The sequence below is a fragment of the Streptomyces sp. 2A115 genome (genome assembly GCF_052245575.1).
In the GTDB taxonomy this organism is placed as follows: domain Bacteria; phylum Actinomycetota; class Actinomycetes; order Streptomycetales; family Streptomycetaceae; genus Streptomyces.
Genome location: NZ_JBQQCG010000015.1, coordinates 57,086 through 113,178 on the forward strand (window position 1 = coordinate 57,086; position 56,093 = coordinate 113,178).

At 70.5% G+C, this 56,093-nt stretch carries 52 protein-coding genes (2 of these 52 running past the window's edge); 27 read left to right on the top strand and 25 right to left on the bottom strand.

The genetic code is table 11. From position 1 onward, the window contains the following. Positions 1-131 carry the beginning of a penicillin acylase family protein gene (locus tag ACTWQR_RS15650; protein WP_443227654.1) on the bottom strand. Its footprint begins 2,686 nt before the window's first position, so 131 of the gene's 2,817 nt are visible here — the first part of the coding sequence; the start codon lies at positions 129-131; its stop codon lies beyond the left edge, outside the window. 173 nt (positions 132-304) lie between these two features. Between ACTWQR_RS15650 and ACTWQR_RS15655 the strand changes: the two genes are divergently transcribed. Further along, entirely contained in the window at positions 305-442 is a 138-nt protein-coding gene (locus tag ACTWQR_RS15655; protein WP_443227655.1) for a hypothetical protein, read from the top strand. Positions 443-457: 15 nt separating this feature from the next. Further along, a complete protein-coding gene (locus tag ACTWQR_RS15660) occupies positions 458-1,066 on the top strand; it encodes a hypothetical protein (RefSeq protein WP_443227656.1) in 609 nt (202 codons plus the stop codon). Between the two features lie 56 nt (positions 1,067-1,122). Here the strand turns inward: ACTWQR_RS15660 and ACTWQR_RS15665 are convergent, their stop codons facing one another. After that, entirely contained in the window at positions 1,123-1,638 is a 516-nt protein-coding gene (locus ACTWQR_RS15665; RefSeq protein ID WP_443227657.1) for a hypothetical protein, read from the bottom strand. A 72-nt stretch (positions 1,639-1,710) separates the two neighbouring features. Between ACTWQR_RS15665 and ACTWQR_RS15670 the strand changes: the two genes are divergently transcribed. After that, entirely contained in the window at positions 1,711-2,436 is a 726-nt protein-coding gene (locus tag ACTWQR_RS15670) for a 3-keto-5-aminohexanoate cleavage protein (protein ID WP_443227658.1), read from the top strand. Between the two features lie 103 nt (positions 2,437-2,539). Here ACTWQR_RS15670 and soxR read toward each other — a convergent pair whose 3' ends face one another. After that, complete coding sequence (gene soxR / locus ACTWQR_RS15675; RefSeq protein WP_443227659.1) at positions 2,540-3,058, bottom strand: redox-sensitive transcriptional activator SoxR; 519 nt, start codon at positions 3,056-3,058, stop codon at positions 2,540-2,542. Positions 3,059-3,180: 122 nt separating this feature from the next. On the opposite strand from soxR, the gene ACTWQR_RS15680 reads away from it, so the two are divergent. Then, entirely contained in the window at positions 3,181-3,642 is a 462-nt protein-coding gene (locus ACTWQR_RS15680) for a MaoC family dehydratase (protein ID WP_443227660.1), read from the top strand. Between the two features lie 148 nt (positions 3,643-3,790). Here ACTWQR_RS15680 and ACTWQR_RS15685 read toward each other — a convergent pair whose 3' ends face one another. From ACTWQR_RS15685 to ACTWQR_RS15695, 3 genes are all read right to left on the bottom strand, one after another. Continuing rightward, a complete protein-coding gene (locus tag ACTWQR_RS15685; RefSeq protein ID WP_443227661.1) occupies positions 3,791-4,417 on the bottom strand; it encodes a TetR/AcrR family transcriptional regulator in 627 nt (208 codons plus the stop codon). A gap of 95 nt (positions 4,418-4,512) precedes the next feature. Continuing rightward, positions 4,513-4,800 carry a YiaA/YiaB family inner membrane protein gene (locus ACTWQR_RS15690; protein WP_443227662.1) on the bottom strand — a complete coding sequence of 96 codons (288 nt, stop codon included), beginning with the start codon at positions 4,798-4,800 and terminating at the stop codon, positions 4,513-4,515. Between the two features lie 85 nt (positions 4,801-4,885). After that, entirely contained in the window at positions 4,886-6,043 is a 1,158-nt protein-coding gene (locus ACTWQR_RS15695; RefSeq protein WP_443227663.1) for an acyl-CoA dehydrogenase family protein, read from the bottom strand. A gap of 114 nt (positions 6,044-6,157) precedes the next feature. Here ACTWQR_RS15695 and ACTWQR_RS15700 point away from each other — a divergent pair, with 114 nt between their 5' ends. Together ACTWQR_RS15700 and ACTWQR_RS15705 are read left to right on the top strand one after the other, a co-directional pair. After that, complete coding sequence (locus tag ACTWQR_RS15700) at positions 6,158-6,796, top strand: TetR/AcrR family transcriptional regulator (RefSeq protein WP_443227664.1); 639 nt, start codon at positions 6,158-6,160, stop codon at positions 6,794-6,796. A 90-nt stretch (positions 6,797-6,886) separates the two neighbouring features. Then, complete coding sequence (locus tag ACTWQR_RS15705; protein ID WP_443227665.1) at positions 6,887-7,624, top strand: ArsR/SmtB family transcription factor; 738 nt, start codon at positions 6,887-6,889, stop codon at positions 7,622-7,624. A gap of 305 nt (positions 7,625-7,929) precedes the next feature. Here ACTWQR_RS15705 and ACTWQR_RS15710 read toward each other — a convergent pair whose 3' ends face one another. The 9 genes from ACTWQR_RS15710 to ACTWQR_RS15750 form a co-directional block, all read right to left on the bottom strand. Then, positions 7,930-9,018 (bottom strand): Zn-dependent alcohol dehydrogenase, encoded by a 1,089-nt coding sequence (locus ACTWQR_RS15710; protein ID WP_443227666.1) that lies wholly within the window; start codon positions 9,016-9,018, stop codon positions 7,930-7,932. A 30-nt stretch (positions 9,019-9,048) separates the two neighbouring features. After that, positions 9,049-10,437: an aldehyde dehydrogenase family protein gene (locus tag ACTWQR_RS15715; protein ID WP_443227667.1), complete on the bottom strand. Its 1,389-nt coding sequence runs from the start codon at positions 10,435-10,437 to the stop codon at positions 9,049-9,051. 90 nt (positions 10,438-10,527) lie between these two features. After that, the gene (locus ACTWQR_RS15720) at positions 10,528-10,980 is read right to left on the bottom strand and encodes a DUF3574 domain-containing protein (RefSeq protein WP_443227668.1); all 453 of its coding nucleotides are present in this window, start codon (positions 10,978-10,980) and stop codon (positions 10,528-10,530) included. Positions 10,981-11,214: 234 nt separating this feature from the next. After that, positions 11,215-12,561 carry an ABC transporter ATP-binding protein gene (locus ACTWQR_RS15725; RefSeq protein ID WP_443227669.1) on the bottom strand — a complete coding sequence of 449 codons (1,347 nt, stop codon included), beginning with the start codon at positions 12,559-12,561 and terminating at the stop codon, positions 11,215-11,217. Between the two features lie 203 nt (positions 12,562-12,764). Next, positions 12,765-14,000 (bottom strand): MFS transporter, encoded by a 1,236-nt coding sequence (locus ACTWQR_RS15730; RefSeq protein ID WP_443227759.1) that lies wholly within the window; start codon positions 13,998-14,000, stop codon positions 12,765-12,767. Positions 14,001-14,046: 46 nt separating this feature from the next. After that, positions 14,047-15,534 carry a CitMHS family transporter gene (locus ACTWQR_RS15735; RefSeq protein WP_443227670.1) on the bottom strand — a complete coding sequence of 496 codons (1,488 nt, stop codon included), beginning with the start codon at positions 15,532-15,534 and terminating at the stop codon, positions 14,047-14,049. 122 nt (positions 15,535-15,656) lie between these two features. Next, complete coding sequence (locus tag ACTWQR_RS15740) at positions 15,657-17,912, bottom strand: molybdopterin oxidoreductase family protein (RefSeq protein ID WP_443227671.1); 2,256 nt, start codon at positions 17,910-17,912, stop codon at positions 15,657-15,659. A gap of 214 nt (positions 17,913-18,126) precedes the next feature. Next, the gene (locus ACTWQR_RS15745; protein WP_443227672.1) at positions 18,127-18,750 is read right to left on the bottom strand and encodes a TetR family transcriptional regulator; all 624 of its coding nucleotides are present in this window, start codon (positions 18,748-18,750) and stop codon (positions 18,127-18,129) included. An 84-nt stretch (positions 18,751-18,834) separates the two neighbouring features. After that, complete coding sequence (locus ACTWQR_RS15750; RefSeq protein ID WP_443227673.1) at positions 18,835-19,491, bottom strand: nuclear transport factor 2 family protein; 657 nt, start codon at positions 19,489-19,491, stop codon at positions 18,835-18,837. A gap of 193 nt (positions 19,492-19,684) precedes the next feature. On the opposite strand from ACTWQR_RS15750, the gene hmgA reads away from it, so the two are divergent. The 3 genes from hmgA (at position 19,685) to ACTWQR_RS15765 (ending at position 23,320) form a co-directional block, all read left to right on the top strand. Further along, complete coding sequence (gene hmgA, locus ACTWQR_RS15755) at positions 19,685-21,103, top strand: homogentisate 1,2-dioxygenase (protein ID WP_443227674.1); 1,419 nt, start codon at positions 19,685-19,687, stop codon at positions 21,101-21,103. 53 nt (positions 21,104-21,156) lie between these two features. After that, a complete protein-coding gene (locus ACTWQR_RS15760) occupies positions 21,157-21,906 on the top strand; it encodes a GntR family transcriptional regulator (protein ID WP_443227675.1) in 750 nt (249 codons plus the stop codon). Between the two features lie 202 nt (positions 21,907-22,108). After that, the gene (locus ACTWQR_RS15765; protein ID WP_443227676.1) at positions 22,109-23,320 is read left to right on the top strand and encodes a type ISP restriction/modification enzyme; all 1,212 of its coding nucleotides are present in this window, start codon (positions 22,109-22,111) and stop codon (positions 23,318-23,320) included. On the opposite strand, the gene ACTWQR_RS15770 is transcribed toward ACTWQR_RS15765, so the two are convergent. Then, positions 23,317-24,045 carry a TetR/AcrR family transcriptional regulator C-terminal domain-containing protein gene (locus tag ACTWQR_RS15770; protein WP_443227677.1) on the bottom strand — a complete coding sequence of 243 codons (729 nt, stop codon included), beginning with the start codon at positions 24,043-24,045 and terminating at the stop codon, positions 23,317-23,319. The two genes, ACTWQR_RS15765 and ACTWQR_RS15770, sit on opposite strands and share 4 nt — an antisense overlap. Before the next feature lie 83 nt (positions 24,046-24,128). Between ACTWQR_RS15770 and ACTWQR_RS15775 the strand changes: the two genes are divergently transcribed. Both ACTWQR_RS15775 and ACTWQR_RS15780 read left to right on the top strand, forming a co-directional pair. Further along, on the top strand, positions 24,129-25,139 hold the full coding sequence (locus ACTWQR_RS15775; RefSeq protein ID WP_443227678.1) for an ATP-binding cassette domain-containing protein: 1,011 nt from the start codon (positions 24,129-24,131) through the stop codon (positions 25,137-25,139). Further along, positions 25,136-25,918, top strand: coding sequence for an ABC transporter permease (locus ACTWQR_RS15780; protein ID WP_443227679.1), 783 nt, complete (start codon positions 25,136-25,138; stop codon positions 25,916-25,918). Before ACTWQR_RS15775 ends, ACTWQR_RS15780 begins: the two co-directional genes overlap by 4 nt. Before the next feature lie 17 nt (positions 25,919-25,935). Here the strand turns inward: ACTWQR_RS15780 and ACTWQR_RS15785 are convergent, their stop codons facing one another. Next, complete coding sequence (locus ACTWQR_RS15785; protein WP_443227680.1) at positions 25,936-27,663, bottom strand: amidohydrolase; 1,728 nt, start codon at positions 27,661-27,663, stop codon at positions 25,936-25,938. A 124-nt stretch (positions 27,664-27,787) separates the two neighbouring features. Here ACTWQR_RS15785 and ACTWQR_RS15790 point away from each other — a divergent pair, with 124 nt between their 5' ends. Continuing rightward, a complete protein-coding gene (locus ACTWQR_RS15790; protein ID WP_443227681.1) occupies positions 27,788-28,996 on the top strand; it encodes a CaiB/BaiF CoA transferase family protein in 1,209 nt (402 codons plus the stop codon). Positions 28,997-29,052: 56 nt separating this feature from the next. Here ACTWQR_RS15790 and ACTWQR_RS15795 read toward each other — a convergent pair whose 3' ends face one another. From ACTWQR_RS15795 to ACTWQR_RS15805, 3 genes are all read right to left on the bottom strand, one after another. Continuing rightward, positions 29,053-29,322 (bottom strand): hypothetical protein, encoded by a 270-nt coding sequence (locus ACTWQR_RS15795; RefSeq protein ID WP_443227682.1) that lies wholly within the window; start codon positions 29,320-29,322, stop codon positions 29,053-29,055. Positions 29,323-29,437: 115 nt separating this feature from the next. Continuing rightward, positions 29,438-30,217 carry an anti-sigma factor gene (locus ACTWQR_RS15800; RefSeq protein ID WP_443227683.1) on the bottom strand — a complete coding sequence of 260 codons (780 nt, stop codon included), beginning with the start codon at positions 30,215-30,217 and terminating at the stop codon, positions 29,438-29,440. Continuing rightward, entirely contained in the window at positions 30,214-30,759 is a 546-nt protein-coding gene (locus tag ACTWQR_RS15805) for a sigma-70 family RNA polymerase sigma factor (protein ID WP_443227684.1), read from the bottom strand. The genes ACTWQR_RS15800 and ACTWQR_RS15805 overlap by 4 nt, the downstream gene beginning before the upstream one ends. Positions 30,760-31,040: 281 nt before the next feature. On the opposite strand from ACTWQR_RS15805, the gene ACTWQR_RS15810 reads away from it, so the two are divergent. The 4 genes from ACTWQR_RS15810 (at position 31,041) to ACTWQR_RS15825 (ending at position 37,476) form a co-directional block, all read left to right on the top strand. Beyond that, a complete protein-coding gene (locus ACTWQR_RS15810) occupies positions 31,041-32,591 on the top strand; it encodes a DUF4331 domain-containing protein (protein WP_443227685.1) in 1,551 nt (516 codons plus the stop codon). A 107-nt stretch (positions 32,592-32,698) separates the two neighbouring features. After that, complete coding sequence (locus tag ACTWQR_RS15815; protein WP_443227686.1) at positions 32,699-34,132, top strand: tetratricopeptide repeat protein; 1,434 nt, start codon at positions 32,699-32,701, stop codon at positions 34,130-34,132. Beyond that, complete coding sequence (locus ACTWQR_RS15820) at positions 34,129-35,832, top strand: urease accessory protein UreH domain-containing protein (protein ID WP_443227687.1); 1,704 nt, start codon at positions 34,129-34,131, stop codon at positions 35,830-35,832. Before ACTWQR_RS15815 ends, ACTWQR_RS15820 begins: the two co-directional genes overlap by 4 nt. 45 nt (positions 35,833-35,877) lie before the next feature. After that, positions 35,878-37,476, top strand: coding sequence for a serine/threonine-protein kinase (locus ACTWQR_RS15825; protein ID WP_443227688.1), 1,599 nt, complete (start codon positions 35,878-35,880; stop codon positions 37,474-37,476). A gap of 31 nt (positions 37,477-37,507) precedes the next feature. Here ACTWQR_RS15825 and ACTWQR_RS15830 read toward each other — a convergent pair whose 3' ends face one another. Next, complete coding sequence (locus ACTWQR_RS15830; RefSeq protein WP_443227689.1) at positions 37,508-38,317, bottom strand: SGNH/GDSL hydrolase family protein; 810 nt, start codon at positions 38,315-38,317, stop codon at positions 37,508-37,510. 318 nt (positions 38,318-38,635) lie between these two features. On the opposite strand from ACTWQR_RS15830, the gene ACTWQR_RS15835 reads away from it, so the two are divergent. From ACTWQR_RS15835 to ACTWQR_RS15865, 7 genes are all read left to right on the top strand, one after another. Next, positions 38,636-39,844 (top strand): S8 family peptidase, encoded by a 1,209-nt coding sequence (locus ACTWQR_RS15835; RefSeq protein ID WP_443227690.1) that lies wholly within the window; start codon positions 38,636-38,638, stop codon positions 39,842-39,844. A 157-nt stretch (positions 39,845-40,001) separates the two neighbouring features. Continuing rightward, on the top strand, positions 40,002-40,442 hold the full coding sequence (locus tag ACTWQR_RS15840) for a hypothetical protein (protein ID WP_443227691.1): 441 nt from the start codon (positions 40,002-40,004) through the stop codon (positions 40,440-40,442). Position 40,443: 1 nt separating this feature from the next. Next, positions 40,444-41,565, top strand: coding sequence for a GNAT family N-acetyltransferase (locus ACTWQR_RS15845; protein WP_443227692.1), 1,122 nt, complete (start codon positions 40,444-40,446; stop codon positions 41,563-41,565). A gap of 338 nt (positions 41,566-41,903) precedes the next feature. Next, complete coding sequence (locus ACTWQR_RS15850; protein WP_443227693.1) at positions 41,904-42,722, top strand: glycosyltransferase family 2 protein; 819 nt, start codon at positions 41,904-41,906, stop codon at positions 42,720-42,722. Continuing rightward, a complete protein-coding gene (locus tag ACTWQR_RS15855) occupies positions 42,719-43,714 on the top strand; it encodes a glycosyltransferase family 2 protein (RefSeq protein ID WP_443227694.1) in 996 nt (331 codons plus the stop codon). The genes ACTWQR_RS15850 and ACTWQR_RS15855 overlap by 4 nt, the downstream gene beginning before the upstream one ends. Beyond that, on the top strand, positions 43,711-44,511 hold the full coding sequence (locus ACTWQR_RS15860) for a polysaccharide deacetylase family protein (RefSeq protein ID WP_443227695.1): 801 nt from the start codon (positions 43,711-43,713) through the stop codon (positions 44,509-44,511). Before ACTWQR_RS15855 ends, ACTWQR_RS15860 begins: the two co-directional genes overlap by 4 nt. Beyond that, positions 44,504-48,397, top strand: coding sequence for a lipopolysaccharide biosynthesis protein (locus tag ACTWQR_RS15865; protein ID WP_443227696.1), 3,894 nt, complete (start codon positions 44,504-44,506; stop codon positions 48,395-48,397). The genes ACTWQR_RS15860 and ACTWQR_RS15865 overlap by 8 nt, the downstream gene beginning before the upstream one ends. A 30-nt stretch (positions 48,398-48,427) precedes the next feature. Here ACTWQR_RS15865 and ACTWQR_RS15870 read toward each other — a convergent pair whose 3' ends face one another. Then, positions 48,428-49,849, bottom strand: a complete 1,422-nt coding sequence (locus ACTWQR_RS15870) for a GH39 family glycosyl hydrolase (protein WP_443227697.1) — start codon at positions 49,847-49,849, stop codon at positions 48,428-48,430. A 195-nt stretch (positions 49,850-50,044) separates the two neighbouring features. On the opposite strand from ACTWQR_RS15870, the gene ACTWQR_RS15875 reads away from it, so the two are divergent. Together ACTWQR_RS15875 and ACTWQR_RS15880 are read left to right on the top strand one after the other, a co-directional pair. Beyond that, positions 50,045-51,139, top strand: a complete 1,095-nt coding sequence (locus ACTWQR_RS15875; protein ID WP_443227698.1) for a DUF5925 domain-containing protein — start codon at positions 50,045-50,047, stop codon at positions 51,137-51,139. A 194-nt stretch (positions 51,140-51,333) separates the two neighbouring features. Beyond that, on the top strand, positions 51,334-52,131 hold the full coding sequence (locus tag ACTWQR_RS15880) for a DUF72 domain-containing protein (RefSeq protein ID WP_443227699.1): 798 nt from the start codon (positions 51,334-51,336) through the stop codon (positions 52,129-52,131). Between the two features lie 84 nt (positions 52,132-52,215). Here the strand turns inward: ACTWQR_RS15880 and ACTWQR_RS15885 are convergent, their stop codons facing one another. Then, positions 52,216-52,590, bottom strand: coding sequence for a GntR family transcriptional regulator (locus ACTWQR_RS15885; RefSeq protein WP_443227700.1), 375 nt, complete (start codon positions 52,588-52,590; stop codon positions 52,216-52,218). A gap of 70 nt (positions 52,591-52,660) precedes the next feature. Here ACTWQR_RS15885 and ACTWQR_RS15890 point away from each other — a divergent pair, with 70 nt between their 5' ends. Further along, positions 52,661-53,578 (top strand): GNAT family N-acetyltransferase, encoded by a 918-nt coding sequence (locus ACTWQR_RS15890; RefSeq protein ID WP_443227701.1) that lies wholly within the window; start codon positions 52,661-52,663, stop codon positions 53,576-53,578. A gap of 103 nt (positions 53,579-53,681) precedes the next feature. Here ACTWQR_RS15890 and ACTWQR_RS15895 read toward each other — a convergent pair whose 3' ends face one another. Both ACTWQR_RS15895 and ACTWQR_RS15900 read right to left on the bottom strand, forming a co-directional pair. Beyond that, positions 53,682-54,296, bottom strand: a complete 615-nt coding sequence (locus ACTWQR_RS15895) for a class I SAM-dependent methyltransferase (protein ID WP_443227702.1) — start codon at positions 54,294-54,296, stop codon at positions 53,682-53,684. A 424-nt stretch (positions 54,297-54,720) separates the two neighbouring features. Further along, entirely contained in the window at positions 54,721-55,230 is a 510-nt protein-coding gene (locus ACTWQR_RS15900) for a GNAT family N-acetyltransferase (protein WP_443227703.1), read from the bottom strand. A 188-nt stretch (positions 55,231-55,418) separates the two neighbouring features. Between ACTWQR_RS15900 and ACTWQR_RS15905 the strand changes: the two genes are divergently transcribed. Beyond that, on the top strand, positions 55,419-56,093 hold the 5' portion of the coding sequence (locus ACTWQR_RS15905; protein ID WP_443227704.1) for a lytic polysaccharide monooxygenase auxiliary activity family 9 protein. Its footprint extends 390 nt past the window's final position; only the first 675 of its 1,065 coding nucleotides appear in the window; its start codon is at positions 55,419-55,421; the stop codon falls past the right edge of the window.

A 56,093-nucleotide genomic window follows, 5' to 3' on the forward strand; every position in this document is an offset into this window, starting at 1 on the left:
GCGGCCGCCTGGGAGAGCGGGGACAAAAGTCCGGCAATCAGGACGCATATGGATGCGCCCTTGAGGAACTTGGGGAACGTGCGGGGAGTTCTCAGTCTGTCGAGGATGGTGTGGGGGGTACGCCGTGGCATGGCTACTCCTCGCGACGGGGGTGCGCCGGATGTTACCGGCGGTATCCCCGCGTTTGAAGATGAACATGCGTCACTTTTTGACGTAGGCAAGGCCGGTGGAGCCCGACGGGCAGCCGACCGCCGCCGGTGTCCGCCGAGAACCGCTCGGTGGACGACCGGGAGCCGCCCGTCAGGTGGCCGAGAACCAGCCCGGGAAGTGGCTGGTGGCGGTCACAGGAAAAACAGATGGAGCCGAATCGGGTGTCGATACGTCTATTCGGCGACGTCCTTTCGACGACGCCGAAGTGACCGAAGTACAGGTGCAGGTGTGACGGAGGTGCAGGGCGATGGCCGGTTTCCGGAGTCTGGCGAGACAGGTGCGCGACCCGAGGAGCGATCTGGCACTGCGGCGCTATTCACTGCGCAAGTGCCTTGAGAGGTTCGCTCCTTACGGTCACCGGGCCACCTGGGACCATCTGAGCTCCCGGGCCGGGTTCGGCCCGGAGGACCGTTCCCCCGATCCAGCGCGGCTCGTGGCCGCACTGGACGAGCTGGAAGAGGCCCGGTCCGTCTGGCTCGCCTACGAAGGCAAGTTCGCGGAGCGCCGCAAGAAGGAGAAGCACGACGGACTCCGCAGTCCCGGCAGTGTGGACGACTGGCACCGTCTCACCTGGGGCGGTTGCGGGGTGGCCTGGTGCGACGACCCACGGGTCCACCCGCATGAGCCGCTGGCCGAGGTGCTGCGCCGGCTGATCGCCGCCCTTGAGCGGGAACCGGGCGCGGTCTGCCCGGTGTGCTCGGGCGAGCGCCTCACATGGAAGTACGACCTGGCCCATGAACCCTCCTCGGGCCCGGTCTGCACGGGCTGCGGGATCGTGGTGCCGCGGCCCGTTCTGACGCCCGAGGCCCTGGCTGATGCCAGACGCGGGCGGTTGCTGGTCTCGGTGGGCGGCTGAGGCGTGCCGGGGGTGCGCCGGCGAAGGCCGCACCCCCGTGCGAGTGCCGCGAGCGCCTAAGGCGTCTTGACGTCCGTGTGGATGGCGAGCTTGAACTCGGCGAGGGTGATCGGCGTGGTGATCTTCGCGTCCTTCAGGCCGCGCGCCGATATCTTCAGACCCACAGGGGTCCCCCGTCTGACGAACATCTGCCAGACATAGGTGCGGTACTGCCCACCCCGGGTGAGCGTCGAGTCGGTCGTCGCGGTCGAGTCGTACTCCGTGGGGCTCAGGGGGTTCCGCACGAACCGGGCCCGGTATTCCAGGGCACGGGCGTCCGCCTCCCAGAAGACCATCGCGGACAGCACGGCCCAGCCGTCGTGACTGGGCCATATCAGCCCCGAGCGGGTGTCCGGGAACGTCGACGCGGCGGTCCCGCCGTGCGCCGGGTCGTGCATCTTCCAGGGGTCGTAGGACTCCTCCCCCTTCTCGTACGGGAAGCGCACCAGGTGGTAGCCGTCCTTGTCGTACGTGATCTTCTGGGACCCCGATTGCGCGGCTTCCCACTTCAGCGAGCAGACAACGACGCTCATCCGTACTCCTTTTGCTCCCCGGCCTCTTCGGACCGGGGTCTGGTGTCAGTGCGGCCTGGCACCATCGGGAGCATGGTGCAGGTCTGTTTGAACGGGGCCCGCGGGTCGGGCGATGGCGCGGTAGTGCCCATGTCTCCGGGGGCGATGGCCGACTCCGCGGCGGAGGCCGTCGCGGCGGGGGCGTCGGACATCCACGTGCATCCCAAGTCCCCTTGCGGAAAAGACACGTTGTCGGCGAAAGCGGTTGCAGCGACGCTGGAAGCAATTCGATCACGGGTTCGCGTCCCCGTGGGGGTCACCACCGGCGCCTGGGCGGAGCCCGACCCCGCGGCCCGCGTCGCGCGGATCCACGAGTGGACCGTGCTGCCCGACCACGCGTCGGTCAACTGGCATGAGCCGGGGGCGGAGGAGGTCGCGGCGGCCCTGCTGGAGCGGGGCGTGGCCGTGGAGGCGGGCGTCTGGTCCGCCACGGACGGGGCCGCTCGCTTCACGGCGTCTCCGCTCGGACCGCGGGTGCTGCGGGTGCTGGCGGAGGTGACGGACCCGGATCCCGACTCCGCGCAGTCCACGGCCCAGGAGCTCGTGGCCCGGCTCGGCACCGCCCACGGCCGCCCTGTCCTGCTCCACGGCGCGGAGGGCGGCGCCTGGCCCGTTCTGCGGCTCGCCGGGCGGCTGGGCCTCGCGACCCGGATCGGCCTGGAGGACACGCTGGTCCTGCCGGACGGTCAACGCGCCGCGTCGAACGGTGAGTTGGTGGCGGAGGGGCTGGTTCGGTACGGGTGCGGGACGAAGGCATGAGAGGTGAGCCTGCGCCTGAGCCCGGGACCTGACCTGTGTTCGGGTCGGGCCGCCCACTGGACCCATGAGCGCGACCCAACCCCCACACACCCGCACATAACACTCAGCGGCAGTCCTCGGACGCCTTCGCCTCCTCCTTCACCTGTCGCTCCTGCCGCCGCCGTCCGCCGCGCTCCACCAGAAGGCGGGAGCCGCTCATCCGCTCGCCGAAGGCGTCGTCCGGGTTGGACAGGACACACGTCTCCAGGGACAGACAGCCACAGCCGATGCAGTCCGTGAGGTGATCGCGCAGGCGGCCCAACTGCTTGATGCGTTCGTCTAGTTCGGACCGCCAGGCCTCCGAGAGCCGGGCCCAGTCATCGCGCGTCGGGGTACGTTCCTCGGGTAGCTCGGCCAGGGCGTCGCGGATCGTGGCCAGCGGGATGCCGACGCGCTGGGCGGCCCGTACGAAGGCGACCCGGCGCAGTGCGTCACGGTGGTAGCGGCGCTGATTGCCCGCGGTGCGGCGGCTGCTGATCAGGCCCTTGGACTCGTAGAAGTGCAGGGCCGAGACGGCGGCGCCGCTGCGGGCCGACAGCTGGCCGACCGTGAGTTCATGGATCTTCTCGGGAATCTGGGGCACCCCTCGAAGCCTACCTACCTGCCCCCCGCGCCTCGGCGCACTCCCGGTCCGTTGACATGCGCTCCGCGCCGGACCATGCTAAGCAGTCGCTTAGATCAACAGTCACGCAGGAGGCCAGAGACATGGCAGAGCCGAGGATCTTCACGTCCGCCGACGAACTGAAGACGGCGGTGGGCGAGCAGTTGGGGCACAGCGACTGGCTGGAGATCGACCAGAAGCGGATCGACCTCTTCGCCGACGCGACGGGCGACCACCAGTGGATCCACGTGGACCCGGAGAAGGCGGCGGCGGGTCCCTTCGGGACGACCATCGCGCACGGGTATCTGACGCTGTCGTTGCTGCCGCTCTTCGGACCTCAGCTGATCAAGGTCGAGGACGTCAAGATGGGCGTCAACTACGGGACGAACAAGGTCCGCTTCCCCGCGCCCGTCCCGGTCGGCTCGCGACTGCGTGCCACCGCGAAGATCACCGGCGTCGACGATGTGCCGGGCGGCGTGCAGGTGTCCGTCGCCTTCACCGTGGAGCGCGAGGGCGGCGAGAAGCCGGTGTGTGTGGCGGAGTCGGTGTCTCGCTACTACTTCTGACGGGTCGCTCCGCGGGTTGAGCCGGGAGACTGCGGTGGTTCATTGACCGCGGGTCGTGTGTGGCTGGTCGCACGGTTCCCCGCGCCCCTCAAAATAACTGGTCGCGCGGTTCCCCGCGCCCCTGAAAAGGGGCGCGACACCGGGGCGCCTACTCCTTTGCGCCGACCATTCGCAGCACCAAGTCGGCGTACAGGGTGCCCACCTCGTCCGGTGTGCGGGGACCGTTCACGTTGAACCAGCGGGCGACGTCCACACAGAGGGAGACGACGGCGAGGGTGGTGCCCGGAACGTCGGGTACGTCGAAGTCGCCGGCCGCCACTCCGTCCTCGATGATGCCGCGCACCGCCGCGTCGGTCTGGCGGCGCAGCGCGACGATCTCGGCGCGCGCGTCGGCGCCGAGCGCCTCCAGTTCGTACTGGACGACGCGTGCGGTGGTGTGCTGCGCGGCGTGCCAGCGGACGAACGAGCGTACGGCGTCGGTGAGCCGCTCGGCGGCGCTGCCGTCGCCCGCGGCCGCCGTGCGCAGGATGTCCAGGGCCTTGTCGTGGCCGATCCTGCTGATCCGGTGGAGCAGTTCTTCCTTGGTCTTGTAGTGGATGTAGAGCGCGGCCGGGCTCATCCCCGCGCGCCCCGCGATGTCGCGGGTCGTCGTCGCGTGGTATCCGCGCTCGGCGAAGGCCTCCACGGCGGCGACGAGCAGTCGCCGGGCCGCGTCCGGGGTGACCTGGGCCCACGGCTGCGTCTCGCCGCCGGCCGTCTCCTCCGCCGTACTCATCGCTACGTTCGCCCTTCCACTGGTGGGACGAACACCATACCTCCGATACTGAGCGAGCGCTTAGAGTGCCCGCTCAGAGCCGTGCGAAACCCGGCTCAGAGCTTCTCGAAGGGGTCGTGCTCGGCAAGGAGCTTCTCCAGCCGGGCCTGGTCGACACGGCTCACGATCTGGCCCGCCTCCTGCCGGTCCCGGATCACCTTGGCGAGGGTGAACGCCGAGGTGACGAGGTAGAGGACGGCGATCCCCAGGAAGGCGCGCACCCAGGTGTCGGCCTCCAGCTTGAGAATGCCGATGGCGGTGGCGACGATGGCGACGGCGAACGACGCGACGGCCTGACCGTAGAAGGCCGCGGTGGACTGCTGCTTGACCTGTGTCTCACTCATGCGGACCAGGATCGGCGGAGTTGGCCGAAGCCACATCCGCACGGATACTCAGCCGCGTACTCAGCAGGCGGGACTCCATCACCGTTCAGAAAGCCGAAACCCCCGTCACCGCACGCCCGATGACCAGCTTCTGTATCTGGCTGGTGCCCTCGTAGAGGGTCATGACGCGGGCGTCGCGCAGCAGCTTTCCGGCCGGGTACTCGTCGATGTAGCCGTAGCCGCCGAAGACCTGCAGGGCGTTGTTCGCGGCACGCACGGCGGCCTCCGAGGCGAAGAGCTTGGCCTTGGAGGACTCGGTTGCGAAGGGTTCGCCACGGTCGATGAGGTCGGCGACGCGCCAGGTGAGCAGCCGGGCGGCGTCGACGTCCACGGCGATGTCGCTGATCAGTTCCTGTACGAGCTGATGGTGGGCGATGGTCTTCCCGAACTGCTCGCGCTCGGTCGCGTACTTCACGGCGGCGTCCAGCGCGGCCTGGGCGATGCCGACGCAGCCCGCGGCCACGGACATCCGGCCCTTGGCGAGCGCGGACATGGCGACGGCGAAGCCCTTGCCCTCGGGGCCGAGCATCGCCGAGGCGGGCACGCGGACGTCCTCCAGGACCAGTTCGGCGGTGGCCTGGCCGCGCAGGCCGAGCTTGCCGTGGATGGTGCGGCGGGTCAGGCCCGGGGTGTCGGTCGGCACGAGGAAGGCGGAGACGCCCTTGTGACCGGGGGCGTCGGTCGAGCGGGCGAAGAGCAGCACGACGTCGGCCCAGGTGCCGTTCGTGATGAAGGTCTTGGTGCCGTTGATGACGTAGTCGTCGCCGTCAGCGTCGCGCAGGGCCTTTGTCGACAGGTTGCCCGCGTCCGACCCGGTGCCCGGTTCGGTGAGGCCGAAGCAGCCGACGTACGCGCCGGAGGTGAGCCCCGGCAGCCAGCGCCGCTTCTGCTCCTCGCTCCCCCAGGACGCGATGGTCTTGGCGACGAGCCCCAAGGAGACGGAGACGATGCCCCGGACCGAGGAGTCACCCCTGCCCAGTTCCTCGGTCACCAGGCAGTAGGCGAGGTGGTCGCCGCCGCTTCCGCCGTACTCCTCGTCGACGGTCAGTCCGAGGAAGCCGACGTCGCCGAGTTTCTTGACGAGGGAGCGGTCGACTTCTTCGGCTCGGTCCCACTCGACGACGTGCGGGGTGATCTCGCGTGCGACGAAGTCCTCGGCGAGCTGCCGCACGGCGGCCTGCTCCTCGCTCAGCCCCAGGTTCATGACACGAAACCCCCACATCTCACGTCGAAAGCCGTCCGGGGAAGGCCGTCTCCCGGAAACCGCACACTTAAATTAGCACTGCTAGTTTACAGCCGCAGCCCTACTATGTGCGCCATGGCCCGACCGCGCAAGCCCCTCCTCAGCACCGGCCGCATCGTCGAAACGGCACGGATTCTGGTGGACACCGAGGGTCTGGCCGCGGTCTCGACGCGCAGGCTCGCCGCCGAACTGGGAGTGAGCGGTCCGTCCCTCTACAACCACTTCAGTACGAAGGACCAGATTCTGGAGGCGGTCGCGGACTCCGTGAGCGCCCAGGTCGATCTGTCGATGTTCGAGGACGGCCGGGACTGGCGCACCGCGCTGCACGACTGGGCCGTCTCCTACCGGGCCGCCCTCCGCGACCACCCGAACATCGTCCCGGTCCTCGCCCGCGGCCCCGGCCGCCGGCCCGCGGGACTGCGGCTCGCCGACGCCGTCTTCGGCGCGATGGTCGACGCGGGTTGGCCGGCGGCCCAGGCCACGTCCATCGGCGCGCTGATGCGGTACTTCGTGATGGGGTCCGCGCTGGGGTCGTTCGCCGGAGGGTTCGTGGACGACGAGGCGGCGTACGATCCCGCCGACTATCCGCACCTCGGGCAGGCCCATCTCCTCGCCGAGCAACAGGAGAAGATCGACGAACGGGCCTTCGAGACAGGGCTCACGGCGCTGCTGGACGGGCTGGCGCAGCAGTACGAGGGGCTGAGAGGCGCTTAACGGGCCTTTCGCCGGGCGGACCGCCCGATGGGACGGGTGGCCCCCCATCGTTCGGTGCCCGCCGAAGTGTTCGTGACGCATGCTGGGCGCATGATGTCCTCCAGTGCGCGGGCCGAGGCCTCGGGCCTCGCCGGGCTCGCTTCCTTGGTCGCCGACGAGACGCGGGCCGGGTTTCTGCTGGCGCTGCTCGACGGGCGGGCGTGGACCGCCGGGGAGCTGGCACGGTACGCCGGGGTCGCCGCGTCGACGGCGAGCGAGCACCTGGGCAAGCTCGTCGCGGGCGGGCTGCTCGCCGAGGAGCGGCAGGGGCGGCACCGGTACGTACGGCTGGCCGACTCACGGGTCGCCCAGCTCGTCGAGGATCTCGTCGCCCAGGTCGCGCCGACGGCTGCCGCCGAACGGCCGCGGACGCTGCGCGAGGCAAGTGCGGGCAGCGCGATGGCTCGCGGCCGCACCTGTTACGACCACCTGGCGGGCCGCCTCGGCATCACCGTCACCGACGCGCTCACCGGGCTGGGGCTGCTGCGCGCGCGAACGCGCGAAGAAGGGGCCACCGGGTTCGCGCTCACGGACGGCGGGGTCCGCTGGTTCGACGACCTGGGCGCCCCTCTCGTACGCACCGGACGGCGGCCGCTCGCCCGGGCCTGCCTGGACTGGACCGAACGGCGTCCCCATCTCGCCGGTGTCGCGGGCGCCGCGCTGTGCCGGCACGCCCTGGACGCGGGCTGGTGCGTACGCATCGGCTCGGAGCGGGCCGTGAAGGTCACGGACAAGGGCGAGCGGGTGTTTTCGGAACTGCTGGGGATCCCGGCGGAGACGCTGCGCTGAGTCGGCGAGGGTCCGGTTGTCCTTGGCCATCGTCTGCCACCACGTGCGGAGGAGGTTCCACACGGTGCGGGCAGCATGCGCCTACTCATCAGCCCTGGCCCTCTCGGCAGGCGCCAGCGCCAGTCCTCACAGTGCCCGAACTGCCGTTTCTCCACGTCGACTGCACTCGGAGTGGCGGCTTTACCGCACATGGCACAAGTTACCGGGATGGACATCAAACCCCGTTTCACGCACCTGTCGTCACGTTGCCCGTGATCCGCAGGTCCCCTCGGCGCATGTCCCAACTTGGACTGGCTGCACGTTTTCTAGAAGACCACCACCGCCCGCCCACCCTTCCCCGCCACCATGTTCTCGAACGCCGCCGGGATCCCCTCCAGAGCGATCCGCTCCGTCACCAGCGCCCCCAGGTCCAGCCGCCCCGCCCGCACATGCTCGGCCAGGACCGGCAGATCCCGCGACGGGTCGGAGTTGCCGTAGACGCAGCCGGCCAGCGTGCGGCCCCAGTGGAAGATTTCCAGCGCGTTGAAGGAGACCTGCTGGTCCTTGCCGCCGATGCCGACGACAGTCGTACGGCCGCCACGGCGCGTGGACTCCCAGGCGGTACGGATCGTGACGGCACGGCCCACGCACTCGACCGCCACGTCGACGCCCTGCTTACCGGTGAGACCCCGGATCTCCCTGGCCGTGTGCTCGGACGAGACGACATACTCGGTCGCCCCGACCTCCCTCGCCAGTGACTCCTTCTCAAGGGAGACGTCGACCGCGACGACCGTCGAGGCACCCGCGATACGGGCGGCCTGAATCGCGGCGAGCCCCACCCCACCGACCCCGAACACCGCGACGGATTCACCGGGCCGGACCCGAGCGGAGTGGTGGACGGCCCCGTACCCGGTGAGCACCGCGCAGCCGAGCAGGGCGGCGTCCGTCAGCGGAATCCCGGCCGGCGCCGGAAGCACGCACCCGGCGGCCACCACTGTTTCCTCCGCGAACGCGGCCACGTTCAGCCCGGGATACAGCTCCGTCCCGTCGGAGGAACGCCGCGCGTACACCTGCCCCGCCCCCACCAGCGCGTTGGCGCACAACCACACCTCCCCCAGCGAGCAGGCGTGACAACTCCCGCAGGACGGAGCCCAGTTGAGGACCACATCGTCACCCGGCGCGACGTGCGTGACTCCCGCTCCGACGGAGACGACCGTCCCCGCACCCTCGTGACCGAGCACCGCGGGCACCGGCACCCGCATGGTCCCGTTCGACAAGGAGAGGTCGGAGTGGCAGACCCCGGCCGCGGCGAGACGCACCCGCACCTGACCAGGACCGGGCTCCGGCAGCTCGACCCCGGTGATCTCCAGCGGAGCCCCTACGGCGGGCAGGACAGCGGCACGAATACTTGCCATGGCGTACAACGCTCCTAGAACTGGAGGGACCTAGAACTGGAGGGACTTGGTCTGGAGGTACTCCGACAGCCCGTGCGAGCCCAGCTCCCGGCCGACACCCGACTGCTTGTAACCGCCGAAGGGGGCAAGGGGGTTGAAGCGTCCGCCGTTGATGTTCACCTGCCCGGTGTCGAGGCGCCGCGCGAAGGCGACGGCCTCCGACTCCTCCCCGGCCCAGACCGCGCCCGCGAGCCCGTACACCGTGCCGTTCGCGATCCGCAGGGCGTCCTCCTCGTCCTCGTACCGGAGGATCGCGAGCACCGGACCGAAGATCTCCTCCTGCGCGACGGTCATCTCCGGGGTGACGTCGGCGAGGACGGTGGGGCTGACGAAGTACCCCTGCTCGCGGGGGACTTCGGGCCCGCCCGTGACCAGCCGCGCCCCCTCGGCCACACCCGTCTCGATGTAACTCCGCACGCGCTGCTGCTGCTTGGCGTTCACGACGGGCCCGATGCGCTCGCCGTACTTGGCGGCGGCGTCCGCGGCCAGCTCGACCGCCTCCTCGTACTGCGACGCGTGCACCAGCATGCGGGTCCACGCGCTGCACGTCTGGCCGGAGTTGGACATCACGTTGGCCACGCCGACGTTGACCGCCTTGGCGAGGTCGGCGCTCGGCAGGATGACGTTCGCGGACTTGCCGCCGAGCTCGAGGGCCACCCGCTTGACGGCCGCGCCCGCCGTCGCGCCGATCTGCCTGCCGACGGCCGTCGAGCCGGTGAAGGAGACCAGGTCCACGCCCTCGTGGGAGGCGAGGGCCTGGCCCGCGACCGGACCGAGACCGGTGACGAGGTTGAAGACGCCGGCCGGGATGCCCGCCTCGTCCACGGCCTCCGCGAAGGACTGTGCGGTCAGCGGGGTGTCCTCGGCGGGCTTGAGGACGACCGTGCAGCCGGCCGCGAGGGCCGGGGCGACCTTGGCGACGATCTGGTGGAGCGGGTAGTTCCAGGGCGTGATCGCGCCGACCACGCCGACCGGTTCCTGGTAGACGGTCGAATTGCCGACCTTCTCCTCGAAGGCGTACGTCGCCGCCAGCTCGGCGTACGAGCCGGCGACCGCGATCGGCAGCCCCACCTGCACCTTCTGCGAGAACGACAGCGGGGAGCCGAGTTCGGCGGTGACGGTCTCGGCGATCTCGTCCGCGCGGGCCGTGAGGACGTCCCGGAGCGCGGCGAGGTGCGCGGCACGCTCGGCGGGCGGCGTGGCGGCCCACCCCGGGAAGGCGGTACGGGCGGCCCGTACCGCGGCGTCGACGTCCTCGGCGGTGCCGGCCGGGACGTGGGCGATCACCTGCTCGTCGGCGGGGTTCACGACGGCGATCGTGTCCGCAGTGGCCGCGGGGCGCCACTCGCCGTCGATGTACATGCCGTCGTGTGCCTTCATGCGTTCCTCCGAGGGGCGTCGTCGTCCACTCCCCAAACTAGCGGTGTTAGTTTTGGGATGCCACAGTCACCCAGGAGGAACAGGGGTCTCTCAGAAGTCCGCGCGCATCCGCTCGTCCAGCCTCGCCACGGACTCCTGCCCGAATTCCTTCTCGTACGCGTCCCGGATCCGCTCGATCCCGGGATCGGCCGCCCCCGCCCGTCCGGCGGGATACAGCAGGATCAGCTCGTACGACCGCTCGCGCTCGATCGTGCCGTACGCGTCCCGCCACTGGCCGCGCCCGTCCTGCACGGTGAGCCCGTCCGGGAAGGCCGGCGTGACCTTCCGGTCGACGAAGTCCATGAACTGCCGGTCGGTGACGGCCGGGCCACCGCCGGGGCGCTCGGTGCCGAAGAAGAGACGCGTCTCGACGTACGCCGCGCCGCGGACCGCGTCCTGGGACTTCTCACCGGTCAGAGTGGCGTACGCGACGGGAGCTCCGGCGAACAGCAGGGCGGAAGCCGTGGCGACGGCGAGGCGGGTACGCGAGGGATGCGTGATCATGACCGGATGCTAAGCGGCCTTGGTTGAGTTCGGTGCGATACCGCGCCCTTTAATGCGATACCGCACCCTTTGAGGGGCGCGGGGCTGTGACATTTGCGGCTCCGCCGCGATGGGGGTCCCCCCGCTCGAGCGCAGCCGAGAGTGGGGAAGCGACCAGCCCCCACCGGCCCGCGCCCGCGGCGGAGCCGCACGTCGAAACAGCATCACCGCTCTTCCAGCGGAGCTCTTGGCGCCTCACTCCCCCAGGTCCGGCAGGCGCGCCGGGGTCGGGCAGATGCGTTCACCGTCCTGGTCGAAGACGAACAGGTGGGCGAGATCCACCAGGAGAGGGATCTGCATACCGTGGCGGAGTTCGTGGTCGGGTGTCGTGCGGACGATGAGGTCACCCGGCAACCGGCCGTCCGGCGGCGGCAGTTCGTCCCGGTCCGGCTCGGCGTCGCCGGGGTGCTCCAGGACCACGACCGGGCCGGCCCGCAGCGCGCCCGCCCGGTCCCGCAGGCGATCCAGGACACCGCCCTCCCGACGGCGGCGCCGGGGCGGCCGGGCCGTAGGGCGCGGCGCCTCCAGGTCCGGTACGACCGCGGGCCGCGAACCGGTGTTGAAGTGGACGAGGGCCTCGTGCCCCTGGAACTCCACGTGCTCGACGAGCCCGCTGATCGCCACCTCGCCGGGTCGGGCCTCGCTCCGCCGGGCGAGGCGGATCGCCTCGGAGCGCAGTCCGACGATGACCTCGCGACCCTGCTGCACCCGGAGCAACTGGTGGTCCAGGCAGAGGGGTTCGGGCAGAACGAGGGCCTGGCGGCCGAGGCCGATCGACATGGCCCCGTCGAGCGGGGCGCGGACGACTCCGCGCAGCAGGTTGATCCGCGGGGTGCCGATGAAGGCGGCGACGAAGATGTTCTTCGGCAGTGCGTAGACCTCGCGCGGGGTGCCGAGCTGCTGAAGGACTCCACCGCGCAGTACGGCGACCCGGTCGCCGAGTGACATCGCCTCCGTCTGGTCGTGGGTGACGTACACCGTGGTGACGCCCAAGTCCCTGGTGAGGTGGGCGATTTCGGCCCGCAGATGGTTGCGGAGCTTGGCGTCGAGGTTGGCCAGCGGCTCGTCCATCAGGAACGCGGAGGGATGCCGTGCGATCGCCCTGCCCATGGCCACACGCTGGCGTTCGCCGCCGGAGAGCTCGTAGGGAAACCGGTCGAGGAGGTCCTCGATGCCGAGCATCCGGGCCGTGGCGTCCACGCGCGGGCTGTGATCCTCACCGGGCGTCTCGATACGCAACGGAAAGCCGATGTTCTCGCGGCTGCTCATGGTCGGGTAGAGCGCGAAGTTCTGGAAGACCATCGCCATGTCCCGCTGGGCGGGCTGCAGATGGTTGGCGTACTCGCCGTCGAGCAGCACGTCTCCCTCGGTGGTCTCCTCCAGCCCGGCGATCATCCTCAGTACGGTCGACTTGCCGCAGCCGGACGGCCCGAGCAGCACCAGGAACTCGCCGGGCGCGATGTCGAGGGACAGCCGCTCCACCACGCGGACGCCACGCGTGTAGGACTTGCTGACCTGGTGCAGGGAGATGGCGCGTGTCATGAGACGTGACCCCCGGGGGCTCACTGGGCGCTGGTGCTCCGCGTTCGGATGTCTCGTGCGGGGCCGTACGAGACCTATGAGTCACGGAAGCTAACGGACCGCGCACATCCCGGGGAAGAGTCCCAGCGGGATCGGCCGGACCGTCGGCGAGTTTCCCCTCGTCAAACGCGCTTCCGCGCCAACTCCGTGCGAGAGCGGACAGTTCAGCGTCTCTCACGCCCCACCGCGGATGACGTACGCCCCTTACGCTCCGCCGACTCGGACCCCGCGGCTCCCGTACGCCCCTGCCGCAGCCCGAGCCCGGAAGCGACCAGCAGCAGCGCCCCGAGCATCACGAACGGCGCGGCCACGCCCGCGACGCCGGCGATCAGGCCCGCGGCGGCGGGCGCCGCGACCTGGCCGAGCCGGTTGCCGGTCAGACGCAGGGCGAGGGCCGTGGAACGGGCGTCGTCCGGTGCCGCCTGGACGACCGTGGTCATGGACAGCGGCTGGCCGACGCCCAGGCAGAAGCCCAGCAGGGCGAGTATCACGGCGAGCGCCCAGACCGGCACGGGCAGCGCGATTCCGGCGCACAGGAGGGCCGCCAGCAGACAGGTCGTGGTGAGCAGCGCGGCCCGGCCGAGCACCCGCAGCATGGGCGTCATCACCAGGCGGCACGCGATGGTCGCCGCCGCGCGCAGGCTGAGCAGCAGGCCGATCACGGCCGGCGAGATGCCCCGGTGCTCGCCGACCACCGGCAGGTACGCGGTGAGGATGTCCGTCGCGGACAGCACGGCGAGGCTGATGAAGATGCCCGCGGGTACGCCCCGGGTGCGCAGGATGCGGTGCACGGGAACGCGTTCGCCCTGTCCGGTACGGGACTTGGGCGGCGTACGGTGCTCGATGCGCCACAGGGAGACGAACGAGAAGGCGGCGACCGCGCCCGCGACCAGCAGGGCGAGGGCGCTGCTGCCCGCCATGTCGGGGCCGCCGATCAGAGCGCCCGCGGCGATCGGTCCGACCAGCTGGCCGAGCGAGGCGCCGATCGTGAAGTGGCCGAAGTTGCGGTCTTGTTCGTGCGGTGCGGACTGCCGGGCCACGAGCGACTGGGCGCCGATCACGAAGGAAAGGTGGCCGAGACCCATCACACCGCTCCAGGCCGCCATCGCGGCGAGGGAGTTCGCTGTGCCGCTGAGGGCGCAGCCCCCGGCTATGAGGACGACGCCGGCCGGGAGCAGCGGAGCGCACCGGCCGTGGTCGGTCCGGCGGCCGAGCGGCACGGCGGCGAACAGCGGCAGCAGCGCGTACACGCCCGCGATCACGCCGACCGCGCGTTCGTCGGCACCCAGCGCGAGGGCCCGGTAGGAGACGGCGGGCCGTGCCATCGACACCGCCCCCTGCGCGAAGCTGAAGGCGATGACGAGGCGGAGCAGCCAGCCGCGGTTCCCACCGGGCCTCACAGTGACACCCTTCATCGGATGAACCCGAACTCCCAGGAGCGGAGGCTCAGATGATGCCGAACAGAATTCCCGCGCCGAGTACCACGAGCGAGGTGAGCGCAGCCCACTTGACCACGAACTTCGTGTGGTCGCCGAATTCCACCTTCGCCATGCCGACCAGGACGTATACGGCCGGGACCAGCGGGCTCGACATGTGCAGCGGCTGGCCGACGAGCGAGGCGCGGGCGATCTCCAGCGGCGAGACTCCGTGTGCGGCCCCCGCCTCCGCGAGTACCGGCACGACGCCGAAGTAGAAGCCGTCGTTCGACATGAAGTACGTGAGCGGGAGGCTCAGGAAGCCGGTGACGATGGCCATGTGCGGGCCCATCCCCTCCGGAATGCCGTCGACGAGCCATTTCGCCATCGAGTCGACCATGCCGGTGCCCTGGAGGACGCCGGTGAAGACGGCGGCGGCGAAGACCATGCCGGAGACGTTGAGGACGTTCTCGGCGTGGGCGCCGAGGCGGGCCCGCTGGTCGGGCATGTGCGGGAAGTTGACGGTGAGCGCGAGCGCGGCGCCGAGGATGAACAGGACCGGGATCGGCAGCCACTCCATGATCATGGAGGTCAGGAGGGTCACCGTGAGCAGCGCGTTGAACCAGTACAGCTTGGGGCGCAGCGTCGGACGGTTGGGGTCCAGGCCCTGGAGGCGTACGTCGTCCTCGTCCTCGTCCGCCGCGTCGTCGGAGGCGTCCGCGCCGGAGCCCGCGCCGCCGGTGGCCCTGGTGGTACGGCCCTTCGCGTCACCGAAGCCGCCGGAGGCACCGGCACCGGCGCCGACCAGCACCGTCTCGGTCACCGTCTCGGTCTCGGTCTCGGCCGCGATCTTCTCGGTGGTCTCCTGCTTCTTCTCCTCCTCCAGCACCTCGGCCAGGCTCAGCACGCCGAGCCGCTTGCGCTCACGGCGGCCGAGGACGTAGGCGAGGATGAAGACGAAGAGCAGCCCGACGGCGAGTGCCGGGATCATCGGGACGAAGATGTCACCGGCGTCGAGCTTGAGCGCGGTGGCGGCGCGGGCGGTGGGGCCGCCCCAGGGGAGGGTGTTCATGACGCCGTTGGCGGTGGCGGCGACACCGGTCATCACCACGAGGCTCATCTTCAGGCGCTTGTAGAGCGGGTACATCGCCGAGACCGTGATCATGAAGGTGGTCGAGCCGTCGCCGTCGAGCGAGACGATCGCGGCGAGCACGGCCGTGCCGACGACGATGCGCAGCGGGTCGGCCTTGCAGAACTTCAGGATGCCCCGGACGATCGGGTCGAAGAGGCCGACGTCGATCATGACGCCGAAGTAGACGATGGCGAACATCAGCATCGCGGCGGTGGGCGCGAGGTTGCCCACCCCCTCGATGACGTAGTCGCCGAGATTCGCACCCTTTCCGACGAACACACAGAAGAGTGCCGGAATCAGTACGAGCGCCGCGATCGGCGACATCTTCTTCATCATGATCAGGACCAGGAAGGTCGCGATCATGGCGAAGCCGAGGATGGTCAGCATGAGTGGATACCTAACGTTCGCCTTTGAACAGCCACCAGGGCCGGCGGTTCGAGTGACGTTAGGGCGGCCACGCAAGTCTTAACAAGATGTTGACGCGCGAGCAATAAGCGCAAAACTCCTGGTCACAGCGTTGTGCCTGTTGGCGCGATTTCGATCGGTACGCCATTGAGGACCGCCGTGCCCGACAGCGGGTCGAGCAGAGAGCCGTCGAGGAGCTGGTTGACGTTGACTCCGGGGTCCGCGGCGGCGTGGGTCAGCCAGGTGCCTGGACGGTCGTGTCCCCAGCCGTGCGGCAGGCTCACGACCCCGCGTCGTACGGCGTCGGTGACCTCCGCGGGGGCGACGACCTGACCCCCGGCGCCCTTCACACGCACCGGTGCCCCGTCGGTGACGCCGAGGCGTTCGGCGTCGTCGGGGTGGATGTGCAGGGTGCAGCGATTGGTGCCGCCGGTGAGGGCGGGGATGTTGTGCATCCAACTGTTGTTGGAGCGGAGGTGTCGGCGGCCGACGAGGACGAGGCCCTCCGGGCGACGGCGCAGCGCGTCCCTGAGGCGCGGGAGGTCGTCGGCGAGCGGCTGCGGCAGCAGTTCGACACGTCCGCTGCGGGTCTTGAGCGGCTGCGGCAGGCGCGGCTGGAGCGGCCCGAGGTCGATGCCGTGCGGCTGGTCGAGCAGCTTCTCCAGGGTCAGGCCTTCGCGTCGTACGCCGAATCCGTCGCCGTACGGGCCCAGGCGCAGCATCAGGTCGAGGCGCCGCTCGGGGCCGCTCTCGCCGGTGAGCTGTGCGGCGAGTTCGCGCGCGTCGCGGCCGTGGACCGGGGAGTGCGGTTCCTTGACGGCCTTGCCGAGGGTCTGGCCGATGACCATGTCGTCGACCGCTGAGGGGTCGGCGCCGTGCATGCCGGTCACGGCGAGGACGAGCCGGGCGAGGATCTCGGTCTCCGCCATGCGGCCGGGCTCCAGCGGGACGGCGGCGCGGGTGTAGCGGACCTGGTTGCGTACGGCGAGGGTGTTGAAGGCGAAGTCGTGGTGCGGGCTCTGCGAGGGCGGGGGCGGCGGCAGTACGACGTGGGCGTGGCGCGAGGTCTCGTTCAGGTACGGGTCGACACTGACCATGAAGTCGAGCGAGTCGAGGGCCTTGTCGAGGCGGTCGCCGTCGGGTGTGGAGAGGACGGGGTTGGCGGCGACGGCGATGAGGGCACGGACGGGTTCGCCCTCGGCGGTCGCGGTGTCGATCTCCTCCGCCAGTGCGGCGATCGGCAGCTCGCCCTTGGCCTCCGGGTGGCGGCTCACGCGGCTGTGCCAGCGGCCGAGCGCGAAGCCGCGGCCGGGTCCGGCCGGGCGGGGCGTCTTGTCGGTGGCGGCCTGCGGGAAGAGGGCGCCGCCGGGCCGGTCGAGGTTGCCGGTGAGGATGTTCAGGATGTCGACGAGCCAGCTGGCCAGGGTGCCGTGCTCGACCGTGCAGCTGCCGATGCGACCGTAGACGGCGGCGGTGGGCGCGGCGGCCAGTTCACGGGCGAGCGCCCGGATCGTGGCGGCGTCGACGTCGCATGCCTCGGCGGCGGCCTCGGGGGTGAAGTCCCGTACTGCCTCCGCGAGTTCGTCGAGTCCCTGCACCAGCTCGGCGAGTTCGCCGAGGTCGGTGAGCTTCTCCTCGAAGAGCACGTACGCCATCGCCGCGAGCAGCAGTGCGTCGGTGCCGGGGCGGATGGCGACGTGCCGGTCGGCGAGCTTGGCGGTGCGGGTGCGGCGCGGGTCGATGACCGTGAGGGTGCCGCCGCGTGCCTTGAGGGCCTTGAGCTTGCCGGGGAAGTCGGGTGCCGTGCACAGGCTGCCGTTGGATTCGAGGGGGTTGGCGCCGATCAGCAGAAGGTGGTCGGTGCGGTCGAGGTCGGGCACGGGGATGGCGAGCGCGTCGCCGTAGAGCAGGCCGCTGGAAACGTGCTTGGGCATCTGGTCGACGGTGGACGCGGTGAAGATGCTGTGGGTGCCGAGTCCGGCGAGCAGGACGGGCGGGTAGAGGGCACCGGCCATGGTGTGCACGTTCGGGTTGCCGAGGACGGCTCCGACGGCGTGCGGCCCGTACCGCTCGACGATCGGCCGCAGTCCGGCGGCGATCGCGTCGAAGGCTTCTTCCCAGGTGGCCTCGCGCAGTTCGCCGTCCTTGCGGACCAGGGGCGTACGCAGCCGGTCGGGGTCGGAGTCGGCCGCCCCGAAGGAGGCGCCCTTGGGGCAGATGAATCCATGGCTGAACACGTCGTCGCGGTCCCCGCGGGCGCTGGTGACCCGCGTGCCCTCGATGGTCAGGGTCAGCCCGCAGGTGGCCTCGCAGAGGGGGCAGATGCGCAGGGCCGTGCGGGAGTCGGTGGTGGTGGACACGGGCCCTCCGGAGGGTGGCGGCGACGGTGACGCGCGGACTGAGGCCGAGCATACCGACCGGTATGGACGGAGGGGAGGGTGCGCGGGGGGTCACGTCGGAAATTCGCCGGTCCGTCAGCCGTGGGTCGGTTCGGCCATGGGGCGGTTCGTTCAGTCGCGGGCCGGTTCGGCCATGGGGCGGTTCGTTCAGTCACGGGTCGGTTCGGCCATGGGGTCAGTCGAGCGACCGTGCCAGATACGCGCGAAGCAGCTGCCGCGTCTCCTCGACGACCTGCTCGTCGCCCGACGGATCGAGGCGGAAGGCCAGCTGGACAAGGGCGTCGGCGGCTTCGACGGCGATGAGGAACGTGCGGCGGAGTTCGGCGTCGGGTTCGCGGTCCAGGAAGGCGGAGAGCATGTCGGTGAGGCGGTCGGCGACGCGGGTGTTGGGTTCGGCGTCGCGATTGCGGGTGCCTACGGGGATCTGGTTGCCGAAGTCGACGAGGGAGAAGCCGGGCGCGGTGCGCTTCATGGCGAGGTACTCGTCGAGGACGGCGTCCATGGCCGCCCGCCAGCTCCCCCCGCCGGTCTCCTGGAGGCGGCGGGTGACGCGCTCGGCGTAGCGGTCGAGGTTGCGCTGGGCGAGCGCGTCGGCCATGGCGCGCTTGTTGCCGAAGAAGCGGTAGACGGAGCCTATGGGCACGCCGGCGCGCAGGGCGACCGCGCGGGTGCTCAGGTCGTCGTAGCCGACCTCGTCGAGGAGGTCGGCGCAGGCGTCGAGGATACGGGTCAGTCGTTCCGCGCTACGGCGCTGAACGGGCGCACGGCGCAGCGATGTCGCTTGGGGCACGGGCTTCATGATGCCTTTCCGCCGGGGTCCGGTGTACCTCGCCCACCAGTACGAGTGTCGGTGCCCATACCACTCATGGTGGGTGTGGCCCGGTCATCGCGGACACAGTGGGTGTGGCCCGGTCATCGCGGACACAGTGGGCGTCGACCCGGTCATCGCGGACACAGTGGGCGTCGACCCGGTCATCGCGGACACCGTGGGCGTCGACCCGGTCGTCATCGACTCCGTGGGTGACGGCCCGGGCTTGGACACGGTGATGTCCGCGCTGCTCCCGACGGGTTCGCCGTCGACGGCCCACACCGTGTCGTCGTCGGCGTGCAGACGCACGGTGACCTGGTGCGTGCCGCGCGGGACGAGTTTGCCGGAGATGTGGTGCGTCCGGTCGCGGAGCTGTACGAGGGGGCGGTCGTCCAGCCTGAGGAAGGCATAGCCGCGGCCGGGCTCGGCCGTCTTCTTGGTACCGGGCGACGAGAAGCGGAAGTCGCGGACGGTCAGCCGTACGTCCCAGCCCTTGTCGCGGGCGTCGGGCTGTATCTCGATCGCGACCTCCGGTGCGTGCTTCTTGTCGATCTCACGGTAGTGCCGCCCCTCCTCGTCCGTGTCCTCCAGCACCTTGCCCACGGGCGACGGCTTCGCACCGTCGCCCTCCTCCTGCGCGCCGTTGGAGCCGCAGCCCGCCGCTCCGACGAGCAGAGCGGCGAGCAGAGCACAGACCGCGAGCGCGGTGAGGAACACGCGCATCCACGACATGCCGGGGAGATTAGAGCACCGCTCTGACAGTCGGATCCCCCAGGAGTCGGGTTCTTGGGCAGTACAGCCGTCTTGGCGCGATCGTGCGGTTCCCTTCGTGCGCATGTCCGCGGTTCTCCTCGTGCGTATGTCTTGCGCGCGGAAAAGCTGAATCCTACGGTGATACATAGGAATCAGGAACGAGGGAGCGATCATGAGCGGGGAAAAGCGGACGACGGCCGAGACATCGCCGACGACCGCCGGGGCATCGCGGAAGACCGCCGAGGCATCGCGGAAGACCCCCGAGGCACTTACGTATCTCTCCGGTTTCGGCAACGAGCACAGCTCGGAGGCGGTCCCCGGCGCGCTGCCGCACGGCCGCAACTCTCCGCAACGCGCCCCGCTGGGGCTGTACGCGGAGCAGCTGAGCGGTACGGCGTTCACCGAGCCGAGGGCCCACAACCGCCGCTCGTGGCTGTACCGGATCCGCCCGTCGGCCGCGCACCCCGCGTTCAGCCGCACCGACAACGGCGCCCTCCGTACGGCCCCCTTCACGGAGACGGAGTCCGACCCGAACCGGCTGCGCTGGGACCCGCTGCCGGAGCCGCCGGCCGGCACGGACTTCGTCTCGGGCCTCTGGACGCTGGGCGGCAACGGTGACGCGACGCAGCGCACCGGCATGGCCGTGCACCTGTATCACGCCAACTCCTCGATGGAGCGGGTGTTCAGCGACGCGGACGGCGAACTGCTGATCGTGCCGGAGCGGGGCGGGCTGCTGCTGCGCACCGAGTTCGGGCTGCTGCATGTGGAGCCAGGACATGTGGCACTGATTCCTCGTGGGGTGCGCTTCCGTGTGGAGCTCCTCGACACCGCGTCGATGGTCGGCCAGAGCCCGACGGCCCGCGGTTATGTGTGCGAGAACTACGGGGCGCCCTTCCAGCTCCCCGAGCTCGGCCCGATCGGTGCCAACGGGCTCGCGAACGCACGGGACTTCCAGGCGCCGGTCGCCGCGTACGAGGACGTCGAGGGCCGGGTCGAGGTGGTGAACAAGTTCTGCGGCAACCTCTGGACGGCGACGTACGACCACTCGCCGCTGGATGTGGTCGCCTGGCACGGCAACCATGTGCCGTACGTCTATGATCTGCGCCGTTTCAATGTGATCGGCACCATCAGCTACGACCACCCGGATCCGTCGATCTTCACGGTGCTGACCTCGCCGAGCGACACCCCGGGCCTTGCGGGGGTCGACTTCGTCGTGTTCGCGCCGCGCTGGCTGGTGGGTGAGGACACGTTCCGGCCGCCGTACTTCCACCGGAACGTGATGAGCGAGTACATGGGGCTCATCGAGGGCGCGTACGACGCGAAGACGGCCGGAGAGGGGGGCTTCGTGCCCGGCGGTGGTTCGCTGCACAACATGATGTCCGCGCACGGGCCGGACCGGGAGACGTTCGACCGGGCGAGCGCCGCGGAGCTGCGGCCGCAGAAGGTCGACGACGGTCTGGCCTTCATGTTCGAGACGCGCTGGCCGGTCACCGCCACCGCGCAGGCGGCCCGTGCCGAGCATCTGCAGCAGGCGTACGACGACGTCTGGCAGGGCCTACAGCGGCACTTCCGTCCGGTCGACGGGCCGTGACCGCTGGTGACCGCCCGTTGCACTGAACGCCCGCGACCGGTACGGATACCCTCGTGACCTCCTTCGCTCCGGACTCGATCGCCCTGAACCGCAAACTGCCGCTCTGGTATCAGGTGTCGCAGTCGCTGCGCGCCTCGATACTCGGGCGGGCGCCTCAGGACCCACTGCGGCTGCCCACCGAGGAACAGCTGGCCGGGCACTACGGGGTGAGCGTGCTGACCATGCGGCAGGCGCTCAAGGAGTTGGAGGACGAGGGGCTGATCAGCCGGCATCGCAGACGTGGCACGTTCATCGAACCGGGCGCCACGCGGGGCACGCCGGTCCGGCTGCTCGGCTCGGTGGACGCGATCGTGGCCCAGCAGTCGGGCATGACCACGCGGCTCCTCGACCGCGGCAAGGAGCCCGTGTCCGCCGAACTCGCCGAGTATTTCCCCGACTTGGCAGAGGTGGCCACGTACCACCGGCTGCGCAGTGACGAGGAGACGGGCGAGCCGACCAACCACGCCCGCAACTACGTCCGTCCCGAGCTGGCGGCCCTGATCGACCCCGAGGACCTGGTCCGCTGGCCCATGACCAAGGTGCTGCGCGATGTCGTGGGGGCGCGGATCAGCCAGATCACCGACACCGTCGAGGCGCGGCTCGCGGACCCGGAGACCGCGCGGCTGCTCCAGGTCCCGCTGCTGAGCCCGATCCTGCACTACACGGGCATCGTGCACGGCGAGGACGGCCGGGCGCTCGACGTGGCCCGTATCCAGTACCGCGGCGACCGCTTCTCCTTCACCGTCACCCTCGACGCCCACTGAGCGCTCCGCGGGAAATGCGGTACGAGCAGGTGCGGGCCGTCCGTGGCGGGTCGCTCCTCCACTCTCGGCTTCTCCCCCATGAGCGGGGACCCCCATCGCGGCGGAGCCGCAAGTCGACGCCGCCCCGCACCTTTGACGGGGCGCGGTACAGCATCACGCCGGGGGGCGCCACCCCCGACACGGGCCCTGGCCACGTCGTACGATGCCGAGCGTGACGCACGACGACGCTCCGCTGCTCGCGGACCTCATGCCGTGGTCCGTCGCACCGCCCCGGCTGGGCCGAGGGTGGCCGACGGCTCCCGACTCGGCGTCCCTGAAAGCACGGTGGGACGCCTTCGTGAAGGCCGAAGGGCCCGACCGCGAGGCGTTGTTCGGCGTCACGCGTGCGCGGACCCTGCATTCGGCGGTGGCGCAACTGCCGGGCCAGTCCTCCGGAACGGGCCGGCTTGCCCGCGCGTCGGGTCCCTGTGCGGAGCCGGTGCGGGTCCTGCACGGGCCGTTCGACGAACAGTGGCTGATACCCGACCACCGGTTGATCGACGCGGCTCGGCCGGAGTTGTGGCGGGTGGCGGACGAACGGCAGGTGTTCGCGGTCGAGCAGGCGACGGGCTCGGGGACGGCACCCGAAGGGCCCGCGCTTCTCGTCACTCCGGTACTGCCGGTGGTCGCGCCACAGTCGAAGACCGTCCCCGCCGCCCGCCCCGGCCGCGTCCACCCCCTGTACCGGCGCCCCGACGGCGGCGAACCGAACCTCGCCCCCGGTCTCACGGCTCACCTGGCCGAGCGCCTGGGCCACTCCCCCGCCCCGCTCGACGTCCTCGCCTGGGCCGTCGCGGTCGCGCGCCCGGGAGCCGGCGGATGCGCCGTCCCACTCACCGCCGACCCCGAACTCTGGGCACACGGCACGGAGTTGGGCCACCGCATGCTGTGGCTGATGCGCCGCGACGGCGAGCGCCCCAAGCTCCCGGGCGGCCGCCGACCCTACGTGCGCGCCCCGCTGCCGTCCCGCCCTCTCGAGCTCCGCTACGACCGCGACGAGGAGACCCTCCACGTGGACGAGGGCCGGATCTCCCCCGTACCGCCCACGGCCTGGGACTTCGAGGTGGGCGGCGTACGGGTACTGGACCAGTGGTTCACCGCCCGGACCGCTCAGCCCGAGCCCGGCACACTGGAAGTGATCCGGCCCACCGCCTGGCCCCAGACCTGGACGTCCGAGCTGCTGGAAGTCGTCACGGTCCTCGCGCTACTGGCCGAACTCAGGCCGCAGCAGACCGAGTTGACCGTGGAGACGCCGATCACCGCGGGCGAGCTGCGCAAGGCGGGCGTTCTCCCGGTGCCGGACGCGGCACGCCGGCCCGCCTCGGTGCTCGACCACCACGAGGAGGGCCCGGAAGGCCAGTTCGCGCTGCTCTAGCCGCTTGGGTCAGTGCCTCTGGGGGCGAAGCCGTCCAGCACCCGCTCCAGGGCCTGCTCGAACACCGCCTCCAGATCGATCGGCCCGGAGTCCTCCATGAACGCCGCGGCCATGCGCGGATACGCGCCGCTCGCCACCTGACTGCCCAGATAGGCGATGCGGACCGCGTTCTCCTGCTCCTCCGACCAGGGCAGGGAGCGGGTGCGCTCGGCGGTGGCCAGCTCGTTCCCGACGTACGTCGTCACGACGCCGTTGACCATCGCGATCAGCTGGAACTTCGTGCCGTACGTCCCCTCGAACGAGTCCAGGCACGCCAGGCAGTGCTCCAGATAGCGCAGGGCGTTGGGGCTGAAGCCGTACACCGGGGACATCAACGCCGGCATCCATGGGTGGCGGTGCATGAGGGCGCGGGTCTGCCGGGCGACCCGGAGCATGTCGGCGCGCCAGTCCCCCGAGGGTTCCCACAGCTCGTGCTCACCGCTGATGGCGTCGACCATCAGCTCGTACAGGTCCTCCTTGCGCGGCACGTAGTTGTAGAGCGACATCGTGCCGCAGCCCAGCTCGGCCGCCACATGCCGCATGGACACCGCGTCCAGCCCCTGCGCGTCCGCGATCCGTACGGCGGCGGCCGCGATGTCGGCGCGGGTGTACGCGGGCCGGGGGCCCCGCCCCGTGCGCTCGGGGCGGCTCCAGATCACTTCGGGTACGTCCGCACGTCCTGCCATCGGTGCCGCCAGCCTGCCATAGGTGGATCTTCTCGCCACCATCCTAGTTACGTACGGCGTACGTAGTGCGCTATGGTCAACCCATGACTACTACGTACGCTGTACTGAGTGAGGGGCTGGAGAAGAGTTTCGGGTCCCGGGGAAATGTCGTCCATGCCCTGCGGGGGCTCGATCTGGCGGTCGCCGAGGGCACCGTCTGCGGGGTGCTCGGGCCGAACGGCGCGGGCAAGACCACGGCGGTCCGGCTGCTCGCCACACTGCTGCGGCCCGACGCCGGGTCCGCGCGCGTCGCCGGGCACGATCTCGTACGGGAGCCGGACGCCGTGCGCCGCGCGATCGGCGTCACCGGGCAGTACGCCTCGGTCGACGGTGACCTCACGGGCCGTGAGAACCTCCGGCTGTTCGCGAAGCTGCACCGGATGCGGGGCCCGACGGGCCGGAAGCGCGCCGACGAACTCCTCGACCGCTTCGAGCTCACCGAAGCCGCCAACCGCCCCGCGTCCACCTACTCCGGCGGTATGCGGCGCCGCCTCGACCTGGCGGCGAGCCTGCTCACCCGCCCCGCCGTGCTGTTCCTCGACGAGCCGACGACGGGCCTCGACCCCCACAGCCGCAACCAGATCTGGGAGACCGTGCGCGTGCTGAAGGCGGAGGGCACGACCGTCCTGCTCACCACGCAGTACCTGGAGGAGGCCGACCAACTCGCCGACGACATCGCGCTCGTGGACCGGGGCAGGGTCGCGCACACGGGCTCGCCGGCCGAACTCAAGGCGCTCATCGGCTCGTACGCGGAAGCGGTCGTCGCTCACGTCGACGCGATGGCCGGCGCGGCGGCCGTCCTCGACCAACTGACCGGCGCCGAGCCGGACTTCGACGAGGAGCGGGGCACGGTCGGCGTGGTCACCACCGACCCGACGCTCACCCTCCCGCGTCTGGTGCGTGAACTCGACGCCGCCGGTGTGCCGTTGCTCGACGTGAGCCTGCGTCCGCCGACGCTCGACGACGTCTTCCTCCGCCTGACCGAAGATCGGACCGAAAACCGGGCCGAAAACCGTGCCGAGGGTCCGACCGACCGCGAGGAGCTTGTCGCATGAGTGCGTTGGCGTACGACGGCACCGCGATGCTGGGCCGCCATCTGCGGCGGCTCCGGCACAACCCCGGACTGCTGATCCTGACCCAGACCATGCCGATCACGATGCTGCTGTTCTTCGGCTATGTCTTCGGCAGCGCTCTCGCGACACCAGGACAGGAGTACCGCACCTTCCTCGTGCCGGGGCTGATGGTGGCGACGGCCGCCAACGGCATCATGACCGGGATGTTCCAGGCCGCCCAGGACTCGCACCGCGGCGTGATGGACCGCTTCCGCACCCTGCCGATGAGCCGGACCGTCGTGCCGTTCGGGCAGGCGGCCGCGGACCTGGTCGTCACGCTCGGGGGCATGGTGCCGCTGATGCTGGTCGGGCTCGCGGTCGGCTGGCGGATCGAGGGGTCGGCGCTCGAAGCCGTGGGCGCCGTCGGGCTGTTGCTGCTCTTCCGGTTCGCCACGACGTGGATCGGGATCCTGCTGGGGCTCGCCTCGGGGAGCGAGGAGGCGGCCGGTCAGCTGGGCGGGGCGACGTTCATTCTGCCGCTGCTGTCGAACGCGTACATCCCGACGGACAATCTGCCGGGCTGGCTGCGCACCCTGGCCGAGTGGAATCCGATCAGCGCGGTGACGACGGCGATGCGGGAGCTGTTCGGGAACGCGCCGGTGCCGACGGAAGGCGCCTGGCCGGTGACGCACCCCATCGCCGGTTCGCTGGTCTGGTGCGCTGTCCTCATCGCGGTGTTCCTGCCGCTCGCCGTCCGCCGGTACGCGCGCGGCGGACGGTGAGCGATCACGGGTGACGGCTACTTCTGGGGGGCCAGTTCGGGCCCCAGCGAAGAGAGCTTCTCCTGGGACACCACGCGCTTCGGCGGCCAGGTGATGTTCTCCGGCGGCCACTGCTGGCCGGTCTTCTTGAGGAACCACTCCGGCGGCTCGTACATGGGCGGCTCATAGCCGTCGGGCAGTGCCGTCTTCCACTCGACGTCCCTGGTGCGCTCCGCGAACTCGTCCTTGATCGCCTTGAGCCGGGCGGGCTGGGTGAGCAGGTCGACGGCGGTCGCGGCGAGGTACTTCGCGGCGGCGACGACGGCCGCCTGACCGGGAGCCGCGGCCGCGCAGGCGGCCGTGGACCAGGTATGCATCTTGGTGCCGATGGGGGCCAGCGCGGCGCCCATGGAGACGGTCGGCACGTTCCAGCTGATGTCCGCGACGTCCGTGGAGCCGCCGCCCATGAACACCGGGTTGGGCGCGGTGAGTTCGGCGATCTCGGCGTGCATGCCCTTCTGCGGCAGCCCCAGGGACTCCTGGAGCTCCTTCGCCAACTGGTGTGCCTCGTCGGTGAATTCGGGCGGCCCGAGCTGCTTCATGTTGGCGTGCAGCAGCTCGGCGAAGGACTTGGACGGCAGCTGGTTCCAGCAGGCGGAGGTGACGCGGTGCCGCACCGTCGTCTGCGAGGCCTTGGCGGCGGCCTCCGAGACGGCGATCACCTTGTCGAGGAGCACCTGGACGCGGGCCGGACTGCCCTCGCGTACGTAGTAGGAGATCTCGGCTATCTCAGGGGTCACGTTCGGGATTTCGCCGCCGTTGTTGATCACCCAGTGGAGGCGGCCCGACGGCGCCAGGTTCTCCTCGCGCAGGAACTCGGACATCGTTGCCATCATCACCGCGGCGTCCAGCGCGCTCTTGTTGCCGAGCGGGGTGCCACCGTGTCCGGCGACGCCGAGGAAGGTGAAGGTGACGGCGGTCATCGCGGTGGTGGAACCCCAGCCGGTGGCGTTCGAGGTCGAGGGGTGCCAGTCGAGGAACGCGTCGAGGCCCTCGTACACGCCTTCGCTGACCGCGTACGTCTTGCCGATCAGGGTCTCCTCCGCGGTCGAGCCGAAGAACTTCACCGTGACGGGGAGCTTGTGCTGCTTCGCGGCCTGGGCGACGGCCGCGGCCGCTGACGCCGCCGCCGTGCCGAGCGCGCTGTGTCCGCAGCCGTGGCCGGGCCCGTAGCCGGGCGCGAACGGGTCGTGGATGTACTCGCGCGGGTCGTGATGGCCGACGCCCTTGTGCTGCGAGAGGCCGGGCAGCGCGTCGTACTCGCCGCTGAAGCCGAGGACCGGCCCGCCCATGCCGTACGAGAAGGTCGCGGTGAAGGCCGTCGGGAAGCCGGCGGTGCCGAACTTCACGTCGAATCCGGCCTGTTCGAGGAAGCGTGCCTCGGCGATCGACGACTTCCACTCGCGCAGGCTGAGCTCGGCGTTCTCCCAGATCTCGGCGTTGAGGCCGGTGATCCGGTCGGTGTGGGACTCGATCCAGTCCAGTGCCGCCGTCTTGGCGGGGCTGTCCTCGGCGAGGCCTTCGGGGGCTTCGTACGCGGCCTCGGTGGGGTCGGCCGAGGCCGCCATCACGGGATCCGCCTCGGCCGTCAGCACGGCCGTCGTCACGCCCGCCGCGCCCAGCAGCTGCATGATGCGGCGGCGGCTCAGGGTCTGGCCGTTCGGGGTCATCGACTCGTGTTCATGCTGATCGTGCAGGTCACACACGCGCACCTCCGGGGGGCGAGGATCGGTGTATCAGCCACAGGAAACGTGCAAACGATCAGCAACCCTGGCCCCGGAACATTGCCCCGTCAACATCCGTGTATGACAAAGCTGTTACGCACGGGACATGATCCCTCGCATGGAACCACTCCCCCTGCCTCTGGAAGGCATCACCGTCGTCACCGTGGAACAGGCCGTCGCGGCGCCCTTCGCCACCCGGCAGCTCGCCGACCTCGGGGCCCGGGTGATCAAGGTCGAGCGTGTCGACGGCGGTGACTTCGCGCGCGGCTACGACACCGCGGCCGCCGGTCTCGCCTCGCACTTCGTGTGGTGCAACCGCGGCAAGGAGTCCATCGCCCTGGACCTGAAGGACCCGCGCGGCCTCGGCGTCGTACGCCGTCTCGTCGCCGACGCCGACGTCTTCGTGCAGAACCTCGCCCAGGGCGCGGCCGCCCGGCTCGGCCTGGACGCGGCCACCCTGTGCGCGTCGCACCCTCGGCTGATCGCCGTGGACATCTCGGGTTACGGGGCCTCGGGGCCGTACGCCGACAAGCGGGCGTACGACATGCTCGTGCAGTGCGAGGCGGGGCTGGTGTCCGTCACGGGAACGGCCGGGCAGCCGGTGAAGGCGGGGATTCCGGCGGCCGACATCGCGGCGGCGATGTACGCGTTCTCGGGGGTCCTCGCGGCGCTGGTGCGGCGCGGGACGACGGGGCGCGGCGGTCCTGTGGAGGTGTCGATGCTGGACGCGCTGGCGGAGTGGATGGGGCATCCGCTGCACCATGCGATGCACGGCGGCACTCCCCCGGCGCGCACGGGTCTCGCGCACGCCGTCATCGCCCCGTACGACGCCTATCCGACGGCGGACGGCGGGCGGGTGCTGCTGTCGGTGCAGAACGACCGGGAGTGGCGGCGGCTGGCCGAACAGGTCGTGGGACGGCCGGAGTTGGCCGTCGATCCGGCGTTCGCGACGAACGCGGCACGGGTCGAGCACCGGGGCTGGACGGACGAGTTGGTCGGGACGGCGCTGGCGGCGCTGACCGCGGACGAGGCGGTGGCGCGGCTGGAGGCGGCCGGGATCGCGTGCGCGCTGCTGCGGGACGTACGGGAGGTGGCGGAGCATCCGCAGCTGGCGGCCAGGAGCCGGTGGCGGGAAGTGGAGTCGCCGGTCGGGCCGCTCAGGGCGTTGTTGCCGCCGATCACGCTGCCGGGCGGGGGCGAGGCGCGGATGGGGCCCGTACCCGCGCTCGGGGAACACACCGGGGCGCTGCTGCGTGCCGTGGGGATGACGGACGATGAGATCGCAGCACTGCGCCGGGACGGTGTGGCCGCCTGAGCGCGGGTCGGGATCCTGCTCGGTGTCGGTCGCCTGTCAGCGACCGCGTCCCCTGCTCAGCGGCCGCCGAACAGGGAACGGCGCAGCCGACGCAGCGGAGCGAAGAGCGAGACCCGCCTCACTCGCGCGCCCCTGCCGGTGCGGTCGTGCGCGGTGTCACGTGCGGTGAGCTCGCGCATCAGGTCCGTCGCCTCGGCCGTCTCGCGCTGAGGGACGGCGGGGCCACCCATCACCGAGAGATGGCGGTCGAGGCGCGAACTGGTCGCGCTGCTGCCACACGTGATCGCAGGGACTCGCGCCCTGCCACGCACTGTTATCTGTTCCATGTCACTCCCCACCCATACGAGGGCACCCGGCCCGGGCAGGTTAACCCTATCGCTCCCTCATCACACTCGTGTATCCCGGGCGCATGATTCACCTTCTCCGTAGGGCTGTTGACGGTTACTCTCCGAATCCAACTGATTCCAGGGCGAGTTGGACAACCGGTGCGGTAGTGGGCTGCGTGGAACCGCCAGGTGGTTCGACGGTGACAGCGAGTGAGGTCGCGTCCGTGTTCAACTCGGCGGCGACCAAGGGCGTGTCGCCGTCGAGAAGTCCCAGGGAGCGCGGTTGCACCTCTGGTCGCATGAGCCACAGTTGGTGAACCCTTCCGTTCGAAGGTGTGCCGAGACCCGCGGCGGTCACCACGGCGGTGCGCTGCGAGGCGGACGCGACGACGCCGATGCCCTGACCGTTCGTGTCCCGTCCAGCCGTCGCGCGGGCGTCCGGAGCAGCGAGAACGTGTGCGATCTCACGTGCCTGGGCCTGCTCCTGGTCGAGCCGGTCCTGGGTGCGGGACGCCTGCATGCCGAAGAGGGCGGCGACGACGAGGGCCGCGGCGGCCGTGGTCGACGCGAGCGGGATGAGGAACGGCGAGAAGGGCGAGCGACGCGCGCGTGACGGTGGCCGCTGCGCACGCGCGCGTGGCTGCGGTTGTTCCCCGAAGGCCGTCTCCTGCGGGGTCTGCCGTACGGCCATGAGGACCCGGTCGCGCATCGCGGCCGGGGCCGGGGTGGCCGTGTTCCAGGCGAGGCGGACCGCGTCCTCTCTCAGGGCGCGCACCTCGGCGGCGCAGCTGTCGCAGCGCCTCAAGTGCTTCTCGAAACGCTTGTGCTCACGGGGCTCCAGGGCGTCAAGGGCGTACGGGGCGGCGAGCGAGTGCAGTTCACGCCGGGTGGTCATGCGACACCTCCCAGGCATTCGCGCAGTCGCGTGAGTCCGTCGCGCATTCGCGTCTTGACGGTGCCGAGCGGTAACGAGAGCCGTTCGGCGACTTCACGGTAGGTGTAGCCGTCGTAGTAGGCGAGGGTGACGGACTGGCGTTGCAGTGCGGTGAGGGTGTCCAGGCAGCGGCGTACCCACTCGCGTTCGAGGCCGGCCTCGACCTCCTCGGCGACGTGGTCGAAGGCGGGGCCGCCGTTCGCGCGCCGGGCGACGCGCAGTTCGCGCTCGCCGGCCGCACGGGCGCTGCGGACCCGGTCGACGGCCCGGCGGTGCGCGAGGGTGAGGACCCAGGCGAGGGCGCTGCCGCGGCCAGGGTCGTAGCGAGCGGCGGAGCGCCAGAGTTCGAGAAGCACCTCCTGGGCGACCTCTTCCGACTGGGCGGGGTCCCGCACCACGCGGCGCACCAGTCCGAAGACCGGCCCCGACACCAGTCCGTACAACTCCTCGAAGGCCTTCTGGTCGCCTCCGGCCACGAGCACCAGAAGTTCGTCCGCCTCCACCCGTTTTCCCCTCTCCGGCCTGAACGGCCCGTCCTCCGGCCTGAACGGCCCGTCCCATCCTCACGTATTCGGCGCAGCAACGCCTTCGGATGGGGTTACGGATCAACTGCTTGAAAACGCGGGTGAATCCCAGACCAATCCTTTCCCTCACCGGCTCCGAATGGCGTGCATCAGGCAACAACGACCGACGCGGCACGAGCGCGAAGGGCCGGCCACTGAACTGGTCGCCTCTCGCACACATCACCGCCGGGACAACAGCTTTGGGACAGAGGACGGACGGCATGACACCTAAAACCAGCAGGTTCGTGGGACGCAGGAGCCTCGCGACCCTTGTCTGTGGTGCGCTGGCCACCGGAGGGCTCGCAGCCGCCGGCGTGACCGCGCTCGTACCGGAGACGGCGAGCGCCTCCAGTCACCGGGAGGCTCCGCTGATCTCGGGGACCCCGCAGTTCGACAACACGGACCTGTACGCGTTCGTGAGCCCCGACCATCCGGACACGACGACGGTCGTGGCGAACGTGATCCCGTTCGAGGAACCGGCGGGCGGACCGAACTTCTTCACGTTCGCGGAGGACGCCCAGTACGACATCCACATCGACCAGGACGGGGACGCGCAGGGCGACCTGCTGTTCCGCTACACGTTCGACACGCACGTCAAGAACGACAAGAGCTTCCTGTACAACACGGGTCCGGTCGAGAGCCTGGACGACCCCGACCTGAACATCACGCAGACCTACGACCTCGAGCTGCTGAAGCTGAAGGACCAGAAGCTCGTCAAGCGGACGTACATCGCGGAGGACGTACCGGTCGCGCCGTCGAATGTCGGCAAGGCGTCGATGCCGGACTACGGCAAGCTGCGCGACCAGGCGGTCAAGGACATCGGCGGGTACCAGGCCAAGACGTTCGCCGGTCAGGCGGACGATCCGTTCTTCGCGGATCTGCGTGTCTTCGACCTGCTGTACGGGGGTGACCTCTCCGAGGTCGGCAATGACACGCTCAAGGAGTACAACGTCAACTCCATCGCCCTGCAGCTGCCGAACGAGTTCATCCAGCAGTCGGCCGACCAGCCGATCGTCGGCATCTGGTCGACCACGCAGCGCAAGGGCGCCTCCGGTGAGTTCCACCAGGTCTCGCGGCTCGGGATGCCGCTGGTGAACGAGGTCGTCAACCCGATCAAGGACAAGGACAAGTTCAACGCGTCCGCGCCCTGGAACGACGCCGACTTCCTGCAGAACGTCACCAACCCCGAGCTGCCCAAGCTCATCGAGGCGATCTACAAGATCCCGGCGCCGGACGAGCCCAGGAACGACCTGGTGGACGTCTTCCTGAAGGGTGTGAAGGGCCTCAACCAGCCGCCGTACGTCCGGCCGTCGGAGATGATGCGGCTCAACACCTCGATCCCGCCGACGGCCAAGCCGAAGCGGCTCGGTGTGCTCGACGGTGACAACGGCGGATTCCCCAACGGCCGTCGGCTCACCGACGACGTGATCGACGCCTCGCTGCAGGTCGTCGAGGGTGAACTGCTCGGCGCCAAGAATGACTTGGGCGACGCGGTCGACAAGAACGACCAGGAGTTCGAGAAGGCGTTCCCGTACGTGGCCCAGCCGACGGCGGGTTCGCGCGGTCCGCTGGCCAAGGGTACGGACGGCACCAAGGGCGACGTACGCAACCAGCTCGGCGACGCCCTGACGCCCGCGGGTTCGAGCGGCAGCGGCACGGACGACACGACACTGATCGCCGTCTCGGCGGTGTCGGGTGCGGCCGGGTTCCTGCTGATCGGCACCGGCGTCCTGTGGTGGCGTGGCCGTCGCCGGGTGAGCGGCTACTACTGACCCACCCCACCGGCTGGCGTGGCCCGCGCGACTCCGTCCCCCACGGCGCGCGGGCCGCGCCGCTCACCGTGAACTTCCGCTTCCACCAAGGCGATTGAGGAGAGGGCATGTCCCCGCGTACGAACGACGACGCGCAGGAGAGGGATCGCGCCGACGCGTCCCCGCCGCATGAGGGCGAGGACATGCCGAAGGAGAGGCCGCAGTCCGGGCGGGCGCGGATGCTGCGGCTCGGAGCGTGTGCCGTCGCCCTCGCCGTCGCGATGACCGCGGGGGCCGTGGCACTGGGGGCCCGGGACGACGGCAGTGAGGTCGATACGGTGGCGTCCGCGCCCGGTGTCGCGCCCGGGCTGCTGGCGAGCGGGAGTCTGAACGCGAGTATCTCCGCGCTCCAGTCGCATCTGAAGGCGCAGCCCAAGGACTTCACCGGATGGGCCACGCTGGGTGTCGCCTACATCGAGCAGGCGCGTACGAACGGCGACCCGTCGCGCTATCCGCAGGCGCAGCGCGCGCTGGATCGGTCGCTGAAGCTGAGCCCCGACAACGACACGGCGCTCGCGGGCCGGGCGGCGCTGGCCGCGGCGCGGCACGACTTCCGCGACGCGCTGCGGTACGCGGAGGAGACGCTGGACCAGAACGCGTACAACGAGCGGGCGTTGTCGACCCGGATCGACGCCCTGGTCGAACTCGGCCGCTACGAAGAGGCATCGAAGGCCGCCGACCAGGCCGACGCCCGCCGCCCCGGCATCCCGGTCTTCACGCGGTACGCCTACGTACGCGAGCTGCGCGGCGACGTACCCACCGCGCGACGCGTCCTGGAGCAGGCGCTGGCCAGTGCCACAGCTCCCGGAGACATCGCGTACGTGGCGACGGCGCTCGGCCAACTCGCCTGGCGCGAGGGCGAGTACGAGACCGCGCTGAAGCACTACGAGCGTGCCCTGCGGGCCGACGGGGTGTACCTGCCGGCGCTGGAGGGCAGGGCCAGGGCGCAGGCGGCGAACGGCGACCGCGCGGCCGCGATCCGAGGCATGGAGGACGTCGTGGCCCGCTATCCGCTGCCCGGACCGCTGGTGGCGCTGGGCGAGCTGTACGAGGCCCGCGCCGGCGAGGGCGACAAGGCCAAGGCCCGCGAGCAGTACGCCCTGGTCAACGCCTGGACCGCGCTGGCCCGCGCGAACGGCGTCAACGCCGACCTCGACACGGCCCTCGCGGCGGCCGACCACGGCGACCGCAAGGCCGCCCTGCGCGCCGCCCGCGCCGAGTGGGAGCGCCGGCACACCGTTCACACCGCGGACGCGCTGGCCTGGGCCCTGCACGTCAACGGCCAGGACGAAGAAGCCCTCCCGTACACGCGTCGCGCCACGGCCACCGGTTACCGCGACGCGGCCTTCCTCTATCACCGCGGCGTGATCGAAGGCGCCACGGGCCACAAGAAGGAAGCCCGCGAGGCCCTGTCGTCGGCGCTGAAGCTCAATCCGGGCTTCTCACCGGTGGGGGCGAGGACTGCCAAGGAGACTTTGACGGCGCTGGGCGGTGCCAAGTGAGCGTCCTCGCCGCACGGGGCTCCCGGCCCCGGCTCACTCTGCGCCTGCGCCGTCGCGTGTTCGCTTCCTGCGCTGCCGTCCTCGTGGCCGCCTGCGCGCTCGTGCTGATCCCCTCCGGGACCGCCTCGGCGCATCCGCTCGGCAACTTCACCGTCAACCGGTACGACGGTCTCGTCGTCGCTGTCGGAAAGCTGCGGGTCGACCATGTCGAGGACCTCGCGGAGATCCCGGCGACGCAGGCCGAGCCGGACATCGACAAGGCCGGTATGGGGAGTTGGGCCCGGGAGAGGTGCGAGACGGCGGCCGGGAAGAGCCGGGTGACCGTGGACGGGCGGAAGGTCGCTCTGAGCGTCGGTGAGAGCCGCGCCCGTGTACGGCCCGGGCAGGCGGGGCTCGACACCCTTCGGGTGGAGTGCCGTTGGACGGCTCCGCTGCCAGAGGGGTCCGAGGCGGCCGAGGGGAGCGTCTCCGTGCGCTTCCGGGCCGCCGTGGACGACGGCCCCGGCTGGCGTGAGGTCACGGCGCGCGGCGACCGTATGACCCTCACCTCCTCGGACGTTCCCGAGAAGTCCGTCTCCCGTGAACTGACCAGCTATCCCGAGGAGTTGCTGTCGTCTCCGTCGGACACCGCCACCGCGTCCCTGCGCGTCCGCCCCGGCGGTCCCGCGCTCGCCGAGGCGGACTCCGACGCGCCCGCCTCCTCCGTACTGCCGCGCGGCGCCGACCGCTGGACCCGCGCTCTGGACAACCTGGTGGCCCGCCACGACCTGACGCTCGGTTTCGCCGCGCTCGCACTGGCCATCGCCGTGCTGCTCGGCGCCCTGCACGCACTCGCCCCGGGCCACGGCAAGACGATCATGGCCGCTACCGCCGCGGCCCGCGGGCATGCCACCCTCCGCGACGTCATGCCACTCGCGGCCTCGGTGACCGTCACCCACACCCTCGGCGTGGTCGCCCTGGGTCTCCTGGTCACCGCTGGTTCGGCCGCCGCGCCCTCCGTGATCGCCTGGCTGGGCGTGACGAGCGGCATCGTCGTGACGCTGGCCGGCGCGACTCTCGTACGGAGGGCTTGGCGCCAGCGCGGACACGGGCACAGCCACGGACATGGCCACGGCCACGGCCACTCCCATGGGCCCGGACACAGCCATGGGCCCACGCACTCGCACGACCACGGCGACGATCACGAACACGGGGATGACCACCATCACGGGGACGATCACGAACACGGTGAGAAGCAAGGGCACGACCACGGCGCTCCCCACAGCCATGACCACGGACATGACCACCCGCACCCCCATCCCCACCCCCACACTCATCCGCACGCTCACCCCCATCCCCACACCCACGCGCCCTCCCTCAAGCTCAAGGACACCCTCCTCCTCGGCTTCGCCGGAGGACTCGTCCCCAGTCCCTCCGCCGTCGTCGTGCTCGTCGGCGCCGCCGCGCTCGGCAAGGCCTGGTTCGGGCTGCTGCTCGTGCTGGCGTACGGAGTGGGGCTCGCGCTCACCCTCACGGCGGCCGGGTTCGCCGTGGTCAAGGTCGGCAGCCGGGTGGCCAAGGCGATCGAGAACGGCGCCCGGTGGTCGGGCGGCCGGACCGCGGCGCTGCTCCGGCGGGCGACCCCGCTCGGATCGGCGTTCGTGGTGGTGGCTCTTGGGGCTGGATTGGTGTTCAGGGGGGCGGCAACCGCGCTCGGTTGAGCTACTTTTGTTCAGAATCGTGCGCATGCGAATGGGGGGCGCCACGTGTCCGAAGAGCCGGGCAATGAACGTGTGATCGCGGGGCGCTACCGTCTCCTCTCACCGCTGGGTGAGGGCGGGATGGGGACGGTGTGGCGTGCCCGCGACGAGGTGCTGCACCGTGAGGTCGCCGTCAAGGAGGTGCGTGCCCCGGCCGGGCTGCCGACTCCGGACGTCGAGCGGTTGTACGCCCGGCTGGAGCGCGAGGCGTGGGCCGCGGCCCGCGTCGCGAACCGCAACGTGGTGACGGTCTACGACGTCGCGATGGAGGGCGGCCGGCCCTGGATCGTGATGGAGCTGGTCCGCGGTCTCTCGCTCTCCGATCTCCTGGACGCCGAGGGCCCGTTGTCCCCGCAGCGCACCGCCCACATCGGCGCGGAGGTGCTCGCGGCGCTGCGGGCCGCGCACGAGGCGGGGGTCCTGCACCGCGACGTCAAGCCAGGCAACGTGCTGATGTCGAACGACGGCCGCGTCGTCCTCACCGACTTCGGCATCGCCATGGTCGAGGGCAGCTCGGCGCTCACCATGACCGGCGAGGTCATCGGTTCGCCCGAATTCCTCGCGCCGGAAAGAGCGTTGGGGCGTACGCCGGGCCCCGAGTCCGACCTGTGGTCGCTCGGCGTGCTGCTGTACGCCTCGGTCGAGGGCAACTCGCCGTTCCGCCAGAGCACCCCGCTCAGCACCCTGCGCGCGGTCGTGGACGAGGAACTGCCGCCGCCGCGCCGCGCGGGCCCGCTGGCCCCGGTCATCGAGGGCCTGCTGCGCAAGGACCCGGCGGAACGCCTGTCGGCCGACGTCGCCGAAGAGGATCTCCGTGTCGTCGCGGCGGGCGGCACGCCCCGTACGGGCGCTCCCGCCTACACGCCGACCGTCGCCGCACTCCCCCAGCCGGCCCCGACCCCACCGCCTCCTACAACCACACCCACGCCTTACACCCCACGGCAGACCCCGGCCGCGACAACGACCACCACGGAACCCGACCACCCCCGGCGCGCCACGATCGTCGTGATCGCGGGCCTCGCCGCCCTCGCGTTCGCGCTCGCGGGACTGACGTACGCCCTGGTCAACCGTGATGACGGAGGCGACGGAGGCAACACCGGCAGCTCCGAAGGCGGAACGAGCAACAACGGCGGTGCGGCGGGCGGCAATGACAACGGCGGAGGCAACGGGGGCGGCACCGACGGCGGCTCGACCACCGGTGGCGGCCAGACGACCACTCCGCCCGCCCAGTCCGTGAAGGTGACGGTCGCGGGCTCGAACACCGACTACACGGGCGCCTGTCCGCCGCCCGACGCGGAGGCTCCCACCTTCACGGCGACGTTCACCGTGGGCCGCGTACCGACGGAGGTCTCGTACCGCTGGGTGACGCAGACCGGTGAGGTGTCCGACCCGGGCTGGAAGACCCTCTCGTTCCCCGCGGGCGGCGGGAAGACCAAGCAGAACACGGTCATCGTGACGACGTACGAGGCGTCGGGGACGTACCGGAACGAGATCGGCGTGGAGGTCCGCGGCCCGGAGCAGGCGACATCGAACTCGGTGCCTTTCTCGGTGACATGCGAAACGGAGACCCCGACGGACGAGGCCTCCGCTTCCACGTCGCCCTAGGCGATGGCAACGATGGCGCCGAACGGCGCGATCAGGACGTGCCGTTGAGGACGGGCAGATAGCCGCCGGACTGGCCGGCCGCGGTCGGGTGGTAGGACTCGCCGATGTTCAGCAGATTGACGCTGTGCAGCCAGGGGCTGCCGGAGCAGATCTCGTGGCCGGTGAAGGTGGTCCGTACGTCGCCGAAGGTGAAGCCGTGGTCGGCGGCACGCTTGGCGATCGCGCTGTCCAGGTAGTCGGCGGCGTTGTTGATGGCGGACCGCTTCGTCTGGGAGAGGCCGCCCAGGCAGCCGCCGCCCAGCTGGTAGAAGCGGGGGTAGCCCAGGACGACCACCTGGGCCGCCGGGGCCTTCGCGCTGATCGCCGAGTAGACCGAGTCGAGCCTGCCGGGCAGCGTCGAGTCGACGTACGCCTTCGCCGTGTTGATGCGGGCGAGGCAGGCGCTCTCGGACTGGAGCACGCAGGTCGTCATGACGTCAGCGAATCCCGCGTCGTTGCCGCCGACGGTGATGCTGACGAGCCCGGTGCCGACGCCGAGCGGTGCCAGTTGGTTCGCCAGAACATCACCCGTACGAGCGCCCGAGCAAGCCGTGAAGTGGAACGTCGAGGGTGAATGGGCGGCGGCCCAGAGGGCCGGATACGCCTTCGTGCTGCGCTTGCAGTCGCCACTGGAGGCGAGGTAGCCGCCCGCGCCGACACCGGACGAGTAGGAGTCGCCGAGGGCCACATAGCCGGTGGCGGCGGGTTGTTGGGATGCCTGGGCCGCTGTCGCCCCGGTGAGGGCGAAGGCGGCCGAGAGGAGGAGCGAGGTCACGTATGCCGTAAGTCGGGAACGTCTCATGGAACCTCCCTTTAGCAGGATCTCTGCCTCAACTTTCGTAGCACCGTCCCCAGTTGACAGGAAGTGTCCATGCCAAGACCTTTCCGGACTTAGCGCGATCTCCCCGCCGCGTTCACAGCGCGTTCCATTACGTGTACATGACGGCGCCATGACAAAGCGTCAACTCCCTTGAGCTGCGCCCGCAGATCGATCACGCTGCTGTACTAGCCGGTAGCGGAACGCGACGCTCCTGGTCGTGCACGCGATCACGCGCGCATCCCCCACACAGTCGTGCGCCCCACCCTGGCGCGCGCTGCCTATGAGGAGGACTCCCTCGTAATGGCACAACTGCGTAGCAAGAAGATCCGGATCGCCGCGATAACCTCCGTGGCGACCGCCGCCCTGCTCGGCGCCGTCACCGCTCTTCCCGCCCAGGCCGCACCGGCCGAGGGCCGGGTCCTCGCGGCGGACTCCCCCACCGCCGTCAAGGACAGTTACATCGTCACGCTCAAGAAGGGCGCGGGCTTCAAGGCGTCTTCGGCCAAGGGCAAGGGCCTGGTCAACGAGTACGGCGGCACGGTGAAGAAGACGTTCGGCGCCGCGCTGAACGGCTACACGGCGAACCTCTCCGCGACCGAGGCCAAGAGACTCGCCGCCGACCCGGCGGTGGCCACGGTCGAGCAGAACCAGACGGTCCAGCTGACCGACACCACGCAGTCCAACGCCCCCTGGGGCCTGGACCGCGTCGACCAGACGGCACTGCCGCTCTCCGGCACGTACACCTACCCGGACTCGGCGGGCACCGGCGTGACCGCGTACGTCATCGACACCGGCGTCCGCATCACGCACTCCGACATCAGCGGCCGGGCAACGTACGGGTACGACGCCGTGGACGGCGACACCACCGCGTCGGACGGCAACGGTCACGGCACCCATGTGGCCACCACCATCGCGGGCTCGACCTACGGCGTCGCCAAGAAGGCGAAAATCGTGGCGGTCCGCGTGCTCAACAACAGCGGCTCCGGCACCACCGCGGGCGTCATCGCGGGCATCGACTGGGTGACCCAGAACCACTCGGGCCCCTCGGTCGCCAACATGTCGCTCGGCGGCGGCGCCTCCGCGACACTGGACACCGCGGTGGCCAACTCCATCGCGAGCGGCGTGACCTACGCGGTCGCGGCGGGCAACAGCAGCGCCAACGCCTCCTCGACCTCCCCCGCACGGGTCGGCGCGGCGATCACGGTCGGCGCCACCACCAACACGGACGCCAAGGCCAGCTACTCCAACTTCGGCTCCGTGCTGGACATCTTCGCCCCGGGCTCGTCGATCACGGCGGGCTGGTACACCAGCGACACCGCGACGAACACCATCTCCGGAACGTCGATGGCCACGCCGCACGTCGCGGGCGCGGCCGCCGTCTACCTCGCGGGCCACACCTCGTCCACCCCGGCCCAGGTCGCCACGGCCCTCGTGAACGGCGCCGTCACCGGCGCGGTCACCAGCCCGGGCTCCGGTTCGCCGAACCGGCTCCTGAAGATCGTCCCGTAAGACGAGGTTCCCCGCGCCCCACCGGGGCGCGGGGAACTGCGCGACCAGCCACACCGAACCCGCAGCGAACAACGACGCCTTCCGCATCTTGACTGCCCCTGGAGGGTTGCGCGACATTGAAGCCCGGCATCCGGCGCTTCGGGGGGCAAAGTCGCCAATGCAGACCTTAGGTACCAAGCCATCTTCATCAGACCCATCCTCACCCGGCGGTGACGGGCGGTCGCGGCAGGATCCGGAGAGGGACCTGCTGCCGCTGCTCGCGGGCGCCGCCGCGGCGATCGCGGGGGTCGGCGCGGTGCTCGCGCTCGCCGACCTGGACTCACCCCTGCGCGCCCCGTTCACGCTCTTCTTCCTGCTGGCCGCACCCTCGGCCGCGGTCGCGACCGCATTGCGCGGACTGGAACCGTTCGGCCGGACCGTGGCGTCTCTAGCAGCAGCGGTAGCGGTCAACTTCCTGGTCGCCCAGGGCATGCTCGCTGTGCACCGGTGGTCGGTCCGGGGAGGAATAGCGGCCGTGGCCGCACTGAGCACCCTCATTCTCCTGCTGGTCCTGGTACGGCGCTTGCGTGGCCGTACGGTGAGAAGACGGGCTTCCTGACGTGGACATCAGCGTGTACCGCCCCGGCGAACTGACTTCCGCCGACCGGGCGGCGTGGACGGCTCTGCAGTCCAAGGCGCACCTGCACGGCTCGTCCGAGCTCGCGAACCCTTTCCTGTCACCGGAGTTCACGCTCGCGGTGGGGCGCTGCCGGCGCGGGGTGCGCATAGCCGTCGTCCGGGAGGGCGGCGAACCCGCGGCCTTCTTCCCGTTCCAGAGAACCACCACCGGCGTCGGCCGGGCCATCGGCCTCGGCGTCTCGGACTGCCAGGGCGTCGTCCACCGGCCCGGCTTCACCTGGGACGCGCGGGAACTGCTGCGGGCCTGCGGGCTCTCGGTGTGGGAGTTCGACCACCTGGCGGAAGGCCAGGCGCCGTTCGAGGCGGGAGCCTCCGGCGCCTTCCCGTCCCCGGTCATGGACGTCGACCAGGGCTACGAGGCGTACCTGCGCCAACTGCGCGCCCAGTCACCGAAGTTCACGAAGACGACGCTCGCCAAGGGACGCAAGCTCGGCCGCGACCACGGGGAGGTGCGCTATGTGCACGACGAGCGCGACCCCGGGGCGCTGCGCACGCTGATGGCGTGGAAGTCGGCGCAGTACCGCAGGACCGGGCGCAGCGACCGTTTCGCGCAGGCCTGGATCACCCAGCTCGTACATCAGCTCTTCCACAGCCGTTCCGAGTCATTCGCCGGGATCCTGTCGGTGCTCTACGTGGGCGACAAGCCGATCGCCGCGCACTTCGGGCTGCGTTCCGACCGCGTCCTGGCGTGCTGGTTTCCCGCGTACGACCCGCAGTTCTCGAAGTACTCCCCCGGACTTGTCCTGCATTTGCGCATGGCCGAGGCGGCCGCCGCCGACGGCATCGCCTACCTGGATCTGGGCCGGGGCCAGAAGGAATACAAGGACTCCCTCAAGACACGTGAACTCGCCGTGTCCGAAGGGTGGGTTACGCGCCGCCATCCAGTGGCACTCGGGCACCGGGCGCGACGCGCCCCTGTCCGGGCCCTGCGCAACGCGGTGCTTGCGCGGCCGGAGTTGTTCGAGCCGGCCGACAAAATGCTCAAACGGATGGGCAAAATCCGTTCGGGTAGTCAGGTAACGACCAAAACAACGGAAACGTGAGGTCTCGTTCCAGGTCTTGCCATAGGGACTCAACCATCAATACCGTCGTACATCCACCCGCATCGGTCCATCACCGCATATGCGATCTAGGGGAGGGCTCAAGATCGCGACGATGGGCCCGGCGCGGGGCGCGGTAGGGGGGTGCCGTGCTCGGTGACCGCACTTGTGCCGAGTCGTGCCGCGCGACCGACCTTGCCAGTCGGCCAGCTTTGCCAACTCACCCGGCATGTACGGAGATCCATTTCCGCATGCCGTAAGTGATAACCCCCCTTTCGAACCGGACAAAGAGCCGGACTGCCCAGGGGCGGGCGGTCCACCGGACGAGAGGGACCAGACTCATGAGCTCAGTCCTGCGCCCAGCTGTTTCGGGCCAAGATCCGTCATCAATAGCCAGCAAGTACCGACCCATCTCCTCTCACCTGGCCATAGCGCCTCCGGTGAGCGTCGTGATTCCCGCCATGAATGAGGCGGAGAATCTCCCGTACGTCTTCAAGACCCTTCCCCAGTGGATTCACGAAGTGGTTCTCGTCGACGGCAATTCCACCGACAACACCGTCCAGGTGGCCCGCGAGCTGTGGCCCGACGTCAAGGTCGTCGAGCAGCTCGGCAAGGGCAAGGGCGACGCCCTGATCACCGGGTTCGCGGCCTGCACCGGCGACATCATCGTGATGGTCGACGCGGACGGTTCGGCCGACGGCAACGAGATCGTTTCGTACGTCTCCGCGCTGGTCTCCGGCGCGGACTTCGCGAAGGGCTCGCGGTTCGCCAACGGCGGCGGCACGGACGACATGACGCCGATCCGCAAGCTGGGCAACTGGGCACTGTGCACGATCGTCAACCGGAAGTTCGGCGCCCGCTACACCGACCTCTGCTATGGCTACAACGCGTTCTGGCGGCACTGCCTCGACGAGATCGACCTCGACTGCACCGGGTTCGAGGTGGAGACGCTGATGAACATCAGGGTGGTCAAGGCGGGGTTGAAGGTCCAGGAGATCCCGAGCCACGAGTATCTGCGGATCCACGGCGCGAGCAATCTGCGGGCCGTAAGAGACGGGCTGCGCGTGCTCAAGGTGATCCTCAGGGAGCGCTCCAACCGGCGGTCGCTGCGCCGCCGGCACGCCATGGAGCTCAACTCCGCCCGAGGAGAGGTGTCTTGAGAACCCCGGACATCTCCGTGGTGGTCTGCGTCTACACCGAGGACCGCTGGGAGGACATTCTCGCGGCGGTCGCCTCGGTGCGGACGCAGTCCCGGCCGGCCCTGGAGACACTCCTGGTCGTGGACCACAACCAGGCGCTCCTGGACCGGCTCACGAAGGAGTACAAGGAGACCGAAGGGGTGCGGGTGCTCGCCAACGCGGGCCCCCGCGGCCTCTCCGCGGGCCGCAACACCGGCATCGCCGCCTCGTACGGTGACGTCATCGCCTTCCTCGACGACGACGCGGTGGCCGAGCGCGACTGGCTGCTCCACTTCGCCGAGGGGTACGAGGATCCGCGGGTCATGGCCGTCGGCGGCCGTACGGTGCCGATCTGGGCGTCGGGGCGCCGACCGGCCTGGTTTCCCGAAGAGTTCGACTGGGTCGTGGGCTGCACGTACAAGGGTCTGCCGTCCGGTCGCGTCCAGGTCCGCAACGTACTCGGCGGCAACGCCTCGTTCCGGCGCACGGCCTTCGACGCGGCGGGCGGCTTCGCGACCGGCATCGGCCGCGACGGCGACAAGCGGCCGCTGGGCTGCGAGGAGACGGAGCTGTGCATCCGCCTCACCCGCGCCAGACCGGACGCGATCCTGCTGATCGACGACCGCGCGGTGATCCACCACCGGGTGCCCGAGGCGCGCGAGCACTTCGGGTACTTCCGCACGCGTACGTACGCCGAGGGTCTGTCGAAGGCCCTGGTGGCGCGAAGTGTCGGCGCCGGCAAGGGCCTTGAGTCCGAGCGCCGCTACACCACGCGCGTGCTGCCCGCCGGAGTGGCGCGCGGGCTGCGCGACGCGCTGCTCGCCCGCCCGGGCGGCGCGGGCCGGGCGGGCGCCATCGTCAGCGGAGTGGTGACGGCGGCCGGGGGGTACGTTCTCGGGAGCGTCCGAGCACGCAAGGGTGGGACCGAGTTCTCGGTGGTCCCGATCGCCCGGATCGAGGGGGCCGAACGATGAGCGACCAGCGCGTGCCGATTCTCATGTACCACTCGGTCGCCACGGCGCCCAACGACGCGACCCGAGCGCTGTCGGTGGCCCCCGAGGCGTTCACCGAACAGATGACACTGCTGAGCGACTTGGGGTTCACGCCGGTCAGCACCGCCGAGCTGGCGAGGTGCTGGCGATCATCGGGGCCACTCCCCCGGCGTCCCATGCTGATCACCTTCGACGACGGCTACGAGGGCGTGCACCGGCACGCGCTGCCCGTGCTCACCAAGCACGGCTTCCCGGCCACGCTGTTCGTGTCGACCGGCTGGCTGCGCGGCGCGTACGACACCGGCGGTGCCCTGGACGAGATGCTCGACTGGGACCAGGTGCGCGAACTGGCGGACGCGGACGTCGAGATCGGCGGGCACAGCCATACGCATCCGCAGCTGGACCAGCTGGCCGACGACGCGCTGTCGTTCGAGTTGCTGCGGTGCAGGGAAGTGATCGCCGACGAACTGGGCACCCGTCCCGTGTCGTTCGCGTACCCGTACGGCTACTCCAGCCGCCGGGTGCGCCGGGCGGTGCGCGAGGCGGGGTTCGGACAGTCGCTCGCCGTCGGCAACGGTCTCGCGCGGCGCCGCCAGGGGCCGTACGCGTTGCAGCGGGTCACCGTGCGCCGCGCCACCGGAATCGAGGAGTTCGAGCGGCTCGTCGAGGGCCGCGCGATCGCCCGTATCTTCGCCAGGGACCGTGTCCTCACCAAGGGGAACGCCATGGTCCGCAGAGCACGACAGGTTCGCCGGAAGGCCATCCGTTCCCGTGTCTGACACGACCACCGCGGCCCAGGCCGACACGCCCGCGCCCGAGGCACCCGAGCGGTCCGGGCGCCGCCTCCGCCTGCCCGGCCTCGGCAGGTCGTCCGGCGGCAGCCCGCTGTTCCGGAATGCCTATGCCCTGATGCTCAACACGGGGATCTCGGCCGTGCTCGGGCTCGGCTTCTGGCTGGCCGCGGCCCGCTACTACTCCGAGTCGGCGGTCGGCCAGGGCTCGGCGGCGATCGCCGCGATGAAGCTCCTCGCGGGGCTCACCGCGGTGACGCTGACGGGCGCCCTCGCGCGCTTCATCCCGATCGCGGGGCGCCACACGGGCCGTCTGATCTTCCGTACGTACGCGGGCAGTTCGCTGGTCGTGGCGGTGGCCGCGGGCGTCTTCCTGCTCACGCTGGACCTCTGGGGTCCCTCGTACCGCTTCCTGCACGGTCCGCTCAACGGCCTCGGATTCATCCTGGCCGTGGTCGCCTGGTCGGTGCTGACGCTGCAGGACGGGGTGCTGACCGGCCTGCGGAGCGCGCTGTGGGTGCCGGTCGGCAACACCGTGTTCTCGGCGGTGAAGCTGGTGCTGCTCGTCGCGTTCGCCGCGGCGATCCCGACCACGGGTGTCTTCGTGTCGTGGGTCGCGGCCATCGCGGTGTCCGTGCTGCCGCTGGGCTGGCTGGTGTTCCGGCGTCTGGTGCCCCGGCATGTGAAGGCGACCGAGGATCACGCCGAGCCGCCGACGATGAGGGAGATCGGCCGGTTCCTGGCGGGCGACTACACCGGCTCGCTGTTCTCGCTCGCCGTGGTGTACCTGGTCCCGGTGATCGTCGCGGCGCAGGTCAGTTCCGCCGACAACGCGTACTTCTACATCGCGATCACCATCGGCGGCACCGTCAACCTGCTCGCCATCAACATGGGCGCCTCGCTCACCGTCGAGGGCTCGCACGACCCGGCGCGGCTGGCCGCGAACACCCGGGCCGCGCTGCTCCGGATGGCGCGGATCATGCTGCCGGTGGGCGCGCTGCTGTTCTTCGGGGCGCCGTTCGTCCTGGGTGTGTTCGGCCAGGGGTACGCCGACGCGGCGACCCCGCTGCTGCGCTGGTTCGCGGTCGGCGGGGTGCTGCGGGTCGTGATGGAGACGTACTTCGCGGTGCTGCGCGCGCAGAGCCGGACCGCCGGACTCGCTTGGCTGCAGGGCCTGTTGTGTGTGCTGGTGCTCGGTCTCACGGTGATCCTGCTGCCCCGCATGGGCCTGGCGGGCGCGGGTGTCGCGGAGGTCTGCAGCCTCGCGGTGATCGTGGCGGTCTCGGCTCCCAAGCTGTACCGGATCGTCAGGACCGCGCCGGCCGACGCCGTGCCCGAGCAGGCGGCGCCCGACGGGGACCTGGCGGATCTGGGTCCCCGCGAGGTGTCCGCGGCCAAGGCGGGCGAAGCGCGGCGCGGCCCGGCCTGGGCGCGGCAGCTCGACTCGGACACGCTGGCGCTCGGCGTCCATCTCGACTTCGACCACATGGAGCGGCGGCCCGACGTACGGCCCGGTCCTGGGACACCGCCCACCGGGACGCCGGCGGTCAAGTGGCCGGAGCCCCCGCCGGGCGACCAGCCCGAGCACGGCCCGGGCGACGGACCCGACCACCGGCCGACCTGGGCGCTCAGGGCGCCCCTCCAACTGCCCGCCCCACGGGTGGAGGTGGGCCTGCCCGTGGAGGAACGGGAGCCTGGCTCGGAGACCTCCCTCGGACCGGCCTCCGAGTCCGAGCGGGGCGCGGCCGGTCCCGTACACGAAGGGGGCGCTACGGGGCCCGTACGTGAGCCGGGTGCGCAGCCCGGACCAACCGGCCCGCCCGGCCCGCCCGGCCCGCCGATGTCCGTGTGGGAGCGGCTGCGGCCGACCCGGACCGGTGTGGTGCTCGGCTGTCTGCTGGCGGCGGCGCTCGTTCTGTACTGGGTGCCCGCGTCCGGTCTCGGCGAGACCGATCTCGACCGGATGGGCGGGCTCGGACTGATCTCCGTGCTGCCCATGCCGACGCTGGCCGGGGCCGCGCTGCTGGTCACGGTGTTCGCCTCGCTGCTCTGGCGCGGCCGCGAGCACACGGGCCTGCTCATGGTCACGCTGCTGGCCACCGTGGTGTCGCTGCACGCGCTGCCCGCGGTGATCGAGACCGAACCGCGGTTCGCGACGGCATGGCAGCATCTCGGGTTCCTCGACTACATCGACCGGACCGGGTCCGCCGTGCCCGACCTGGACGCGCGCTGGAGCTGGCCGGGCTTCTTCGCGGCGGCCGCCTTCGTGGCGAAGGCCTGCGGGGTCAACGACCTCACCGAGGTCATCCGCTGGTGGCCGCTGACCATGCAGCTCCTCTATCTGGCACCGCTGTTCCTGCTCGTGCGCCATATGCGGGCGAGCTGGCGGGCCAAGTGGACCGGCATCTGGATCTTCGTGCTCAGCGGCTGGGTCGGCCAGGACTACTTCTCGCCGCAGGGCTTCACGTACCTCCTCTATCTCGTCTTCGTGGCGATCCTGCTCGTGTGGTTCCGGGCGCCGCGCGTGCTGTGGACCAAGCGGCGGCCCGGCGAGCTGGAGGTCGAGCCGACCGACCGGCGTCAGCGGGCCGTCCTGCTCATGGTCGTCATCGGGCTGTTCATGGCGACCGTCCCGGCCCACCAGCTCACGCCCTTCGTGATGCTGGGCGTCCTCACGGTCCTTGTTCTGGTCGGCCGCTCCGAACTGCGCGGGCTGCCCATCCTGTTCGGCGTCATGGTCGCCGTCTGGGTGGGCTTCCTCGCCGAGCCCTACTGGTCGGGGCACTTCGACGAACTGTTCGGCGGGGTCGGCGGCGTGGGCGGCAACGTGTCGTCGTCGGTCTCCGGCCGTATCGAGGGCGGCAGTTCGACCCACAAACTCGTCCTCTACGCGCGCGTGGCGCTCGCCGGCGGCGTGATGGCTCTGGCCTGCTGGGGCTGGTGGCGACGGCGCGACTACAAATACCGCGAACGGTCGCTGCTCGTCCTCACCTTCGTCCCGTTCCTGGGCTTCGGCATGCAGTCGTACGGCGGCGAAATGGCGCTGCGCGTCTTCATGTTCGCCCTGCCCGGCGCGGCGCTGCTCGCCGGACTCGCGCTCTTCCCGCGCACCGGCGTCACCGCGAAGGAACGCGACCGCGACCGGCTGAGCCTCGCCCCGCTCGCCGCCCTGATGGCGGGCCTCGTCCTGATGGGCGGCTTCCTGGTGGCCCGCTGGGGCAACGAGCCGTTCGAGCGGATCCGGCCGGGTGAGGTCGCGGCCATGGAGTACGTGTACGCGCACGACAAGCCGACCGCACGGCTGCTGTGGCTGAGCGACGACACGGTGAACACCGTGACGCCCTCGATCCCTTGGGGCGCCCGGGACATGGAGAGGGTGGAGTACGTGCCGACGCTCGCGCCGACCGACCCCGTCCTGGTCTCGGGCCTGGTCAAGTCGCTCAAGGACGCGGGCCCGAACTCGTACCTCATGATCAACCGTGGTCAGGTGACCTATCTCCAGATGGACGTGGGCTACTCGAAGACCTGGGAGGACCGGCTCCTGCGCAACCTCGACGACCGGAAGGAACTGAAGAGGGTCTTCGTCAACGATGACGCCACCGTCTACGCGCTGGCCGAACAGCCCGAGGGCAAGGCCGCGCAGGCCGATCCCGGACCGATCGGGCCCCAGGTGACCTGGACTCCGTGGTCGGTCGTCGGGGGGTTCGCGGCGATCGCGCTGATCGTGCTGCTCACGACGCGCGAGGTGGTGCGGGTGGCCGTCCGGCCGGGCGTGCGGCAACTGCGGTGGCTGCAGAGCAGTTTCTGGTTCTCGTTGCCGTTGCTGGCGGTGTTGCTGGCTTCGTTGGTGCAGCGGTTCCTGACGATGGCCTGAGGGATGGTCCTGGTCCGACGGTGAAGTGGCTTACCGGGTAAGCCACTTCACCTCGTACGCGTCCATGTCGAAACTCTCCCCGTCGATCTCCGTGCTGATCTTCCGGTCCAGGGTGTTGACCACGAGGACGGCCTTGTCGTCGGCGAGGACCCGTACGTTCGGTACGTCGTCGGCGGCGACGGAGACCTGCTCGTATTTCGTTCCGGGCGGGAACTCCTCGCTGAAGCGGGAGACGAGGTCGAGCATCGGCATCGGTTCGCCGCCGTCGGCGCGGTCGGTCGGGGTCCACAGGCAGCCGGCGCAGTCGGCGCCCTTCTCCTTCTCCGGGTTCCAGTAGAAGGCGGAGGTGGTGCCGCCGCGGGCCATCGCGATCAGCCCCGAGGCCTGGACGGCGACGCGGTGCGGCTCGGACCAGTCGTCGCGGTCGTCGTCGGCGTCGGCCGGCTCCACGTAGTACTCGGCCCACCACAGCGGCAGGTCACCGGTCCGTTCGCGCACCCAGCGGCTGACGGCCGTGAACTTCTCGGTGGCCGCGAACTCGTCCGGCAGCAGGTCGTCGTCCTTGGTGTAGCTGGAGCCGTCGACGACGACGAAGTCCGCGCCCGCCTTGTTCTTGTTCCAGTGGTCGAAGGCATCGAGAACCCGCTGGTCCGCGGTGCCCCAGGTGCCCTTCAGCGTCGGCGAGGCGTCTTCCTTCTGGCGTGGGTCGAGGCTGTCCATCACCAGATAGGGCCCGCCTACCTGGATGTCCTCGTCGACCTTCTTGAGCGCCTTGTAGACCAGGTTGTACAACTCGGTGTAGCCCTCGTAGTCCCAGCGGGCCTCGGCGTCGTTCCAGAACCCCTTGAACTCGTTCCAGACGATGAAGTGGCGTACGTCCGGGTAGCGCTTGGCGACGGTCGCGGCGAGCGCGGCGTAGTCCTTGTAGTGGGCGCGGTCCGGAGCGGTCTCCAGGGCCTCCTGGCTCCAGTCGGTGTTGCCGGAGCCGGACTTGCCGCCCTTCATCCAGTCCGGCGCGCAGCACAGGGTGACGACCGGGGTGCCGCCCGACTCGCGGACGAAGTCGATACGGCGGTCCATGTCCTCGAAGTCGTACCGCCCCTTGACCGGCTCTGGGTTGTCCGAGCCCCAGCCCATGATGTGCTGGATCTGCGGGAGGGGCTGCTCACCGAGGCGCTCCGCCACCCGCTTCGTGGCGGCGCCGGGGCCCTCGTCGGCGCTGAACTGGGTGTGGGTGAAGCCCCATCCCACTTCCGGTTTCGTCTCCTCCGGAGGGACGGCGGGCGTCCCGTGCACCTTGTCACCGTCCCGAGTCGTGCCGACATCACTCGCCCCGTCCCCGGGCAGCGTGTTGAGCAGGGTGAGCACCAGGGCCAGAGCGGCCGCGCCCACACCGAGCAGAGCGGTGAGCCGCCACCGCCGTGCCCCCGAATTCCACCCATGACGTCCCATCAAGGGCAACAGTAACGGCGTGGCTTGGCGGTAGGACAGGTTCCGTCATCCACAGACCGGTAACAGGACGGAGGGGATACACCGGGAGCCAGCGCCTGTCCGGCGGCACACCGGACACGCGGTGACATCCTTGCCCTCCGGGGTGCAACCCGGAAAGCGGATGCACAGGGCGCCCGGGTGACGGATCATGTCGGCATGTCTGCGAACCCACACGACGCTCTGCCGATCCGGCTCAACGTCGACGACAGCGACTCGCCGTCGGACGTCGTCGACGCGCTGTTCCTCGGCCGCTTCGCGACGGGCGAGCAGCCGCACTCGCACTCGGCGAACATCGACCGAGTACGGTCCGGGGCGACGCTGCTGCCGCCGGGCGCCCGGGTGTTGCGCTCCGCACGCGACGACGACCGCAGCGCGACGCTCGCCGAGGGAGACGGCTGGACGGTGCTGGTGTCGCGCTGGAACCGGGGTGCCGACGTCACGGTCACCGCGACCAGCGAGGAACTGGCCGCGAAGGTGCTCGGCCAGGCCACGGACGGCGCGGCCGACGAGCCCGAACCGCAGCCGGAGAACGTGACGATGGGGTTCTGGTACGTGTCGCCGCGGCGTGGCCCGCATCGCACGACCCGACAGATCTCGGCGGGTACGTGGGACGAGGTGCGGACGAACTACACCGCACCGGTCGCGGACGCGATGGACGAGCTGATGAAGACGACGCCGGAGAACATCGCGGGCCGTCTGCTGCTGCTCCACGGTCCGCCGGGTACGGGCAAGACGTCGGCGCTGCGCACCCTGGCGCGCTCGTGGCGGGACTGGTGCCAGGTGGACTGCGTGCTGGACCCCGAGCGGCTCTTCTCCGACGTCGGCTATCTGATGGACATCGCGATCGGCGAGGAGGACAGCACGGGGAAGGGCCGCTGGCGGCTGCTCCTGCTGGAGGACTGCGACGAGCTGATCCGCGGCGAGGCCAAGCACACGGCCGGCCAGGCACTCTCGCGCCTGCTCAATCTCACCGACGGCCTGCTGGGCCAGGGCCGCAACGTGCTGGTGGGCGTGACGACCAACGAGGACCTGGAACGCCTCCACCCGGCCGTGGTCCGCCCCGGCCGCTGCCTCGCCCGCATCGAGGTCGGGCCGTTGACCCGCCGTGAGTCGGCTGCCTGGCTCGGCACGGAGGAGGGCCTCGGCCGCGAGGGAGCGACCCTGGCCGAGCTGTACGCACTGCGCCGGGGGACGACGCCGACTTCGGTACCGGACCAGCGCGCGGGCGCGGACGCGGGGTTGTACCTGTAGCCGCCACTGGGCTGTGCCTGCGATTGAGGTACCTGGCACTGGGCTGTACCTGTCATTGGGCGTACCCGTCACTGGGAGTACCCGTCACTGGGCCGCACCTCTTATTGGGCCGCACCTCTTATTGGGCTGCATCTGCCGTGCACTCGCGCGTCTCACCGGCGCGGGTACGCCCTCACCGGTGTTTCTATGGGTGTATGACCCTGTTCGTCGGCACGTCGGGGTGGCAGTACAAGGACTGGCGCGGCGTCGTGTACCCGGCCGCGTTGCCCACGCGGCTCTGGCTCGAGGAGTACGCGGCGCGGTTCGCCACGGTCGAGATCAACAACGCCTTCTACCGGCTGCCGTCGCGGGAGACCTTCGAGGCCTGGCGGGAGCGCACACCGCCGGACTTCGTCGTCGCCGTCAAGGCGAGCCGCTTCCTGACCCACATCAAACGGCTGCGGGACCCCGAGGAGCCGGTGCACCGGCTGATGAGCCACGCCGCCGGACTCGGCGACCGGCTCGGACCCGTGCTGCTCCAGCTCCCGCCCACGCTGCGCGCCGACGCCGGTCTCCTCGACGACTGCCTCGCCCACTTCCCGGCCGGCACCCGGGTCGCGGTCGAACCGCGCCACGACTCCTGGTGGACACCCGCGGTGCGCGACGTGCTCGAGACACGGGGCGCCGCGTTGTGCTGGGCCGACATCCTGGCCCGGCCGGTGACTCCGCTGTGGCGGACGGCCGACTGGGGCTATGTGCGCTTCCACGTCGGACGGGCCCGGCTGTGGCCGCACTACGGTCGGCAGTCCCTGATGACCTGGGCACGGCGGATCGCGGACACCTGGCCCGACGACCACGAGGTGTACGCGTACTTCAACAATGATCCGCACGCCGCGGCGGTCCTCGACGCGAGGGTGTTCGCACGGGCCGCCACGACGACGGGCCTGACCGTCACCCGCACCCCGCGCCGCCTGCCGCCCGCCACGGAGGACGCCACGGATGCCGGAGCCTGAGGCGGGGCACGGCCCTGCCCCTGGCGGGGAGCGAAGTCCTGGTCAGGGACCGAACCGAACCCTCAGTCCCCGTACCGCGCACCCTCAGTCCCCGTACGCCGCACGCAGCGCATCCCGAGCCGCATCGAGCGCCGCCCGCTCGGGAAGCCCGAGGCGGCGGACGCGCTCGGCGTAGGCCTGGGCGGCAGCGGCGGCTTCCCGGGAAGCCGCGTCACCCGCGGCGGCGACGAACGTTCCGTTGCGCCCCCGGGTCTCGATCACCCCGTCCGACTCCAGCGCCCGGTACGCCTTGGCGACCGTATTGGCCGCGAGGCCCAGCTCATCGGCCAGCCCCCGCACGGTCGGCAGCCGGTAGCCCACCGGCAGCGCCCCCGCATGAGCCTGCTCGGAAATCTGGGCGCGCACCTGCTCGTAGGGCGCGACCCCCGCACCGTCATCGATGTCGATCTTCAACGTCACGCAGCGATTGTCCCGCAACCCCGGGAAATTGGGAGGCACCCGGCCACACGCCCCCGTAGCGTGCGACCTCATGACTGTGATCGTTCGCGACTTCCGCGCAGGAGACGCCGAGGGCTTCGCCCGCATCCGGCACCTGGCGCTTCCCTTCATGCTCTCCACCCCCGAGGCCATCCTCTACGACGTCGCGCACAGCCATCCCGACGCCCACTTCCAGCCGCTGGTCGCGGAGAGGGACGGCGAACTCATCGGCACGGCCCAGGTCGGCTTCGCGCACGACAGCCCGCAGCCCGGCCAGGGCTACCTGAACGTGTACGTGCACCCGGACCGCCAGGGCCAGGGCGCGGGCTCCCTGCTCGTGAAGACCGCCGAGGAACGCCTCTCCGGCCTGAACGCGACGAAGCTCTTCTCCTGGGTCCTGGACAAGCCCGCGAACCGCGCCTTCGCCGAGACGCGCGGTTACCGCGCGAGCCGCTCAGCGCACTTCCTCCGCCTGGACCTCGCGAACGGCACCCTGCCACCGCTCCAAGAGCCGCCGACGGGCGTCGAAGTGCGCTCGGCCGCGGACTTCGCGGGCGACCCGCGCCCGCTGTTCGCCCTGGACGCGGAGGCATCCGGGGACGAACCGAGCGACATCGACTACGAGTTCACGAACTACGAGGCATGGCTGAAGGAGACCTGGCAACACCCGCTCTTGAGCCAGGAGCTGACCTCCATCACGGTCGTCGACGGCCGCCCCGCCGCGTTCAGCGCCGCCCGCACCGACGGCGGCACCCGCTACGGCACCGTGATGACGGGCACGGCCCGGGCCCACCGCGGCCGCGGTCTCGCCAAGCTCGCCAAGAACGACTCCCTGCACCGCGCCCGCGCCGCCGGCTTCACGGAGGCGTTCACGGGCAACGACTCCGGCAACGGCCCGATGCTCGCGATCAACAAATGGTTCGGCTACGAGATCTGCGCCACCGAGATGCGCTACATCCGCGAACTCTGACGAGCTCGATCCCCTCGCCCGCGAGGGCGGCGTCGAAACGCTGCCCAGCCGGCCAACAGCCCCGCACCCGACACCCCGCTCCTTGCTCCTTGCTCCTCGCTCCTCAAGGCACGGCGATCACCACGTACCGCTCGTCCGCCACCTCCCGTCCCCACAGCAGCGAGTCGCCGGACAGCCGCTCCACGCGCACGTCCTCCGCGAGGGGCGCGAGCAGCTCGGTCAGCCGGTCGGCGGATATGCCGACCGGGCTCACGGTCCCCCACACACCCTCTATGAGGACGAGCCGTCCGCCGGGCCGGAGCAGCCCCCGCCAATGCGCCAGAACGCGGCCGGGATCGGGCAGCGTCCACAGCACATGGCGGACGAGGACGACATCGAACCGCTGCTCTCCGACCGGCGGGGCGGCCGCGTCACCTACCAGGAAGGCCGCGTCACGCCCGGCCAGCTTGGCGCGGGCGAGGTCGACCATGCGCGGCGACAGGTCGACCCCGGTGACCCGATGTCGCTCCTCGGACGCGAGGAGCGACAGGCTGCCGGTGCCGCAGCCCAGATCGAGCACGTCGGACGGGCGGGGCGGCAGCCAGCCGCGCAGTCTGGCCGCCCACGCCTCGCGCACGGCGGGGTCCCGCAGCCCGTGGTCCGGCTCGTCGTCGAAGGAGGCGGACTCGGCGTCCCAGTCGATACCTGACCGCTCTTCACCAGCACTGTTACTCGTCATGCGCCCAGAGTGACACCCGCCACTGACAACGGGACTTTTCACCAGTCATGCGAGCGACCCACGAGTGACAGGCGGGCAACGGACAACCGACCGATAAACGACCAATGACCGATCTGACAGCGGAAACGTGACAACCGCCACTGACAAGCCGCCCACCGATGAGTCACTCTCCCCGGAACGGTCTACCTCCGTGAAAACGCGGAACTCGGTAGACGCAAGGAGGCAGCCATGCGCCGCGTAACCGTGCAGAAGCCCCTGAGGAAGTCGGAATCCCGCCGCGTGCGGGAGGACGCAGACGAACGCCCCGCCGAGCGTCCGGAGGTTCGAAAGGACATCCATCGCACGTGGTGGCCGGACGGGTGAGCCGGCCGAGTTCGGCAGCCATGAGAACCGCCTGGCCCGACCCGGGCAGCGATGAAAGCCGTCAGGGCGTCAGCCGCTTGCGGTAGTGGAGCCGGTCGTACGGCCCGTCCCCGCGGCGCTCCATGAGTTCGTACCCGAACTTCGGGTAGAGCCTCTGGTTCTCCCACATCATCACGTTTGTATAGAGCCTGACCTCGGGCAGTCCGAGCGCACGCGCGCGTGCGTCCACGAATTCGAGGAGCCGCCGCCCCACGCCCTGCCCATGGGCGTCCGGGTGCACGGCGATGCTGTCGAGGAACAGATGGTCCTCGTACGCCTCGATGACCACGAGCCCGATCACGGGCTCCCCCGTGACGAACACTCGTCCCGCTGCGACATTGGCGGCGTGGTCCGCCTCCATGGGCACCGGAACCACCCCGATGCGCTCGATGTAGTGGTGATACGCCGCGTCGGTGACCGCCTTCACCGCGGCGACGTCGCCCGCGACGGCCGGGCGGATCTCGGAGTCGTCGGAGCCTTCGGCGTCTTCGGCGTCTTCGGCGTCTTCGGCGTCGTACGGGGTGTCTGTCATGGCCGGACGGTACCTACCTGATCGCAGTCTGAGCACTCCCTTAAGCGGACCATAAGGATCGCCCTCACCCGTCCTCATCAGGCGATTTCGCGGTTCCGAGGGGCTAGCTTGCTGATCGCCCCCAGGCATCTCAGGCACGCCGGGCCCCTGGTGCCCGCGCCCCCAGGACCGTTTCGAGGAGTTCCCCCATGTCTGCTCGCCGCAAGGCTGTCGCCATCGCCGCCGTCAGCGCCGCGCCGCTCGCCCTGACCGCGCTCGCCGTCGGCCCGGCCGCCGCGCACGGTTCGATGACGGACCCGGTGAGCCGGGTCGCGGCCTGCTATGCGGAGGGCCCGGAGAGCCCCCGCTCCGCGGCCTGCAAGGCGGCCGTCGCGACCAGCGGCACCCAGGCCCTCTACGACTGGAACGGGGTCAACATCGCGAACGCGGCGGGCAGGTCGAAGCAGATCATCCCCGACGGAAAGCTGTGCAGCGCGGGCAACGACAAGTACAAGGGCCTCGACCTGGCCCGCGCCGACTGGCCGGCCACCCAGCTGACCTCGGGCAACCGCACCTTCCGCTACAAGGGAACCGCCCCGCACAAGGGCTCGTTCGAGTTGTACGTCACCAAGGACGGCTACGACCCGGCGAAGCCGCTCAAGTGGTCGGACCTGGAGGAGAAGCCGTTCCTCAAGGTCACCGACCCGAAGTTGGAGAACGGCGACTACGTCTTCGACGGGGTCGTCCCGGTCAAGTCGGGCCGCCATCTGATCTATTCGGTCTGGCAGCGCTCGGACTCCCCCGAGGCGTTCTACACCTGCTCGGACGTCGTCTTCGGAGAGGGCGGAAACGGCGGCGGGGGCGGTCGGGGCGACGGCGGCGGG

Bases quoted from the DNA above. Each gene is read 5' to 3' on its own strand.
- ACTWQR_RS15660 (WP_443227656.1), top strand. From the start codon at position 458: ATGGCCGGTTTCCGGAGTCTGGCGAGACAGGTGCGCGACCCGAGGAGC.
- ACTWQR_RS15665 (WP_443227657.1), bottom strand. From the start codon at position 1,638: ATGAGCGTCGTTGTCTGCTCGCTGAAGTGGGAAGCCGCGCAATCGGGG.
- ACTWQR_RS15670 (WP_443227658.1), top strand. From the start codon at position 1,711: ATGGTGCAGGTCTGTTTGAACGGGGCCCGCGGGTCGGGCGATGGCGCG.
- ACTWQR_RS15680 (WP_443227660.1), top strand. From the start codon at position 3,181: ATGGCAGAGCCGAGGATCTTCACGTCCGCCGACGAACTGAAGACGGCG.
- ACTWQR_RS15685 (WP_443227661.1), bottom strand. From the start codon at position 4,417: ATGAGTACGGCGGAGGAGACGGCCGGCGGCGAGACGCAGCCGTGGGCC.
- ACTWQR_RS15690 (WP_443227662.1), bottom strand. From the start codon at position 4,800: ATGAGTGAGACACAGGTCAAGCAGCAGTCCACCGCGGCCTTCTACGGT.
- ACTWQR_RS15695 (WP_443227663.1), bottom strand. From the start codon at position 6,043: ATGAACCTGGGGCTGAGCGAGGAGCAGGCCGCCGTGCGGCAGCTCGCC.
- ACTWQR_RS15700 (WP_443227664.1), top strand. From the start codon at position 6,158: ATGGCCCGACCGCGCAAGCCCCTCCTCAGCACCGGCCGCATCGTCGAA.
- ACTWQR_RS15705 (WP_443227665.1), top strand. From the start codon at position 6,887: ATGATGTCCTCCAGTGCGCGGGCCGAGGCCTCGGGCCTCGCCGGGCTC.
- ACTWQR_RS15710 (WP_443227666.1), bottom strand. From the start codon at position 9,018: ATGGCAAGTATTCGTGCCGCTGTCCTGCCCGCCGTAGGGGCTCCGCTG.
- ACTWQR_RS15715 (WP_443227667.1), bottom strand. From the start codon at position 10,437: ATGAAGGCACACGACGGCATGTACATCGACGGCGAGTGGCGCCCCGCG.
- ACTWQR_RS15720 (WP_443227668.1), bottom strand. From the start codon at position 10,980: ATGATCACGCATCCCTCGCGTACCCGCCTCGCCGTCGCCACGGCTTCC.
- ACTWQR_RS15725 (WP_443227669.1), bottom strand. From the start codon at position 12,561: ATGACACGCGCCATCTCCCTGCACCAGGTCAGCAAGTCCTACACGCGT.
- ACTWQR_RS15735 (WP_443227670.1), bottom strand. From the start codon at position 15,534: ATGCTGACCATCCTCGGCTTCGCCATGATCGCGACCTTCCTGGTCCTG.
- ACTWQR_RS15745 (WP_443227672.1), bottom strand. From the start codon at position 18,750: ATGAAGCCCGTGCCCCAAGCGACATCGCTGCGCCGTGCGCCCGTTCAG.
- ACTWQR_RS15750 (WP_443227673.1), bottom strand. From the start codon at position 19,491: ATGTCGTGGATGCGCGTGTTCCTCACCGCGCTCGCGGTCTGTGCTCTG.
- hmgA (WP_443227674.1), top strand. From the start codon at position 19,685: ATGAGCGGGGAAAAGCGGACGACGGCCGAGACATCGCCGACGACCGCC.
- ACTWQR_RS15765 (WP_443227676.1), top strand. From the start codon at position 22,109: ATGCCGAGCGTGACGCACGACGACGCTCCGCTGCTCGCGGACCTCATG.
- ACTWQR_RS15770 (WP_443227677.1), bottom strand. From the start codon at position 24,045: ATGGCAGGACGTGCGGACGTACCCGAAGTGATCTGGAGCCGCCCCGAG.
- ACTWQR_RS15775 (WP_443227678.1), top strand. From the start codon at position 24,129: ATGACTACTACGTACGCTGTACTGAGTGAGGGGCTGGAGAAGAGTTTC.
- ACTWQR_RS15780 (WP_443227679.1), top strand. From the start codon at position 25,136: ATGAGTGCGTTGGCGTACGACGGCACCGCGATGCTGGGCCGCCATCTG.
- ACTWQR_RS15790 (WP_443227681.1), top strand. From the start codon at position 27,788: ATGATCCCTCGCATGGAACCACTCCCCCTGCCTCTGGAAGGCATCACC.
- ACTWQR_RS15795 (WP_443227682.1), bottom strand. From the start codon at position 29,322: ATGGAACAGATAACAGTGCGTGGCAGGGCGCGAGTCCCTGCGATCACG.
- ACTWQR_RS15800 (WP_443227683.1), bottom strand. From the start codon at position 30,217: ATGACCACCCGGCGTGAACTGCACTCGCTCGCCGCCCCGTACGCCCTT.
- ACTWQR_RS15810 (WP_443227685.1), top strand. From the start codon at position 31,041: ATGACACCTAAAACCAGCAGGTTCGTGGGACGCAGGAGCCTCGCGACC.
- ACTWQR_RS15815 (WP_443227686.1), top strand. From the start codon at position 32,699: ATGTCCCCGCGTACGAACGACGACGCGCAGGAGAGGGATCGCGCCGAC.
- ACTWQR_RS15830 (WP_443227689.1), bottom strand. From the start codon at position 38,317: ATGAGACGTTCCCGACTTACGGCATACGTGACCTCGCTCCTCCTCTCG.
- ACTWQR_RS15835 (WP_443227690.1), top strand. From the start codon at position 38,636: ATGGCACAACTGCGTAGCAAGAAGATCCGGATCGCCGCGATAACCTCC.
- ACTWQR_RS15840 (WP_443227691.1), top strand. From the start codon at position 40,002: ATGCAGACCTTAGGTACCAAGCCATCTTCATCAGACCCATCCTCACCC.
- ACTWQR_RS15850 (WP_443227693.1), top strand. From the start codon at position 41,904: ATGAGCTCAGTCCTGCGCCCAGCTGTTTCGGGCCAAGATCCGTCATCA.
- ACTWQR_RS15860 (WP_443227695.1), top strand. From the start codon at position 43,711: ATGAGCGACCAGCGCGTGCCGATTCTCATGTACCACTCGGTCGCCACG.
- ACTWQR_RS15870 (WP_443227697.1), bottom strand. From the start codon at position 49,849: ATGGGACGTCATGGGTGGAATTCGGGGGCACGGCGGTGGCGGCTCACC.
- ACTWQR_RS15875 (WP_443227698.1), top strand. From the start codon at position 50,045: ATGTCTGCGAACCCACACGACGCTCTGCCGATCCGGCTCAACGTCGAC.
- ACTWQR_RS15880 (WP_443227699.1), top strand. From the start codon at position 51,334: ATGACCCTGTTCGTCGGCACGTCGGGGTGGCAGTACAAGGACTGGCGC.
- ACTWQR_RS15890 (WP_443227701.1), top strand. From the start codon at position 52,661: ATGACTGTGATCGTTCGCGACTTCCGCGCAGGAGACGCCGAGGGCTTC.
- ACTWQR_RS15895 (WP_443227702.1), bottom strand. From the start codon at position 54,296: ATGACGAGTAACAGTGCTGGTGAAGAGCGGTCAGGTATCGACTGGGAC.
- ACTWQR_RS15900 (WP_443227703.1), bottom strand. From the start codon at position 55,230: ATGACAGACACCCCGTACGACGCCGAAGACGCCGAAGACGCCGAAGAC.